Source organism: Stenotrophomonas terrae, from assembly GCF_039674165.1.
Classification (GTDB): domain Bacteria; phylum Pseudomonadota; class Gammaproteobacteria; order Xanthomonadales; family Xanthomonadaceae; genus Stenotrophomonas; species Stenotrophomonas terrae_A.
Window position 1 is genome coordinate 1 of the sequence record NZ_JBDJMY010000020.1, and the last position, 57,671, is coordinate 57,671.

44 protein-coding genes (1 of these 44 running past the window's edge) are annotated in these 57,671 nt (G+C 64.0%); 5 read left to right on the top strand and 39 right to left on the bottom strand.

Annotated features, from left to right (window positions below; translation table 11 throughout):
- Positions 1–231: 231 nt before the first annotated feature.
- The 5 genes from ribD to glyA form a co-directional block, all read right to left on the bottom strand.
- Positions 232–1,341 (bottom strand): bifunctional diaminohydroxyphosphoribosylaminopyrimidine deaminase/5-amino-6-(5-phosphoribosylamino)uracil reductase RibD, encoded by a 1,110-nt coding sequence (gene ribD, locus ABE493_RS10745; protein WP_346498912.1) that lies wholly within the window; start codon positions 1,339–1,341, stop codon positions 232–234.
- 95 nt (positions 1,342–1,436) lie between these two features.
- Positions 1,437–1,904 (bottom strand): GNAT family N-acetyltransferase, encoded by a 468-nt coding sequence (locus ABE493_RS10750; protein ID WP_346498913.1) that lies wholly within the window; start codon positions 1,902–1,904, stop codon positions 1,437–1,439.
- A gap of 48 nt (positions 1,905–1,952) precedes the next feature.
- A complete protein-coding gene (locus ABE493_RS10755; RefSeq protein ID WP_346498914.1) occupies positions 1,953–2,864 on the bottom strand; it encodes a hypothetical protein in 912 nt (303 codons plus the stop codon).
- 78 nt (positions 2,865–2,942) lie between these two features.
- Positions 2,943–3,476 (bottom strand): transcriptional regulator NrdR, encoded by a 534-nt coding sequence (gene nrdR / locus ABE493_RS10760; RefSeq protein ID WP_062169334.1) that lies wholly within the window; start codon positions 3,474–3,476, stop codon positions 2,943–2,945.
- A gap of 155 nt (positions 3,477–3,631) precedes the next feature.
- The gene (glyA, locus tag ABE493_RS10765) at positions 3,632–4,885 is read right to left on the bottom strand and encodes a serine hydroxymethyltransferase (RefSeq protein WP_062169336.1); all 1,254 of its coding nucleotides are present in this window, start codon (positions 4,883–4,885) and stop codon (positions 3,632–3,634) included.
- A gap of 241 nt (positions 4,886–5,126) precedes the next feature.
- Here glyA and ABE493_RS10770 point away from each other — a divergent pair, with 241 nt between their 5' ends.
- Both ABE493_RS10770 and ABE493_RS10775 read left to right on the top strand, forming a co-directional pair.
- A complete protein-coding gene (locus ABE493_RS10770; RefSeq protein WP_346498915.1) occupies positions 5,127–6,815 on the top strand; it encodes a ShlB/FhaC/HecB family hemolysin secretion/activation protein in 1,689 nt (562 codons plus the stop codon).
- Positions 6,816–6,826: 11 nt separating this feature from the next.
- A complete protein-coding gene (locus ABE493_RS10775; RefSeq protein ID WP_346498916.1) occupies positions 6,827–12,412 on the top strand; it encodes an MBG domain-containing protein in 5,586 nt (1,861 codons plus the stop codon).
- A gap of 72 nt (positions 12,413–12,484) precedes the next feature.
- On the opposite strand, the gene ABE493_RS10780 is transcribed toward ABE493_RS10775, so the two are convergent.
- The gene (locus ABE493_RS10780; protein ID WP_062169343.1) at positions 12,485–12,958 is read right to left on the bottom strand and encodes an RcnB family protein; all 474 of its coding nucleotides are present in this window, start codon (positions 12,956–12,958) and stop codon (positions 12,485–12,487) included.
- Between the two features lie 219 nt (positions 12,959–13,177).
- Here ABE493_RS10780 and ettA point away from each other — a divergent pair, with 219 nt between their 5' ends.
- Both ettA and ABE493_RS10790 read left to right on the top strand, forming a co-directional pair.
- The gene (ettA, locus tag ABE493_RS10785; RefSeq protein ID WP_346498917.1) at positions 13,178–14,842 is read left to right on the top strand and encodes an energy-dependent translational throttle protein EttA; all 1,665 of its coding nucleotides are present in this window, start codon (positions 13,178–13,180) and stop codon (positions 14,840–14,842) included.
- A 350-nt stretch (positions 14,843–15,192) separates the two neighbouring features.
- Entirely contained in the window at positions 15,193–16,509 is a 1,317-nt protein-coding gene (locus ABE493_RS10790; protein ID WP_346498918.1) for an NCS2 family permease, read from the top strand.
- 22 nt (positions 16,510–16,531) lie between these two features.
- Here the strand turns inward: ABE493_RS10790 and ABE493_RS10795 are convergent, their stop codons facing one another.
- The 6 genes from ABE493_RS10795 to ABE493_RS10820 form a co-directional block, all read right to left on the bottom strand.
- Positions 16,532–17,221 (bottom strand): DUF3667 domain-containing protein, encoded by a 690-nt coding sequence (locus tag ABE493_RS10795; RefSeq protein ID WP_346498919.1) that lies wholly within the window; start codon positions 17,219–17,221, stop codon positions 16,532–16,534.
- Between the two features lie 229 nt (positions 17,222–17,450).
- Positions 17,451–18,482 carry a fimbrial protein gene (locus tag ABE493_RS10800; RefSeq protein WP_346498920.1) on the bottom strand — a complete coding sequence of 344 codons (1,032 nt, stop codon included), beginning with the start codon at positions 18,480–18,482 and terminating at the stop codon, positions 17,451–17,453.
- A 723-nt stretch (positions 18,483–19,205) separates the two neighbouring features.
- Positions 19,206–20,255: a fimbrial protein gene (locus ABE493_RS10805; protein WP_346498921.1), complete on the bottom strand. Its 1,050-nt coding sequence runs from the start codon at positions 20,253–20,255 to the stop codon at positions 19,206–19,208.
- On the bottom strand, positions 20,246–22,939 hold the full coding sequence (locus ABE493_RS10810; protein WP_346498922.1) for a fimbria/pilus outer membrane usher protein: 2,694 nt from the start codon (positions 22,937–22,939) through the stop codon (positions 20,246–20,248). Before ABE493_RS10810 ends, ABE493_RS10805 begins: the two co-directional genes overlap by 10 nt.
- Positions 22,940–22,963: 24 nt before the next feature.
- Positions 22,964–23,644 (bottom strand): fimbrial biogenesis chaperone, encoded by a 681-nt coding sequence (locus ABE493_RS10815; RefSeq protein WP_346498923.1) that lies wholly within the window; start codon positions 23,642–23,644, stop codon positions 22,964–22,966.
- 118 nt (positions 23,645–23,762) lie between these two features.
- Entirely contained in the window at positions 23,763–24,302 is a 540-nt protein-coding gene (locus tag ABE493_RS10820; protein ID WP_346498924.1) for a fimbrial protein, read from the bottom strand.
- A 423-nt stretch (positions 24,303–24,725) separates the two neighbouring features.
- Between ABE493_RS10820 and ABE493_RS10825 the strand changes: the two genes are divergently transcribed.
- Positions 24,726–25,088 carry a hypothetical protein gene (locus ABE493_RS10825; RefSeq protein WP_346498925.1) on the top strand — a complete coding sequence of 121 codons (363 nt, stop codon included), beginning with the start codon at positions 24,726–24,728 and terminating at the stop codon, positions 25,086–25,088.
- A gap of 166 nt (positions 25,089–25,254) precedes the next feature.
- Here ABE493_RS10825 and ABE493_RS10830 read toward each other — a convergent pair whose 3' ends face one another.
- The 27 genes from ABE493_RS10830 to ABE493_RS10960 form a co-directional block, all read right to left on the bottom strand.
- Complete coding sequence (locus tag ABE493_RS10830; protein ID WP_346498926.1) at positions 25,255–26,691, bottom strand: lipid II flippase MurJ; 1,437 nt, start codon at positions 26,689–26,691, stop codon at positions 25,255–25,257.
- Between the two features lie 2 nt (positions 26,692–26,693).
- Positions 26,694–27,515, bottom strand: coding sequence for an acyltransferase (locus tag ABE493_RS10835; RefSeq protein ID WP_346498927.1), 822 nt, complete (start codon positions 27,513–27,515; stop codon positions 26,694–26,696).
- On the bottom strand, positions 27,512–28,909 hold the full coding sequence (locus ABE493_RS10840; protein WP_346498928.1) for an O-antigen ligase family protein: 1,398 nt from the start codon (positions 28,907–28,909) through the stop codon (positions 27,512–27,514). Before ABE493_RS10840 ends, ABE493_RS10835 begins: the two co-directional genes overlap by 4 nt.
- Entirely contained in the window at positions 28,906–30,009 is a 1,104-nt protein-coding gene (locus ABE493_RS10845; protein ID WP_346498929.1) for a glycosyltransferase family 4 protein, read from the bottom strand. Before ABE493_RS10845 ends, ABE493_RS10840 begins: the two co-directional genes overlap by 4 nt.
- The gene (locus ABE493_RS10850; protein ID WP_346498930.1) at positions 30,000–31,202 is read right to left on the bottom strand and encodes a glycosyltransferase family 4 protein; all 1,203 of its coding nucleotides are present in this window, start codon (positions 31,200–31,202) and stop codon (positions 30,000–30,002) included. Before ABE493_RS10850 ends, ABE493_RS10845 begins: the two co-directional genes overlap by 10 nt.
- Entirely contained in the window at positions 31,202–32,551 is a 1,350-nt protein-coding gene (locus tag ABE493_RS10855) for a beta-galactosidase (protein ID WP_346498931.1), read from the bottom strand. The genes ABE493_RS10850 and ABE493_RS10855 overlap by 1 nt, the downstream gene beginning before the upstream one ends.
- On the bottom strand, positions 32,548–33,714 hold the full coding sequence (locus tag ABE493_RS10860; RefSeq protein ID WP_346498932.1) for a glycosyltransferase: 1,167 nt from the start codon (positions 33,712–33,714) through the stop codon (positions 32,548–32,550). The genes ABE493_RS10855 and ABE493_RS10860 overlap by 4 nt, the downstream gene beginning before the upstream one ends.
- Positions 33,715–35,697: a GumC family protein gene (locus ABE493_RS10865; protein ID WP_346498933.1), complete on the bottom strand. Its 1,983-nt coding sequence runs from the start codon at positions 35,695–35,697 to the stop codon at positions 33,715–33,717.
- A complete protein-coding gene (locus ABE493_RS10870) occupies positions 35,694–36,479 on the bottom strand; it encodes a polysaccharide biosynthesis/export family protein (protein WP_346498934.1) in 786 nt (261 codons plus the stop codon). The genes ABE493_RS10865 and ABE493_RS10870 overlap by 4 nt, the downstream gene beginning before the upstream one ends.
- Positions 36,476–37,402 carry a glycosyltransferase family 2 protein gene (locus ABE493_RS10875; RefSeq protein ID WP_346498935.1) on the bottom strand — a complete coding sequence of 309 codons (927 nt, stop codon included), beginning with the start codon at positions 37,400–37,402 and terminating at the stop codon, positions 36,476–36,478. The genes ABE493_RS10870 and ABE493_RS10875 overlap by 4 nt, the downstream gene beginning before the upstream one ends.
- On the bottom strand, positions 37,402–38,772 hold the full coding sequence (locus tag ABE493_RS10880; protein WP_346498936.1) for an undecaprenyl-phosphate glucose phosphotransferase: 1,371 nt from the start codon (positions 38,770–38,772) through the stop codon (positions 37,402–37,404). Before ABE493_RS10880 ends, ABE493_RS10875 begins: the two co-directional genes overlap by 1 nt.
- 355 nt (positions 38,773–39,127) lie before the next feature.
- Positions 39,128–40,297 (bottom strand): nicotinate phosphoribosyltransferase, encoded by a 1,170-nt coding sequence (gene pncB / locus ABE493_RS10885; protein WP_346498937.1) that lies wholly within the window; start codon positions 40,295–40,297, stop codon positions 39,128–39,130.
- A 240-nt stretch (positions 40,298–40,537) separates the two neighbouring features.
- Positions 40,538–41,371 carry a glycosyltransferase family 2 protein gene (locus ABE493_RS10890; protein WP_346498938.1) on the bottom strand — a complete coding sequence of 278 codons (834 nt, stop codon included), beginning with the start codon at positions 41,369–41,371 and terminating at the stop codon, positions 40,538–40,540.
- Positions 41,372–41,373: 2 nt separating this feature from the next.
- Entirely contained in the window at positions 41,374–42,231 is an 858-nt protein-coding gene (locus ABE493_RS10895; RefSeq protein ID WP_346498939.1) for a glycosyltransferase family 2 protein, read from the bottom strand.
- A 2-nt stretch (positions 42,232–42,233) separates the two neighbouring features.
- Positions 42,234–44,474 (bottom strand): type II secretion system secretin GspD, encoded by a 2,241-nt coding sequence (gspD, locus tag ABE493_RS10900; RefSeq protein WP_346498940.1) that lies wholly within the window; start codon positions 44,472–44,474, stop codon positions 42,234–42,236.
- Positions 44,475–44,483: 9 nt separating this feature from the next.
- The gene (locus ABE493_RS10905; RefSeq protein WP_346498941.1) at positions 44,484–45,164 is read right to left on the bottom strand and encodes a hypothetical protein; all 681 of its coding nucleotides are present in this window, start codon (positions 45,162–45,164) and stop codon (positions 44,484–44,486) included.
- Positions 45,154–45,762: a type II secretion system protein GspM gene (gene gspM / locus ABE493_RS10910; protein WP_346498942.1), complete on the bottom strand. Its 609-nt coding sequence runs from the start codon at positions 45,760–45,762 to the stop codon at positions 45,154–45,156. Before gspM ends, ABE493_RS10905 begins: the two co-directional genes overlap by 11 nt.
- Positions 45,737–46,864: a PilN domain-containing protein gene (locus ABE493_RS10915; RefSeq protein WP_346498943.1), complete on the bottom strand. Its 1,128-nt coding sequence runs from the start codon at positions 46,862–46,864 to the stop codon at positions 45,737–45,739. Before ABE493_RS10915 ends, gspM begins: the two co-directional genes overlap by 26 nt.
- Complete coding sequence (locus ABE493_RS10920; protein ID WP_346498944.1) at positions 46,861–47,715, bottom strand: general secretion pathway protein GspK; 855 nt, start codon at positions 47,713–47,715, stop codon at positions 46,861–46,863. Before ABE493_RS10920 ends, ABE493_RS10915 begins: the two co-directional genes overlap by 4 nt.
- On the bottom strand, positions 47,712–48,353 hold the full coding sequence (locus ABE493_RS10925) for a prepilin-type N-terminal cleavage/methylation domain-containing protein (RefSeq protein WP_346498945.1): 642 nt from the start codon (positions 48,351–48,353) through the stop codon (positions 47,712–47,714). Before ABE493_RS10925 ends, ABE493_RS10920 begins: the two co-directional genes overlap by 4 nt.
- Entirely contained in the window at positions 48,350–48,742 is a 393-nt protein-coding gene (gene xpsI / locus ABE493_RS10930; protein WP_346498946.1) for a type II secretion system protein XpsI, read from the bottom strand. Before xpsI ends, ABE493_RS10925 begins: the two co-directional genes overlap by 4 nt.
- Positions 48,739–49,185: a type II secretion system protein XpsH gene (gene xpsH / locus ABE493_RS10935; RefSeq protein ID WP_346498947.1), complete on the bottom strand. Its 447-nt coding sequence runs from the start codon at positions 49,183–49,185 to the stop codon at positions 48,739–48,741. Before xpsH ends, xpsI begins: the two co-directional genes overlap by 4 nt.
- Positions 49,186–49,256: 71 nt before the next feature.
- Positions 49,257–49,685, bottom strand: a complete 429-nt coding sequence (gene gspG, locus ABE493_RS10940) for a type II secretion system major pseudopilin GspG (protein ID WP_346498948.1) — start codon at positions 49,683–49,685, stop codon at positions 49,257–49,259.
- 32 nt (positions 49,686–49,717) lie between these two features.
- Entirely contained in the window at positions 49,718–50,935 is a 1,218-nt protein-coding gene (xpsF, locus tag ABE493_RS10945; RefSeq protein WP_346498949.1) for a type II secretion system protein XpsF, read from the bottom strand.
- 31 nt (positions 50,936–50,966) lie between these two features.
- Positions 50,967–52,694: a type II secretion system ATPase GspE gene (gene gspE, locus ABE493_RS10950; protein ID WP_346498950.1), complete on the bottom strand. Its 1,728-nt coding sequence runs from the start codon at positions 52,692–52,694 to the stop codon at positions 50,967–50,969.
- Between the two features lie 124 nt (positions 52,695–52,818).
- Positions 52,819–54,702: a S8 family serine peptidase gene (locus ABE493_RS10955; RefSeq protein WP_346498951.1), complete on the bottom strand. Its 1,884-nt coding sequence runs from the start codon at positions 54,700–54,702 to the stop codon at positions 52,819–52,821.
- Between the two features lie 156 nt (positions 54,703–54,858).
- Positions 54,859–57,671: the 3' end of an ESPR-type extended signal peptide-containing protein gene (locus ABE493_RS10960; protein WP_346498952.1), read on the bottom strand. The gene runs 6,580 nt beyond the window's last position; only the last 2,813 of its 9,393 coding nucleotides appear in the window; its start codon lies off the right edge, out of view; the stop codon is at positions 54,859–54,861.

Sequence of the window (57,671 nt, forward strand, 5' to 3'; positions counted from 1 at the left end):
GCCATGCTCGGCAAGGCGTTCCCGGTACGGCTCCTGCCGAGCATGGCTCGGCACTACAGGTGCGCTGGCCGTTCCCACTGACGGCTGCAGCTGCAGACAGTGGCCCTTACAGGAGCGGTGCTTTCCAGCCGCACTGCGGTGCTTCATCCGTGTAGTACCGAGCCATGCTCGGCAAGGCGTTCCCGGTAAGGCCCCTGCCGAGCATGGCTCGGCACTACGGGTGCGCTGCGCTCAGCGGGGCGACGCCGTCCCTAATGAGGGCCGCAGCAGCAGACGCAGGTCTTTGCCGAGCATGCGTGCGTCATGCACCTCCAGCGGCAGGGCTTGGGCCATATGCTCAATGCCCAGGCCCGCCAACAACGGCCGCGCGCCATCGCCCATCAACAAGGGCGCCATGTACAGCAACAGTTCGTCAACCAATCCGGCCTTGAGCAAAGCGCCGCACAGGGTTGGCCCCGCTTCGACATGCACCTCGTTGATCCCGCGCGTGGCCAGCATCGCCATCACCTCGGCCAGATCAAGCCGGCCATCGCCCTGCACACCCACGCCGGCGAATTCGGCATCCTCCAGCGCGGGCACCGGCACCGACGGATCATGCAGATACAAGGTGGCCGCCTCGCCTTCGCGCACACGTTTGCAGTCCAAGGTGCGCAGCCGTGCGTCCAGCACTACCCGCAATGGCGGTAGAAATTCGCCGGCCTGCGGGCGTGCGGTCAGCAGCGGATCGTCCGCCAACACCGTTGCCGCGCCGGTCAGGATCGCGCCCGCGCGGGCACGCCACTGCTGCACGTCGGCACGTGCCGCCTCACCCGTGATCCACTTGGATTCGCCGTTGGCCATTGCCGTGCGTCCATCCAGGCTGCTGGCCAGTTTCACCCGCACAAACGGGCGGGCACGCTCGATGCGCGATAGAAACCCATGATTGAGCTCACGCGCCTGCGCCGCCATCAAACCCACCTCGACGTGGATGCCAGCCTGGCGCAGCAGCGCGAAGCCGCCGCCATCCACGTCAGGGAAGGGATCGGCCATCGCCGCCACCACCCGGCCCACACCAGCATCGATCAGCGCCAGCGCGCAGGGCGGCGTGCGGCCGTAGTGCGCGCAGGGTTCCAAAGTGACGTAAGCAGTAGCACCGCGCGCGTGCTCACCGGCCTGGCGCAACGCAAACACTTCGGCATGCGGGCCGCCAGCGCGCTGATGCCAGCCCTCGCCCACCACTTCATCGCCGTGGGCAATGACGCAGCCCACCATCGGATTCGGGCGGGTGGTCCAGGCCGCGCGTTCGGCCAGGCGCAGCGCGCGGGCCATCAGCAGGTGATCGGTGGCGGTGAACTGACTCATCGGTAAAACCTCATTGCGAATGCGCTGCCGGTTTGGGCAGTAGTAGTGCGCCAAGTGTATGCGCACCGCCGCCGGCACCCGTATTTCCCGGCAGATCAGGGGGAACCGGTATCCATTGCCATCACCGTGATCGCCAACGGACCCAATTGCAGCTCGGCATGCACACGCCAACCCAGGCTGCGGTACCACGCCACCATCGGCGTTTCGCAGTACAGATACAGCAAGGGCACGCCCAGCGCCGCCGCCTGCGCCACGCAGTGCGCTACCAGCGCTGCGCCGACGCCTTTGCCACGCGCGGCTTGATCTACATACAGCGACGCCAACCACGGCGACCAGCCCCGTATCTGTTCGTGATCGTCATGCAACAGGCTGACCGAGCCCAGCCAGCCGCTGTCATCTTCGGCCAGCCAGGTACAGGGAATGCCGTCGCGCTGCTGCGCACGCAGCTCGGCTTCGGCCTGGGCCAGCGTCCAGTTGGGCAGCAGCGTGCCGAAGGCCTGCACGTGGGCAAGGGCGATTGCCGGCAGCAGTTCGCGCCGGTCCTGCAGATTGATGATCTTCATCGAATTCAACTCACGCAGCCACGTTCGGTGGTCTGCCTATTCAAAAATCTAGTCGTTCACACGCTGGAACACGCCAATGCCCAAGGCATCAAAACGCACGCCACCCTCCGCCTGCTCCAACAGCAAGCCCATCGTTGGCGATTCGCACATACCTACCGCGCAACCGTCAAACAGCACCTGGTAGCCAGGCCGCAGCGGCGGTTGCAAAGGCAGGCGCAGGGGCGCATCCATGCCTGGGAAGTGCAAGCGCAGGCCAGTCACCACCTGCCCCGGTGCCGGTGATGGGAAGCGATAGGCGTTTCCCCCAGACAACTTGCCTTCAGCGGCCAGCTCGCCCTGGGCCAGCTCCAACACAACCTGCACGCCGTCGCTGGCCACGCCGCTCATTGGATCGAGCAGATCAACGTATAGCGGCCTGCCCGCTACGTGCGTGTCTGCAAGTTGCGCCTGCAGTTCCTCGAGCTCGTCGTGATCGCTGCTTTCAGCCGGGTCCGGATGCGCCTGTTTCAAGTCGGCAAGCAGCTGCTGCAACTGCGCGCGCTCGGCCGACCTTGCTTCATAAGGAACCAGCTGCACGGCGTCGGCTAGGTCATCGCGCGGATGCAGCAACAACATGCCGTCCTCCAGCGACCATTGCCCTTTCGAGCTGCGCGGCAAGGGAGACATGGCCAACTGCAGCGCATAGTTCCCGTCGCGGCCCAGCTCCAGAACCGAGCCTGCAAATCCCTCTTCGACGATGCGATAGCGCCCTGCCAGCGCCTCTGGCGTACAGGTCTCTCCCACACAGGAAGGTGGCCTGCGCCGAGCTTGATCCAGCGTGGAAACAGCGTCGGCGGCCTGCTGCGCAGCCTGCCGGGCGCGCTCAGCCACATCCAACAGCTTGGACAACTGCTGCTCCTGGTCCTGCGTCTGCGTCTGCGCCTGCGCCTGTGCAGTCAATGTCAGACACAACGCAGCCACAAACAGTCCATTGCGTGAAAACCGCTTTCCCGTTGATCGCATCGTCGTTTCGGCCTCCATACCGAGCCAACGCACAGGTCAGCGCTTGCCGTTCTTGCCTGCCCGCGCCTCTTCCACCCGCGCACGGTCCAGCAGCGGCAGCTGACCCTCATCATTGGAATGATCACGCTCCAGCTTTTCGATCTCGTCGCGGAAATCCGCCACATCCTCGAAGCTGCGGTAGACCGAGGCAAAGCGTACATAGCCGACATGGTCGAGTTTGCGCAGCTCGTCCATCACGAAGCCGCCGACCTTGATCGAGGGCACTTCGCGCTCGCCGCACATGCGCAGCTGGTGCACCACGGCGCGTACCGCCGCCTCGATGCGCTCTTCCGATACCGGCCGCTTCTGCAGCGCGCGGTCAAAGCCCACCCGCAGCTTGCGCGCATCGAAGGCCTCGCGGCCGCCGTCACTTTTGACGATCACCGGCAGCTTGAGTTCGATGGTTTCCAGCGTGCTGAAACGCTCGCCACAGGCTTCGCAGCCACGCCGGCGGCGGATGGTGGCGCCATCTTCGGAAACACGTGAGTCGATCACGCGGGTATCGGTGTGCTGGCAGAACGGGCAATGCATGTTTCAAGCCTTGGACATCAGGCGCCGCGCATGCGACGTGGAAAACCTGTAACGCAGATACAACAAACCCCGGGCCGGGGCAAGCGCCCAACCCGGGGTAATGCGGTCAGCTCAGGCTGGAACGGGCGCCGCAATACGCTGGCACCCGCCACCGATCAGCCATAAACCGGGTACTTGCGGCACTGCTCGCTGACCGCATCACGCACGCGGGCGATGACGGCTTCGTCGGCCGGAGCGTCCAGCACGTCGGCAATCCAGCCCGCCAGCGCCACGCAATCGGCTTCCTGGTAACCGCGGGTGGTGATGGCCGGGGTGCCCAGGCGCAGGCCCGAGGTCACGAACGGCGAACGCGGGTCGTTCGGCACCGAGTTCTTGTTGACGGTGATGTGGGCCTTGCCGAGTGCGGCTTCCGCGTCCTTGCCGGACACATCCTTGCCAATCATGTCCACCAGCATCAGATGGTTCTGGGTGCCGCCGGAGACGATCTTGTAACCGCGTGCGATCAGCGTGGTCGCCATTGCCTGCGCGTTCTTCACCACCTGCTGCTGGTAGGCCTTGAATTCCGGCTCCAGCGCTTCTTTGAAGGCCACGGCCTTGGCGGCGATGACGTGCATCAGCGGACCGCCCTGGATGCCCGGGAACACGATCGACTGCAGCTTCTTCTCGATCTCTTCGCCAGCGCCCTTGGCGATGATGATGCCGCCACGCGGACCACGCAGGGTCTTGTGGGTGGTCGAGGTCACCACGTGGGCGTGATCGATCGGGCTTGGGTACACGCCAGCAGCGACCAGACCGGCGACGTGCGCCATGTCCACGAACAGGTAGGCACCGACCTTGTCGGCGATGGCGCGGAAGCGCGCCCAGTCGACAATCTGCGAATAGGCGGAGAAACCAGCCACCACCATCTTCGGCTTGTGCTCCAGCGCCAGGCGCTCGACTTCGTCATAGTCGATCAGGCCGGCCTCGTCCACGCCGTACTGGATGGCGTTGAAGATCTTGCCCGAAGCATTGACCTTGGCGCCGTGGGTCAGGTGACCGCCGTGGGCCAGGCTCATGCCCAGGATGGTGTCGCCCGGCTGCAACAGCGCGAAGTACACGGCCTGGTTGGCCTGCGAGCCGCTGTGCGGCTGCACGTTGGCGTAATCGGCGCCGAACAGCTGCTTGAGGCGATCCAGGGCCAGCTTCTCAGCGATGTCCACGTACTCGCAGCCACCGTAGTAGCGCTTGCCCGGGTAACCCTCGGCGTACTTGTTGGTCAGCTGGCTGCCCTGCGCCTCCATCACCATCGGGCTGGCGTAGTTCTCGCTGGCAATCAGCTCGACATGGTCTTCCTGACGCTGGCACTCATCGGCAATGGCCTTGGCCAACTCGGGATCGTAGGACTCGATACGGGCTTCACGCGGGAACATCACAGCTCCTGGTACGGGGGCGAGGGAGCTTCCGATTGTAGCCGTTCCAGCCACAAGACCGTCTGTTCATCGCTATGAACGAGCAGCGTCCAGCACGGATCAACATGTGACGTGAGTCACACATTAAATCGGTTACCTGATTTCCGTGATCGTCCCGCTGCGGTTCTTACGGTTAACAGAGTGAGCTAGCTGCTTTTCCAGCCGCCAGCCCTCCCGTTGAACTGTAAGGAATACCCAGCTGATGCACCGCCCTGGCCGCCACACCTGCCATCGTCCCGCCTATTCCCTGCGCGCAAGCGCCGCCCTGCTCGCCTGCGCGCTGGCGCTGGTCCTGGCCCAGGCAGCATCCGCTACAGCCGCCGAACCCGCTGCAGCGGCCGTCGCCACCGTGCAGGTCGCAAGAGTCAGCGTGGAAGGGGTTGGCGAACACCCGGCCAGCAGCATCAGCCACGCCTCGATCGAGGCCGTTGCCAACCAGGCCCTGCATGACATCAGTCCGACCCTGCCGGCGGCACTGAGCTTCCCGCAGATCGAGCAGATCACCGCCCGCATCACCCAGGCCTACCGGGATGCCGGCTTCCTGGTGTCGGTGGCCTATATCCCGCCGCAGCAGATCGGCGACAGCCAGACCCTGACCCTGAAGGTCATCGAAGGCCGGGTCGGCCGGGTGCTGGTGCAGGGCAGCCAGCGCTACCGCGACGACCAGCTCAATGCCAGCAGCCTGGGCTTGATTGGCCGACCGCTGCGCCAGGCCGAGCTGGAACGCGCCCTGCTCTACGCCCGCGACCTGCCCGGCGTGTCGGTCACCTCGGTGCTGCAACCCGGTCAGAACGAAGGCGAGACCGACATCGTGCTGGTCGCCAAGGACAGCGCCCATCCCTACGAGATCACCGCCGGGTTGAACAATTACGGCACCGACAGCACCGGCAAGTACCGCGCCGAAGTCGCGGTGAGTGCGTTCAACGCGCTTGGTGCAGGCGATGTGCTTGCCGCCAGCCTCGGTTACGGGCTGGACCCCGCCGACAGCTGGCAAGCGGCGCTGTCGCTGAGCGTGCCGTCTGCGCAGGTAGATGGCCTGAGCGCGATTGCCGGCATCAGCCGCAGCGAGATGGAGATCAACAGCGGGCCGTTCGCGGCGATGCGCCTGACCGGCCCGACCACCCTGTTCTACGCCGGAGGTGACTGGAAGTTCATCCAGCGCAACGACCTGCAGGTGCAGGCATCGGCACGCTGGATCCACGAGGAATCCGAACTGGAAGGGCTGGGCATGCTGCTGTCGCGGCACAGCTTCGATGTACTCGATGCCGGCATCAGCCTGCGTCACACCGACCGCCGCTGGCGCGGCATGAACCTGGCACAGGTATCGCTGCGCAAGTCGGTCAACGACGAATCCTCGCCGTTCAACTGGTTGTACACCGCGCACGCACCGTACTTCTGGGTAGCGCGTACGAGCGTGGCGCGATTGCAGGCCTTGCCCGGCAACCAGCGCCTGCTGCTGCGCGGCAGCGCGCAGTTCACCGAAGATGCACTGACCCCGCTGGAGCAGTTCAGCGTTGGCGGGCCTACCAGCGTGCGCGCCTATCCGCTGTCCAATGCACTGGGTGACCGCGGCGTGCAGGCCACGTTCGAATACCAGGTCAGCGCACCGGGCTTCGCCGACACGCCCTCGCCCTTCGATGGCCGGCGTTGGGGCGACCTGGTCGATATGAATCTGTTCTACGACTGGGGCCGCACTTCGCCGGCGCCGGACAACCGCCGCCTGGGAGTGCTGCCGATCACCCTGGAAGGCGCCGGTGTAGGCCTTGGCCTGCGGCTGCCATGGAAGCCGGAGCTGCGTCTGGACATGAGCGCGGCCAAGCCCACCGGCAGCTACAGCGGCAGTGACCAACGCAGCACCCAGTACTGGGCGCGCATCAGCAGCACTTTCTGAGGAATCCAACCATGAATCGCATTTATCGCCTTGTGTACAACCACGCCCTGGGCCTGATGCAGGTAGCCTCGGAAATCGGTGCCAGCGCGGGCCGCGGCCGCAGCAGCTTGGCCACCTCACAGCGCACCGTGCGGCTGGCACCGCTGGCAGGCGCACTGCTGCTGGCTACCTGCTTGCAGGCCGCCGCGCAGTCGCTGCCGCAGAACGGCCAGATCATCGCCGGCAGCGCATCGATCAACTCCAGCGGCAACGTGCTGAACGTCAGCCAGAGCACGCAGAGCGCGCTGATCCAGTGGCAGAACTTCAACATCGGCGCGGGTAACCAGGTCAACTTCAACCTGCCCAGCTCACAGGCGGTATCGATCAACCAGATCACCGGTGGCACGGCCAGCATCATTGCCGGCCAGATGAGGTCCAACGGCCAGGTATTCCTGCTCAATCCGTCGGGCATCGCTTTCACCAGCGGTGCCAGCGTCAACGTTGGCGGCCTGCTGGCGAGCACGTTGAATGTCGGCACGCCGTCACTGCCCGTTGATGGCGGCCCGCTGCCACCGATGTTCCAGCTGGCTGGAGGCGGTACCGGTGCGATGATCAGCAACAGCAACGCGACCCTCCTCGCCACCAACGGTGGCATCAGCCTGGTCGGTGGCGCGGTCAGCAACAACGGAGTGATCAGCGCCCCCAACGGCAGCATCGATCTGGTTGCGGCCGGCGGTGTCCTGGTCACCCCCCAGGCCTCATCGACGGGCTACCTGCGGTTGTCGTTTGCCACCACCGCCGCCAGCACGGCCGCTGCCATCGGCATCAACGATACCGGCACCTTGACCGCCCGCAGCATCGGCATGAACGCGATGGTCAGTCCGGGACTGGCCAGCCACGGCATCAATACCAGCGGCACCATCACTGCCAATGCCATCGACGCCGGCGATGGCGTACTGACCATCCGCAGCAACGCGCCCGTGCTGAGCAGCGCAACGATCACTGCCGCCACGGCCGACATCGCGGGCTCCAGCATCGATATTGCCGGTGGCAGCATCTCTGCTAACGGGGCGCGGTTGACGGCCAACACCGGCAACGTGAACGTGAGCGGCACGGTGGACGCGGACATGATCGAGCTGACCGCTGGCACTGTCAGCCAAGGCAGCAGCGGCGCCCTGCAGGGCGCCGTGAAGCTGGACGTGCAGGGCACGGCCGGTCTCGGCGGCGTGGACAACCGCATCGGCGCAATCGCCGGCACCGTCGGCGGAGACCTGACCCTGGTCACCCGCAGCGCGCTGTCCAACAACGGCGCGCTGCAGGTCACCGGCAGCACCCGTGTGACCGCGGCCGACGCCGGCGTGCGCAGGGACATCACCCTCGGCAATACCGGCAACCGCTTTGGCGGCCTGCTCTTCGCGATGGGCAACGACATCGTGCTCGATACCAGCGGGACCCTGGCACTGGGGGGCATCGATGCCCGCAGCCTGGATGCGAACGGCGCCGCCATCACCCTTGCCGGCACCCTGCTGACCACGGGTGACCAGTTGTATCGCGCGCCGCTGAGGCTGGTCGCTAACAGCAGCGTGACCGCCGCCAACAGCCATTTCGCCGGCAGCGTCGATGGTGCCTATCAGCTCAACGTTATTACCTCGCAGGCCACCACATTCGCAGGGGCGATCGGCTCGATCACACCGCTGCAGGCACTCAATGTCGCTGCCGGAGGCGGCACCTTGCTGGCCGGCAACGTGAGCGCAGCCAACGACATCGTCTTCAGCGGTCCGCTGCGGCTGGATGCCGACATCGGCGTGACCAGCACCAATGGCAAAGTCAGCCTCAATGGTGCCGTCGACAGCAACGGGGCCAACCGCGCGCTGACCCTGTCTGCGTTCACAGGGATCGCGCTCGGCGGGCCGCTGGGCGCGACCTCGGCACTGAAGTCGCTGCAGGCCAACGCCGGCGTGATTGAACTGGGCAATGACATCAGCAGCAGCGGCAACATCGGGCTCGACGGGTCGGTGCACCTGACCGGCAACGCGCGCCTGCACAGCAGTGGCGGCGCCATCAGCAGCGGCGGCATCAGCAGCGGCACTTCCCCAAGCAACCCCGATGGCTACGACCTGGGGCTGAAAGCGCAAAGCACCCTCCTGCTCAGGGGAAGCATCGCTGCACGCAACATCGACATCGATACGCTGCTCTTCAGCGGCTTGGGCATCACCAGCAAGGGTGCGCTGCGCATCGTCACTGCGCTCCCGCTGATCCAGGGCGGCGCTTACCTTGTCGGGGGCACCGCCACCTTTGGTTCCATCGGCGACATCCAACTCACCAACCCAGGCAACCGCTTTGGCGGCGTCGTCTCCCTGGATGGCGTGAATGCCACAGTGAATGCACAGGATCTGCAGCTGGGCAACGTACGACTCGGTAATGCGCTGCGGCTCGAACTCGGTGGGTCACTCAGCCAGGCGGCCAACACCACGCTGGACGTGGAGGGCATCACCACCCTGATCGCCGGCGATGCGATCACCTTGAACGGCAACGCCAACCGCTTTGGCGGCAGCGTGTCGGTAAGCGGAAAGGAGGTACAGATCCAGGCCAACGATCTGCTGGCGTTCTCCAGCATTACCGCGACCAGCCTGCAGGCCACCGCCGCCCGCCTGCACCTGCCCACTGCGGTCCGCACGCTGGGCCTGCAGCGCTACGACGGCGCGGTCACGCTGCTGGGCGATACCCGCCTGGCCAGCGATGTCGGCCAGATCTTCTTCAATGGCAGCATCGATGGCGCCCATGCATTCACCATCGAGCGTGCACTAGATGTGATATTCAACAGCACCCTCGGGGGCAGCACTGCACTGGCCAGCCTCGACACGAGCGGAGTGTCCACTACGCGTCTTGGCGGCGACATCAGCAGCAGCGGCACGATCGCATTGGGCGGCCTGTCGCTGTTGTCGACGCGCGACTACAACATTGCCAGCAGCGCCGGCGATGTGCGTATAGGCGGTGCGATCAACGGTACGGCCGATGGCGAGAGCTCGCTGAGCCTGCGTGCCGCTGGCGCGTTGGACCTGCAGGGCGACGCCGGCACCAACAGCGCGGCACGACTGAACGATCTGACCCTGCGCGGTACCAGCGTTGCAACACGGGCACTGCAGACCCGCGGCAAGCTCGATATCGGCAGCGGCTCCGGGTTCGCCCAGGGCGGCACGCTGACGGTGGGCGGCGATGCCGTCTTCAGTGCTGGCAACGGTGGCAATCTGGTGCTCGACAATGCCGCCAACAGCTTCGGTGGCAAGGTGGCGCTGCAGGGCAACCAGGCCACTCTCCGCGCGCAATCGTCGCTGGCACTGGACAGCGTCAACCTCACCCAGCTGACGGCCTACGGCAACGGCTCGTTGTCGCTGGCCAACGCCACTGTCCTCGGCAACGCCAGCCTCGACGCCGATGCGCTGCTGTTCAACAACGCCAACATCAGCGGCGTACTCACCGCTACCACGCGCACCGGCAACATCAGCCAGGGCAGCGGCACGCTGGCGTTCGGCGCCAACAGCACACTCAGCGCCAGCAATGACATCGTGCTGGGCAACACCGGCAACCAGTTCGGCAGCGGCCTGCGTGCCATTGGCCGCGACGTGACGCTGACCAGCACAGGCGCGCTGGACATCGCCCAACTGCTGGCCCGCGATGCAAGCCTTGCCGGCAACGGCGTGCAGCTGCGGGGCGGCACCCTCAGTCGTGACCTGACGGTGGACAGCAGCAGCACCATCACCCAGACCGGCGCGCTGGACGTGGTCCGCAACAGCCGCTTCGATGCCGACGGCGACATCGCGCTGACCGACAGCGGCAACCGTTTCCTCGGCAGCATCGCGATCGATGGCAACGACATCACCCTCGTCAGCGCCGGCGGCCTGCAACTGGCGGACGTGCGTGCACGCGGCTCGCTGAACCTGCGCGCCACCACGGGCGACATCCGGCAAAACGCAGCTGTGCTGATCGATGGCAACAGCCAACTACATGCAGGCGGCGCCATCAACCTGGAGCAATCAGGAAACCACTTTGGTGGTCGCCTGGACATCGATGCGGGCAGCGCTCGTATTGCCAGCGCCGATGCACTGCACCTGGGAACCATCACCACCACCGGTGATCTGCGCGTAAGCGCCGACGCAGGCCTGCGCCTGGGCGGACTGATCAACGCCGGCAATGTCGACCTCGCCACGGCTGGCATCTTCGACAACCGTATCGGGAGTAATGCGATCTCCGTTGCACCGAACGGCCGCTGGCACGTCAACCTTCTTTCACCCTCCCTGGGCCATGTCTTCGGCGCACTCGACAGCGCCAATACCGCGTTGTGGAATACACCCGCGTTCACCGCCCCGACCAACAGCGGCAACCGCTATGTGTTTGCCTGGCAGCCGACACTGACCATCCGCGCCAACAACCTGCGCAAGATCTATGGCGACGATCTCGACCTGCGAAGTGCGTTCACCGTTGAAGGCGCCATGGCTGGAGTCAGCGGGGCATACCTGGCTGATTCGGTGAGCAATCTGCTTTCCGGCGCGCCGCTGCTGAGTTCAACGGGCGCAGCAGCAATGGCAGGTGTCTCCGCAGCACCGTACAACATCGACATCAGCGCAGGCTCGCTGGATGCCGGTTCCAGCGGCTATGCGCTTGCATTCGCGCAAGGCTCGCTGCAGGTGGACCCGAGGTCGCTGACCATCACTGCCAACAACGGCGGCAAGATTTACGGTCAGATTGGTGGCTTCAACGGCTTCAACGCTTTTGGCCTGGTCAACTTCGATACTCTCACCGGTGTGGACCTGGCCAGCCTTGGCAACGCAGCCACCGCCAATGTCGGCAACTACGCGATCAGCGCCAGCAATGCCGTTGGTACCGGCCTGTCCAATTACGACATCCGTTACGTCGACGGCAGCCTGTCGATCGGCAAGGCCGGCCTGACCATCACCGCAGGCAATGGCGGCAAGACTTATGGCCAGAGCGGTGGCTTCAATGGCTTCAGCGGCACTGGACTGCTCAACAACGACAGCATTTCCGGCCTGGACCTGAGCAGCAACGGCAGCGTAGCGACGGCCAACGTCGGCAACTACAGCATCACCGCCAGCAATGCCGTTGGTACCGGCCTGTCCAATTACGACATCCGCTATGTCGATGGCAACCTGTCGATCGGCAAGGCCGGGTTGGTCATCACCGCCAACAACACCAGCAAGCGCATCGGCCAGGTGCTGGCCCTGGATGATTTCCGCAGCAACGGGCTGCTCAACGGCGACAGCATCGACAGTGTTTCGCTGTCCAGCGCCGGCAACAACGCCAACGCGCAGCCCGGCATGTACGCCATCCTCGCCGGTGATGCGCAGGGCGCCCGCCTGGGCAACTACGACATCAGCTACCAGGACGGCAGCCTGCAGGTGGTAGGGGTATCGGCGGATACCGCCGCTGAAATGGCCCGCGCCGTGGTTGCCAGCCGCAATGATGCAGCGCCGGTGTCGCTACCCAACCTCCTGCCACCGTTGCTGCCTGCCGCCTCCTCCAGTGGCACCAGCATCCTGTTGCCGGAGGGCAGTTGCACACAGGCAAGGGGAATGGGCTGCGTGAGTCTGCAACCGGAGTGATCCCGGGCCTCTGAAACCGAAAAGGCGCATCCGAAGATGCGCCTTTTCTTTTCAGCTACCGCCGGCTACTGCTCAACGGTTGAACACGACATCGGCAATGATGCCGGTGGCGATGGCCACCATCAGCATGTTGCCGCGGTCATCGCGGATCCAGCGGTGGCCGTGTGGCGGACGACGCACGTGGTAACGGTCGTAGTCGTTGACCACGTAGACCGGGCCGCCGTAGTAGTTGCTGTAGCGGTGACCACGCTCGAAACCATAGGGGCGATAGACCACGCGCGGCGGCGGGGCGTAATAGCGGCGGTCGTTGTAGCGGGCGTCGCGGTAGCCCTCGCGGTAGCCGTTGCTGTAATGGCGGCGGTCATCACGGCGGTCGTGGCGGTCATGCCCGTGCCCCCTGCCGCGGTCATGGCCACGGCCACGGTCATCCCAGCCATGGCGGCCACGGTCGTGGTCATCGCGGTCACCTGCCGCAAAGGCCGGGGCGGTGGCACCAAATGCCAGCAGGGTGGTCATCGCTGCGACAGCTAAGCGGTTCATCTTCATGGGTGGCCCTCACTGGGTTGGTGGACAGTTCCCATCATGCTCACTTCGCCTGAACGAATTCCGGCTGGAAACGGTTACGGCCTTTCCCATTCATAAACCGGCAAGGGCAGCTGGCGGTCAGCCGGGCATGGCGGGGTCCCTGTTATAATGGATGATTCCCTTTTGTCTTGGGCCCAGTCCGCTACCGGACCGGGCGCAGGCGTGCGCTACGGAGACGTCATGTCCTCGCAATACATCTACACCATGAACCGCGTCAGCAAGGTGGTCCCGCCCAAGCGGCAGATCATCAAGGACATCTCGCTGTCGTTCTTCCCCGGTGCCAAGATCGGCCTGCTGGGCCTGAACGGCTCCGGCAAGTCCACCGTGCTGAAGATCATGGCCGGCGTGGACACCGATTTCGAGGGCGAAGCCCGCCCGCAGGCCGGCATCAAGGTCGGCTACCTGGCCCAGGAGCCGGAATTGAACCCGGAGCACACCGTGCGCCAGGCCGTGGAAGAAGGCGTGGGCGACGTGCTGCAGGCACAGGCCGCGCTGGAAGCCGTGTACGCCGCCTACGCTGAAGAAGGCGCCGATTTCGACGCGCTGGCCAAGGAACAGGAGCGCCTGGAGGCCATTCTGGCCGCCGGTGACGCACACACCGTGGAACAGCAGCTGGACATCGCTGCCGATGCACTGCGCCTGCCGCCGTGGGAGGCCGTGATCGGCAACCTGTCCGGTGGTGAAAAGCGCCGCGTTGCACTGTGCCGCCTGCTGCTGCAGAAGCCGGACATGCTGCTGCTCGACGAACCAACCAACCACCTGGACGCCGAGTCCGTCGAATGGCTGGAGCAGTTCCTGCACCGCTATACCGGCACCGTGGTCGCCGTTACCCATGATCGCTACTTCCTGGACAACGCCGCCGAGTGGATCCTGGAACTTGACCGCGGTCGCGGTATTCCGTGGAAGGGCAACTACACCCAGTGGTTGGAGCAGAAGGACGAGCGCCTGAAGCAGGAAGACAACCAGGAAAAGGCTCGCCAGAAGGCGATCCAGAAGGAACTGGAATGGTCGCGCCAGAATGCCAAGGGTGGCCGCACCAAGGGCAAGGCGCGTCTGGCCCGCCTGGACGAACTGCAGAGCGTTGATTACCAGCGCCGCAACGAGACCAACGAGCTGTTCATCCCACCGGGTGAGCGCCTTGGCAACTCGGTGATGGAGTTCAAGAACGTCTCCAAGAAGTTCGGCGACCGCCTGTTGATCGACAACCTGTCGATGATCATCCCGCCGGGTGCCATCGTCGGCATCATCGGCCCGAACGGTGCCGGTAAGTCGACCCTGTTCAAGATGATCACCGGTCTTGAGAAGCCGGACTCCGGCGAGATCGTGACCGGCCCGACCGTGCAGCTGTCCTACGTGGACCAGAGCCGCGACGCGCTGGTGGGCAACCACAACGTATTCCAGGAAATTGCTGGCGGCCTGGACATCCTCAACATCAACGGTGTCGAGATCCAGTCGCGTGCCTACATCGGCCGCTTCAACTTCAAGGGCCAGGACCAGCAGAAGATGGTTGGCTCGCTGTCCGGTGGTGAGCGTGGCCGCCTGCACATGGCCAAGACCCTGCTGCAGGGTGGCAACGTGCTGCTGCTCGATGAACCGTCCAACGATCTGGACATCGAAACCCTGCGTGCATTGGAAGATGCGTTGCTGGAGTTCCCGGGCAACACCTTCGTCATTTCGCATGACCGTTGGTTCCTGGATCGCATCGCCACGCACATCATCGCCTTCGAAGGCGACTCGCACGTGGAGTTCTTCCAGGGCAACTACCGCGAATACGAGGACGACAAGAAGCGTCGCCTCGGCGATGACGCCGGTCCCAAGCGCCTGCGTTTCAAGGCACTGAAGTAATACCCGACAGACGGCCGCTCAACGCGGCCGTCTGCTTTTGGCGACGGCGCAGGACAGCACGCCCTTCGCTTTGAAGCCCCTCTCCCGCCTGCGGGAGAGGGGTTGGGGTGAGGGCAAGCTCTGCGCGGGAAACCTGCATCGCTTGCTTTGGTTAAAAAAGCTGGAAGCGCCGAAGAGCGGGTGAAGCTCCCCTCATCCGCCCCTCCGGGGCACCTTCTCCCGCGGGCGGGAGAAGGGATCGCAAAGCCCTGCTCCATCACGCATCACAGGCAAGCGCAGAGTCCTGCTCCCGCCTCCGGCCCCCTCTCCACACAGCGAGAGGAACAGCCTGCAATCCACGGAATTCCCCCATGTCCCTGCTCGACCGCATCTTCAAGCTGCAACAACACGGCACCAGCGTCCGCACCGAAGTGCTGGCCGGCATCACCACCTTCCTGACGATGTCCTACATCGTCTTCGTCAACCCGGAAATCCTCGGCACCACCGGCATGGATCCGGGCGCGGTGTTCGTGGCGACCTGCCTGGCGGCGGCGATTGGTTCGGCGGTGATGGCGCTGGCCGCCAACTACCCGGTCGGCATGGCGCCGGGCATGGGCTTGAATGCGTTCTTCGCCTTTACTGTGGTCGGTGCGGCTGGCCTGCCGTGGCAGCAGGCGCTGGCGGCGGTCTTCATTTCAGGCATCGTGTTCTGGGTGTTGTCACTGACCGGCATCCGCGCCTGGCTGGTGGCGGGCATTCCCGCCTCGCTGCGTTCGGCGATTGTCGCGGGCATCGGCTTGTTCCTGGCCATCATCGCGCTGCAGAAGTCGAACGTGATCGTCGCCAACCAGGACACCATGCTGACCTTGGGGCCGCTCAACACCGCCCCGCCCCTGCTCGCCCTGGCCGGCTTCCTGCTGATCGCCGTCCTCGAGGCACGCAAGATACGTGGCGCCATCCTGATCGGCATCCTGGCCGTCACCGGCGTGGGCTGGGCCATCGGTTCGGTGCAATACCAAGGCATCGTCTCGCTGCCGCCCAGCCTGGCGCCGACCTTCCTGCAGCTGGATCTGCCCGGCCTGCTGCACCACGACGGCGGTGCGCCACTGGCGGTGTTGCTGCAGGTCGTGCTGGTATTCGTGCTGGTGGAAGTGTTCGATGCGACCGGCACGCTTTACGGCGTACTCGGCCGCGCCGGCCTGTTGAAACTGGAAGACGGTAAGAAGCGCTTCAGCCGCGCCCTGCTCGCTGACAGCAGCGCCATCGTCGCTGGCTCGCTGCTGGGCACCAGCTCCACCACCGCCTTTGCCGAAAGCGCCTCCGGCGTGCAGGTAGGCGGCCGCACCGGGCTCACTGCACTGGTGGTCGCCGCGCTGTTCCTGGCCGCGTTGCTGTTTTCGCCACTGGCGGCGATGGTGCCGTCCTATGCCACCGCACCCGCCCTGCTGTTCGTCGCTGGGCTGATGCTGCGCGAACTGGTGGAAGTGAAGTGGGATGACCTGACCGAGTCGGTACCCGCAGCGCTGTGTGCGCTGGCAATGCCGTTCACCTACTCCATCGCCAATGGCCTGGCCTTCGGCTTCATCGCTTACGCAGCGCTCAAGGCCGGCACCGGCCGCTGGCGCGAAGTCCACCCGGCCGTGTGGCTGGTGGCCGGGCTGTTCGTGCTGCGCTATGCGTTGGAGTGATTGAAGCGCCAGCGTTGGCGGGTCAACCAAGCGCCATCACCGTGATGGTGACAGCGAACACCAGCATCGCGCTGACCACCGAAAACAACGCCAGCGCCAACAGGCTGCGCCACACGGTCGACCATGTCGGCCGGTGCTGGAAGAACTGCACCAGCGAAACCACGCTGTAGAGCATGCCCAGCATGCCAGCCAGCATCTGGGTATTCGGCACCCAGCGGTGCAGCAATACCAGCACCGACCAGATGACAAAGGCCTGCACCGTGAGCAACGTGGTTATCACCAGCCACTCGGGATAATTCAGTTTGCTGTAACGACTGAAGACCAAGCGGAACGCCAGCGCTTCGATAGGCAACAACATCAGCGTGAACGCCGCGAAGTGTGACTCGATCCAGGCAGCAACCGTGCGCGATGCGGCCATGAACCGCAGCACCTCCGCCGGCAACGCCTGGCCGGCAAACATTACATCGGGTGCACCGCTATCCAAGATGCTGTTGCCGGTAACCAAACGATTCAACAGCAGCACCACCGCCGTCATCATCGTGATCAGCAGCAGTGGCTTGACCTGGTTGCCGCGCCGCCCTTGGATGTAATCACGCAACAGGTGACCCGGCCGGCCCATCAGTTGCTTGAGCGAATACAGGATGCCGCGGTCCATGTGCAGCACGCTGTGCTCCAGCTCATGGCCAAGGAAATGCCAATCGATGCGATGCACCGGGGTAGGCTGACCACAGTTCGGGCAGTACTTCTGATCGGGACCGCCGGCTGCGCGACCACAATTGATACAACTGGTATCCGCGTGCATCCCCATGCACTGCCCTCTTGATGGCAAGGCAGCATTCTAGAACGGGGCAGACAGGTTCCGCCACGGCCGCGTAGGCACTGGGCCGCACTCTCCCCAGGACGCCCGGCCACAACCGCCGCCGGGCGTCCCCACAGCATGGCTAGTTGTATTGAATGGTGAACGTCGCCGCACCGTTGGCCTTGCCTGGCGTTACTCTGCCGGCGCGGGTTTGTATGTAACGCGCGCGCAACAGCAAGTGCATCGTGCTCAGCCCGGCCACACTTGTGCCGAGTTCAATGTTCTTGGAGAACTGCACCGGCTTTTCACTGCTACCAACCCGCTGTACCAGTTCGATCCCGACCCCACCAGCAGCATTGGCAATCGCCGACAACGGCAGCACACCCGGCAGGTTGGAACCATCCTGGGTGGCATCCAGGCGCACGCCTATCCGGTTCTGATACTGGGCAAGATTGCTGCCTTGGCAATCCAGCGCAATATCGAAGTCGCGGCTTGTCGCACGCGAGCCAACCCCGGTGAAGCTGCTGGCGGGCACCGCGCCAAATTCGACCACGATGTTGCGGCTGCCCGCTTGCACCGAACAGGTGGGGTTGACGACCGTGGTACCCGAACCCTTGAAAGTGGATACCAGCACCGGTTTGAGCGGCCCATCGCCATTGAGGTAATACGTGGTGAATCTCCCATTGGGTGCAATCAGGCCGGAGCCCGTTACCGCCGCAGTCTTGATCAACTCAACCCGGAAGGTGCCACCAGTCAAGGTTACGGCGCTGCTGCCGTTCAACGGCAGATCATGCGGATAGAACGTCTGGATACTTCCAGAGTCGCGGTAGACACGGATACCTACACCCGCCACATCGGTCGCATACACATTGGGAAATCCCGCAGCGGGCGCCTGCTGGGCCGCGTTGACATAACGCCCAATCGCGCTGCCAGAGCCGGAGCATTGCGCAACACGATCACGCTGGTTGATTGTCACCACCAGCTCTTTGATAACGCTACCCACTGGCACAGTGGGCATGATCACCACTTGCCCCATATCCATCTGCACGTCCTGCGCAACGAAAGCGCCGGCGCCCAGCGTACACATTGCATGCGCCTCTGGCCCCAGCCATACCGCCACAACAGCAAGCAATGCTGCCCACAGAACGCGGGCATGCCCATGAATCGACGACATACTGCCTCCATCGTTATGAAAGCCGGCCGTACAACAACTACTGCGCCAGCGGTTGATAAGCGATGCCGCAACGTCAACGGCGACTGGCACCTGGCGCAACTCGCAGGTGAGAAGTCGGTTGTTTTATTTCGCACAGGCCTGCGCCGCCTCCGCTGTACATGCAGCGCGGCCGAACATGCTCACAGGTATTTCGTGCGAGCGCAGGCTGCAATTGAATGCAGTGCGATCCGACGCGTGGCGTCAGCTGCAGTTGAAGATCAAATTAGAATCGCGGAACCAACCACTGTTGCAGCAGGAACGATACAGTTCCTCATTGCCACGGCGCCCCGCCAATTTCCAGCAGGTAAGTTGGGGATTCAGTTCAGACAGCCAGCACCTTGATCGGCATAACCAAGCACATAGGCAAGCACCTCCGTTTGCTATTTTGATCGAACGCAATCAGGCGTATCGACTATAACATTGATGTCGGATTCAACACACGACACCACGATTTGTTACCACTAAATCATGCACCGGCAAGTAAATAACTGAATTAAATAACCCACGCCATGCATTTTCCACGCTACCAGGCCCACAAGCCATTACAGCTGCAACAGCAGCCGCGCCATCGAGTTACGCGGCGGCCACAGAAGCAAGCCTACACTTCCTTTGCACAGTCAAAGGGGGCAACAAACAGCAGTCGCACGTAAAAAAACATGCAGGGGAGGGGTACACGAGTAACGCTCAGTTGTACTGAATGGTAAACGTCGCCATGCCCCCCGCCCTACCGGGCCCCACCGCACCCGCACTGGTCTGGATATAGCGGGCTCTCAATGGCAAAACCAACGTTCCGGCATTCATTGCCCCGCTGGCAAGAACAACGGTCTCGCCAAAGCGCAGCGGCCGCTCACCTTGCGCTCCACGTTGAACCATCTGAATCGCTATACCGGAGGCCGCGTCCGTAGACGCAGTCAATGCCATTACACCCGGCATGCTTGAAGCATCCTGCAGAGCATCCACGCGCACGCCGACGGTGGAACCCGCCACACTGGAGCTTTGACAATCAAGCTCAATATTGAAATCGCGATTGCCAGCAACAGCACCCACTCCGGAAAATACACTCCGGGACACGGCACCAAAATTCACCGCGATATTCTGGCTACCGGCGCTGGGCACGCAGGTGGGGGGTTTAATGGTCGCCCCACCGGCTCTCAGGGTCACTGCCAATAAGGGGGAAAATGAATCCACACCATCGAGGATTAGGCCCGCGAGCAAGCCAGGACCGGCGATCGGGCCGCTACCAACAACAGCATTGACCTTTATCAACTCTACTACCAGATTTGAACTCGGTATCCCGAATGACGCCAATGCCCCGTACCTCATCTCCACCGGATAGTAATGCGTACTTGTTCCTCCCCCGTTAGCCGCAACTGTCTGCCTAATCCTGATTCCGATCCCGGGAACGGCAGTGGTTAGAACGCCCTCACCAAAGCCGGGCACGCCGCTCAAAATTCCACCTTGAAAAAGCGCAAGTTTTGCGTACCCTCCAGATAAATCGCAACGGAAACTCGTCGAGGCCTTCGATGTGACGGGAAAGGTCCGCGTAAGAATCACGCCGCCGACCTGAAGATTCGACGGGACGCTAACTTCGCCAAGATTCAAATCGATGGTTTGAGCGACAAAACTTGGTGAACTTATTTTGCAGAGTGCAAATGCTGGCTGTACAAAACAAAATCCTAGCACCGCAGGCATGGCCACCCCCAGCAACCGCATCGGGCAATGTATCAACGACATACCGTCTCCACTGAAGTGATTCCCAACTGTTCCTGGCCGGTAGCCGCAGCTACCTGGTACTGCAACAAGCAACGTTGCGACGCGTGCGACCCCCACTCCACCCGCAGCAGGCCACTATCGCGCTCGGTGCGCACATAAAGACGCCCGCCTTGCCCGACAAGACCAACAAGTTGCCCGTCGTCGTCCTTGACCGCAGCACCAAGCGGCAACGACTGCCCGCCAGCACCGCGCACACTGATCAGCAACGCCCTGCCGCTCCGGGTCTGGAAGCGCAAAAGGCTGATCGCACCCGCGTAAGGCGCTACCGATTGGCTACTGGACTCCAGTTCGACATCACGCGACATGTCGGCCGGATCAAGGGTGATGGCATTGAGGCGGTATGGCGAGACATACGGAACCACCGCATAGCCCCGACTATCCACGCGCAGACCCAGAGCATTGGTCAGCCGGGCGTCAGTCGCGCCAAGGGCATGCACCAGCACCATGGTATCGCCACGATACGGTGTAAAAGTTACGCCTCCGCTGTGCACCAATGCATTTCCACTGGCGCTAAGCGACAACTGGCGGAAGTCATCGGAGTAACCGTAGGCACCATTGACGGTCGCATAGCGGCCTCGATAGCCCGCCGAGGCCATCACACTGGTGCGGCCATCGCGGATGTCGGTCAGAGTCAGCCCATAATCCACATTGTAGTCAGCACCTGCAGACCCACTGATGCCGATGCGGCTACTCTCATAGCCGCCGTTGCGGCCCCTTGCACCACCGTCGCGCATGCCGATGTCCGCATTGAACGCCATCGACCGACTACGCCTGCCCAGCGGCATGCTCATGCTCAGCAAGTATTGGGTATCACGGACTGCAGGCAGGCCTTCTTCTGTGCGAACCGCCGAGAAGCCAAAGTTCACCGCGCGCCAAGCGTTGTTGTAGCCAACTTGGTATTGCACGCTGTTGCTGGGTACATCGTAGAAGTCGCGCACCGACCCAGTCACATATAGCGAGCCCCAACCCTTGGCCAGCGGCTGGTTCAAGGTCAACTGGAACTGGCTGCGTTGCTTGCCATAACGCTGCGCGCCGAAGCCGCGCGAAATCGAATCACGATGGCTCAACGCGTCCTGCAGGGTGTAATAGCCACGGGTTGAGTACCGATAAGCTGCCAGTGTCACATTGGTGCCCAACGTACCAATCAGATTGCTATAGCTCAGCCGCATGCTCGAGCCCACCGTATCTTGGCCGCGCTGGAACCGCGAGCGCGCGTGCGTCATATCAAGCGACAGCGCACCGACAGGTGTGGCCAGGCCCGCGCCATACAGCAACGCGGCGTAGTTATCACTAAGTAGCCCGCCGCCGTACAACGTCAAGCGATTACCCATGCCGCGCTGATAGGTACCTTGCGCAAGCCAGGGTTCATCCAACAGATTGTCATTGCGTACTTGGCCAATCGTGAACGCATAACGAGACATGCCTGGCCGCAACATCTGCGCAACCGCGCCGAACGGGACCTTGAAGGACCGGATGCGACCATCAGCCTCAATGACACTGACATCCAAATCACCGCCATAGCCTGTGGGATACAGATCCTCAATGATGAAGTTGCCAGGCGAGACTGTGCTGGAATAGATCAACTGTTGGTTCTGGCGAATTTCCACACGGGCGTTTGTCTCGGCGATGCCGCGTATCACCGGAGCGTAGCCACGAAGAGAATCCGGCAGCATGCGATCGTCAGTAGCCAGGCTGATACCGCGATAGCCAACCGAATCGAACAGTTCACCACTGGTATAGGCCTCACCAACGGTGAGTTCCCCTCCCACCTCTGCGAATCCTCGCTGGGCATAAGTCGCAATGCGCTGCCAATGACTGCCCGAACCCTCGTTCCAGGTAAGGTTGGAGTCCTGACGCAGCTGCCAGCCACCCAGATTCAACCCCATGTTCAGACCTAGGTAGGCGCTCCGACTGCGCTGAGCCAGCGCACCGCGTGTTTGCCCGTCCACCATATTGAAGCTATAGCCGACGAAGCCTGCATTTATGCCACGGTCCCATAGTGCAGGATTAACATAGCCGCGCGCTTCGCGCCGTAAATTCACCTGCGGAATGCTCAAGTCATAGCGCAGATTTCCACTGTCATAAATGCCAAACCCATTGGGTATGCGCTCCTGCACCTGGTAGCAGGCACCTGCAGTGTTCGCGTCTGCGGAAGCCACCAGCAGCTGCTCGGTATCTACACCAAGTTCCTCAAGCAGCGCGATGTCCAGGCAAGCGCCTACCTCTCCTTTTCCATTTGCGCGGAACGGCAGATCACGGCGCCCCTTCCAGCTGCCGTTGACGTAAATGTCCACTCGATAGTCGCCCGCCACCATCGGATTTCCGTTGGTGAAGGCGGACAGATCGACCTTCGCACCCGAGCCGGAAAGAAAGTTCGAGTCGAACTGCGCCGCTTCCGGAGCAGCAGGCCTGCCAGGCCCGCCGTTCACCAATAGAGCCTGCTCACCGAGATTGGCGCTTGGCTCAGGACTGGGCGCCGGCGCTGCCAACAAAGACAACGGCATCGCTACGCCTGCCGCAAGCACGAACCCCGGCAACAGGCGGACCTTGGCTCGCGCCGTACCGTCAATGGATCTCCGAATTGATGACGACAAACTGCACTCAATCACACCGAGTTCCTTGAGAACGATTGCTACCGCGAACATGCTCAATCCTTCGAGCCGATGTGCTTAATGACCAACCATTACGTTGGCGATGCTCTCCGCCCTGCCGCCGTAGTCGTTGATGGTGACGAAGCTCACCTGATTCATGGACTCATCGGTGTCAAACACCAACTTCTGATTCGGCCCAACCATCGCGCCTTTGCCTTCAATCACTCTGCCAGTGCTGGTCGCACCCGCGCGCACTTCAGCCAGCGTCACGTGATAAGGCGTTGGGTTGTCGATGCGCAGCTTTCCGCCTGACCAACTCCAACGCAGCTTCGCTGGTGCACTGTTTGCGTCTTGCGGCAAACCCTTCGGCCGATAGAACAGCTTGATCCGCGAACGAAATGCAACCTGCAGATAGTTCTGCTCTTCGCCGGTATCCTTCGGCGAGGGCGCCACGTCCAATACGTTCAGCCAAAACAGTGACTCGCGATCCGTCGGCAAGTCGGCGCCGGTAAAAATTACTCGCAACGCCTGACTGCGCCCGGCTTCGACACGCGCTATGGGCGGCGTCAGCAAAAAAGGGGCGTCACTGTTTTCCGCTGTCTGCTCGGGATTTCCTCCATCAATCCATGCCTGCACCAGCGAGGGCGTATCACCCACATTGCTCACCTGGACAGTAATCTCCCGCACCTGCGATGGATAAATGACCCGCGTTCCGCTGATTACCACGCCCGCCATGCTGGGCGGACAAAACGACACCATCAACGCTGCGCCAAGCAGTGTTTTTTTTGAAAAGTGATTTCATCGCCGCCACTGATTCCATGCGCGCAAAAATCCCTCGACCGGGCGCACTGCCGGTCGAGGGTCCCGACAACTACACTTAGTTGTAGATGATCGTGTACTTCACGCTACTGGTGACTTCACCCGGAGTTGCTACACCTTGGGCGTAGTACTCAACGGCGTAGTTCAGGTTTGCCGATCCATCCGCAGCAACCGTCACCCACTGCGAGCCAGCCTGCACCTGGCCTGCTCCCGCCGCAGTCACCGGCAGTACGTCGTTGGTGCTACCCAACAACTGCAGTTGCACGTTGGTTGCCGGGTTGGCAGCAGCGGTATTGTTCAAACGACCGCTGCTGGCGTCAATGGTGGCGCCCGGCTCAAAGTAAGCCGCAACGTTGCCCGCATCACACTGGGTCAGATTGATCGAGAACGGAGTGCGGCCGGCAACCTGTCCACTGGCGGCCAAGGCGCTGGCACCCACGGTCGGCAGCGTTACGGTGAAATCGTTACCCTGCGGCGTAGAAACGGTGCAGGTCTTGTCGGTGATCTCGCCATTGAAGGTAATGGTGCCATCAGCGGCGCTGGCGATGAGCGGGACTGCAGCCAGTACGAGTACTGCCATGATGTTGACGTTGCGCATTGCGTTTACCTTGCCCTATTGATTGAAGTGAGTGCGGAGGGAACAAGCGATTCCAAAGCGATACCCCACTGTCGATATCCTGGTGAGAACGCGGCGACCGCTTGTCAGGTCCGGGGCAAACGTTAGCAATTATTAATGTGATGACCTTCACGAAAATTGCGAATTGACTTGGCCCCTTTACACAGACGCGCATGCCAGCAACTTCCGCATATCGCTTCGCGGGATAGACCCATCCAAATTCACTACCTGGTCCCCTTAAAACTGAGAACAGTGCTTTGGGAAATGGGCTGCGATCGAGGGAATAAACCGCCTTGATGAAAGTCACCTTCGCTGCGTGATCGCCTCCTGCAGAACTGCAATTTGCGTCTTCTGCATCGCCATGGGCGGGCGCTTACTGAAGGCCCCACAGCGCGGAGCACCACCATGAACCGTTCTTTCCTGCTTGGCGTGGCACTTGCTCCTATCAGCGCGCTGGCCCAGCCCAGTGAGGGCACTGTGCAGTTCAGCGGCCGGATCACCAGCCCGGGCTGCGCGACCGCGCTTGAAGTGGAGGCACAGCAGCTGCGCCTGGATGACTGCCCGCGTGCAACCCAGGGTGCGGCTATCAGCGTGGAAACCCTGGATACCGGCAGCAACGTACCGGTCGGCTCGGCCACCTCTCCGCAAGCCGCAACCACCTTGATGGCGCCGTTGCCGCAGGCCCAGCAACGGCTGTTCTCAACCAAGTACAGGTTGGCTGCACAGTCGGCGCAAAGCGGCTATCTGGTAAGAATTACCTACCTGTAACCCGTCCGCTTGAAACGAGCCACGACGCCGAGCGCACCGTGGCTGCTGTCAGTTGGCCATTCAAGCCCCGAAGCGATATCCGGCACAGCCAGCTGGGTATGCAGGACGCACTGCCCAAGCCCGGCGCATGCGCATCAACGTGATCGATTCAAGCGGCCAACTCAAGTCAGCCTGGGGAGACAAGCGTCGGCGCCCGTGCGATGCGTAGACACCAGCTCCCCAGCAACAGGAGCCATACGAACGCGTATAACGAAGCAGCGGAGATCTGCAGCCATACTCCCGGTACAAGCAAGAACAGCGGCCACGCCCCCGCCAGTGCAAGCATCGCCAGCACTGGCAATCGCCGCATCAATGGATCGCCCAGCAGCGCATAGCGGCGCAGGAACAGCAGGGCAGTCAACAGACACCCGGCCAACGCAGCCCATGCGATGCCGGCGATCCCCGTCACCGCCGGCACCAACGCCAGTGCCAAGGCATTGACCGCGCTGCCCATCAACTCATAGCGCATCGGCAAGACAGTGTTACCGATGGCATAGGCATAACGCGCGAGCAAAGCATTCCAAGCGCCGAAAACAATCACGCATGCGAACCAGGCCAGCAACATCGGCAACGGCCCTTGCTGCATGCCGGAGGGCAGCAGCAACTCCACCAGTGACGGCGCGCTGCCAATCATGCCGGCCGCAGCAGGAATGGTCATTGCAGCCGTCAGCAGCAAGCCCAACCGCAATGCAGCCCGCCGCGCGGCAAGGTCTTCACCCAACTGCGCCATGCGCGCCAGCACCACCTGGTTGAGACTCATCAGCGCGACCAACGGCAGGTTGACCAGCTTGCGCGCCAGGTTGACCAGGGTGATGGCACCTTCGCCGAGGAAAGAGGCGCAGATGCGCTCCAGCAGCACAAGCCCCTGGCTGGCCCCGGCGCTGGCAAGCAACGGCCCGAGCCTGGCATACAGTTCAGCAGCATCGCGCCGTTGCCAGCACCAGCGCCAAGGCCGCCAGCCACCGCGCCACAGCAACGGCAGCACCGACAACAACATCAGTACGGCACCGGCAACGAACGCCCACGACAGGCTGCGCTCATCGCTTGCCCCACGCTGCTGCAGCAACAACAGCACCGGCGGCAGGTTGTAGAGAAACGAGCCGAGGCCGGCCACCAGAAATCGTTGTTGCGCCTGCCCCACCGCCGCTGCCAACGCATGCAGCAGCAGCATCGGTATCACGCAGGACAGCACCAGCAGACTGGATGCAGCAGTATGCTGCGCGGCAGGCGCCAGCCCCGGGCCTATCAACCTGACCCATAGACCAGCAGCCAACGCCAATACCACGCTGATCAGAATGCCGATCAGCAACACACTCGCCACCTGGGTGGACACCCACCCGCTGCGGCGCTCCACATCCAGCTGTTGATACAACGGCAGCGCGGCCGACGACAGCAGGCCGGCAGCCAAGGTCATGCGGATGGCTTCGGGCAGGAACTGCGCCACCAGAAAACCATCGGTACGTGCACCTGCGCCCCAGGCATCGACCAGCAGCCATTCGCGGCCGAAGCCGAGCGCAAGCCCGGCTACCGTCACCACCGTCAACCAGAGCGTAGTGCGGAACATGCTCAGTGCAGCAGCGTCAGGATGTTCTTGCCACCCACCCGATAGGACAGGTTGTGCGGCCGCTCACCCATTGGCTTGGCACCGGTGCCGCCGATGATCTTGTAGGGCGGCACTTCCTTGGCCACCACCGTGTTGGCGGTGATCACACAGCCGCGCCCAAGGTGCGCGCCATGCGCGACCAGCGCGCGGCTGGCGATCCACACATAGTCATCGATGATGATGGGCGCGGAAACCGACCAGAACTCCGGTGCGGTCAGGTCATGCGAGCCGGCAATGATCAGCACGTGCGAAGCGATGGCGACATGGTCACCGATGCGCAGGCCGGCGCGGGCGTCGATCTGGCAGTGCCAGGCAATCACGCTGTCCTTGCCGATCACCAGATTGTTGACACCCAGCACTTCGGTATTGCGCCATATCGTGGAACCCTCACCGATCTTCGCGCCGCCCAGGCGCAACCAGGTCAGCCGCACCCAATGGAACGGCACCTTGTTGATGGCGATGTTGTAGATCTGCTCCCACAAGCGCAGGGAGCGGTCCTTGAACGTCGGCCAGTTGATGCCATAGCGTGGCACCAGCTGCGCCGGAACCTCGGTCTTCAGCACATGGTAGAGCTGCCTGCCCAGTGGATGCTGCAGCTGCGATTCGATATCCACCGAGCAGATCGATACCCGCACCTGATCACCGCTGGCTTCCTCGAATGCGCCCTCGTTGGCCAACAGCCATTCGTAGGCTTCGCCCAGCGCGGCCGGAGCAACCTGCATGCGGGCGGCGTAGTCGGCCAGCCGTGCACGCAGATCCATGGAATGAAAAATCCGGTGTTTCATTGCTGCTTCCTCAAACTCGACAAAGGCTGGCCAGGGGTACCGGAGGAAACCGCGGCCGCGCTCTGCAACCCCAGACCCATCAGCAGCCAGAACAAGGCCACCAGCACCATGGTGAAACTGTAATAGTGATCGATCAGTCCGGTCAGCAAGGCCGCTACCAGGCCGGTGGTGCAGCCCATCCACAGCCCATTACGCCTATCCACCGTAAGCACCTTGCCGCGCGGCCGCACCTGTTGCCACCAGCGCCAGGTCACCACGCAATACAGCACCATGCCCAGCGCTCCCAGTTTGTACATGTAGTACAGCCAAAGATTGGAGATGCCGAGCAGGCCACTGCCCGGCACTGGCGGTTCAGTGCGGAAGCCGATTCCCAAGGGGTAGCGTGCCACCGCCTCGGGGAAACGCTTGTACTCATCCACACGTACCTCGGTGCTGGCATTGTCCGATGAGAACATCGTCGCCAGACGGTCCTGCAGCGGCGCATAGGTCAGCGCCAGCACCCCACCAAGGATGATGCCGGCCATGACCATCGCACGCGCATAGGGAACCCGCAGCCAGGACAGCCACAGCAGTACCAGGCCGATGGCCAGGATGGCACCACGTGAGCTGCTCAACAGCAACGCCGCACCACCGAGCACGGCCACCGCCGCACCCAGTGCGCGCCGCCAGCCGTGCTGATAGAGGCCGTAGAAGGCCGCCAGTGGCACGAACATCGCCATCGCGCCGCCGGTCAGGTTGGGGTGAACCCAGGGCGAGCCCAGGCGCGCGTTCTCGGCACTGAAAATATCCAGCAACGCCTCCGGGTGCGCGTAATGCATCTTCTCGAGTACCGGGATCATGTCCAGCGCGCTGCGTGATTTGACGAACATCCCCAACGACAGCAACAACATCGCCAGGTTGCCCAGCAACAGCATCACCATCAATTGTTCGCGTTGCTTTTCCTGCGACAGCATCAGCGGTGCCAGCAACAGCAGCGACAGGTTGGCCAACCAGCGCACCCAATTTACTGGTCCATTGCCATCGGCCACCACCATCACCTGACCAACCAGGAACGGCAGCACACTGAACACCATCAACAACAGCAGGCCGCGCTCGACGCTGCCCCACTGCGGCCGCTCCAGCCGCTGGAAGAACAACTGCAGCGCCACGCCCGCCCAGGTCAGCCCAAGCATCGCCTCGGCCAAGGTGAAACGGAAACCCACCTGCAACGTGCTGAACGGCATGAAGGTGGCCACCAGCGCGAACAGCGACAGCCCTACCATCGGCCAACGCAGCACCACCAGCGCCGCCGGCAGTCCCGCCAAGACCACGAAAAACTTGGACGGCGGCAGGAACAGCAGCAGGCTGCCGAACAGCAGGCCGCACAGCACGGCGACAGTAGTGCCCAGCCTCATCGCCATGCCTCCTGCAGCAGCTGTGCCACCCGTTGTTGGTAGGGCCCGGCGCTGTAGCGCCGTGCTGACATCATCAGCGCGCCAGGGGTTTCCTGCTCACCGCGCCCCGATGCCGCCGCCAGCAGCGCACTATTCAGTTGAACCACGTCCCGCGGATCAAACCGCAGCGCCTGCGCCGGCGTGATCTCATCCAGCGCACTGCCAGTGGCGACCGCAACCGGTGTGCCGCAACTCAATGCCTCGATCACCGGCAAGCCGAATCCTTCGGCGGTCGCCGGGTGCAGCAGGCGTTCGGCATCGTGATACAGCCGCGACAGCTGCGCGTCACTCAGCCCGCTGCGCCAGTGCAGGCCTGCCAGCGCCGACAGGTGCGCAGGTACATCGGCAGGGTCACCGATCAGTACAAGATCCGGCAGCGCGTGGCCATCACCACGCAGCGCGTTCCACTGCTGCAGCAGGAACGGGATGTTCTTGCGTGGCTCGCGGGTACCCACTACCAGCCAGTAGCGCGCTGGCAACGCCGGATCGGACGCCGGACTGGGTGCCGCCAACGGCAGTACCGCATTAGGCAGGACCGAGGTGCGTTCCGCCGCACGCGGATACAACCGTGCAAGCGCAGCAGCGCTGAACTGCGACGGTGTCCAGATCGCGTCGGCGCCGCGCACCGCGTGCCCGATAAGAAAACGGTCCATGCCGCCATAGACACGCCCGTGCAGCCAGCTGGCATGACGGCCGGGCAAGGTCAGCTGGAACACGTCGTGCAGCAACAGTACCTGCCTGCGCAATGTCGGCGGACGGCGCAGCGGCAAACCACTGTTGGCGGTGGCGATATACAGATCGACACCATGCGCCCGCAGTGCTCCCGGCAGGAAGCCCAGTTCGAAGGCCAGGCGCGAACGCGGCCGATGCAGGCCGTTGCTGGCCGTCGCCGCAGGTGGGCAGATGGCCAGCTGCCGGTGCGGATGCCCTTCCGGCGCCATGCTGAAACGCAGCAGCTCGCACCCTTCGGCCAGCAGCGCCTGCTCAAGGGCCAGCACCTGACGGGCAATGCCCGAATGCGGTGCGGCGGTGACCGGCCGGTAATCGATGCCTATGCGCATGTCAGCCCGGCGTACACCGCCTCCAGCTGGTCTGCGGAACGCTGCCAATCGTGCTGCGCGCGTACATAGTCACGGCCCGCCTCGCCGGTGCTGTGTGCCAGCTGTGCACTTGCCAACAACTGCAAGGCCGCAGCAACCAGTGCCTCCGCGTCCACACCGCCCTGGTAGTGCGTGCCACGCTGCACATCCAGCCCGGACACCGCCTGCGGCGTAGCGACCACCGGCAGGCCCGCCGCCATCGCCTCCAGTACCTTGAGCTTGGAACCGCCCCCATCGCGCAGCGCCGCCAGGAACAGGCTGCAGCTGGCCTGCACCGGCTGCAGGCTGGGTACAAACCCAAGCCACTCGATGCGTGGATCCGGCCAGCGCTCGGCCCATTGCGCCGGCAATGCGTAGCCGCAGAGGCACAACCGTACTTGCGGCTCCGCCGCCCATATCGCCGGCATGATGTCGTCCAGCAGCCACTCCACCGCATCGATGTTGGGCGCGTACTCGAAGTTGCCTACGAACAAAATCCGCCGTGCGGCATGATCAGCCACCACCTCGGAGAACGCCCCGGTATCGGTACCGTTGACTACCACCGCGACAGGTTGGCGGCTGTACGCCGCCAGCACCCGGGCATCGTCCCCGGTCATCGCCACCACCTTGCGCGCAGCAGCAACAACCCGGCGTTCCCAACGCTGGTAACGCCAACGGTCCAGTCGCGCCAATGGCCTGAATACTGCCGGCAGACGACTGTAGGTCACCTCTGCCAGCGTGGATTCGACATTGTGTTCGCTGAGCAGGAAACCGCCTTGATGCTTGCGCAGTGGGCCGCGGCACGGCTCGAACATATAGGAGTGTTCCAACTGCACCACATCCCAGGGTTGCTGCAGCAACTGCTCCAATGCGCGGCTGAACGCCGGCGCGTAGCCGTTGACCGAGGCCAGCAGCGGCGCTGGCGACAGCAGCCCAGCGAGCATCGTCTTCATTGAGCGCAGCGGCCGCCGCTCAAGCACGAGCAGACGTTCCAGCAGCGGCTCCAACTGCGCCTGGGTCGCGGCATCCAGCGGCACTTTGCTTTGCACCAGCAGGGTAATGCGATGGCCGCGCGCGGCCAGGCAGCGCAGCAGATGGTACTGCCGCAGTTTGCCGCCGCTGGTGGTTGGCCATGGCAGATACGGCAGGATCCACAGGATATGCAGCGGCCGCATCACCACTCCAATACCGACAGCGATGTCGACACCGGTACCTGCACCGCGTCACCACTGCCCAGTTGCTTGCGCGCGCCTGTCAGCACGTCGTGCAGCACCGCCTGGTTGAGGCCGTTGACCTGGACCTGCCCGGGCTGCGCCGCCCAGAACATCCATAGCCGGCGGCCGTCCGGGCGCTGCCAACCAATGCTGATCAAACCCGGCGCAGCGCCATTGAATGCCGGCGCCTTGCCCGGTACCAGGCGCGGCCCGGTGATCTGCAGCAGCCGCTGCACCGCGCTGTATACCGGCTTGGCATCACCTGCCTCGTCGAGCAGACCGTAGCGGCGGTCGCGCGCACCTGCGCGCTGATCCAGGTCACTCAGGGCAAACAGGAAAATCTTGTCGTAATCCAGTGCGCTCATCAGCGCCAAACGTCGGGTGACGAAGTCCGCCTGCCCCTGCGCACCGATGATGGGCTGCTCTTCCTTTGGGCCGGCATAGCTCGACCAACCCCATTCGTCGGCCCAGATCTCGCCCGCACCGGCGGCCCTCAAGGACGCGTTGCCCTGACGGGCGCGCTGCACGAAGTCCATCGCGTGCGCATCGTCGCCCTCCGGATACAGCGAATACGGGTGGTAGGCGGTGATCACGTCCAGGGAAAACAAGCCGCCCTTGGCTAGCGCTTCCACCATCAATGCGCCGTTACGGGTAGGCATCTGGCTGAAATAGCCCATGCCGCCCAGTACGATCTTCCGGCCCGGGGCTTCACGGCGCATTGCCTGCACGGTGGTCAGCAGCAACTGTCCATAAGCGGCAGGGTCCTCGCGGGGTTGCCAGAATGCGGGCAGGTTGGGTTCGTTCCACACCTGCCAGGCCACCACCTTGGGATAACGCTGCGCCAGTTGCACCATAGCGCGCGCATACAGCGCAGGATCCTTCGGCGGATACTGGTCGGGATTGGGGCTGCCCGCCGGCGCCGAGGTGGCATGCGGTGCCGAGCCGACCAGGTACACCTCGGCCTGCAGACCGCGCCGCTCCATTTCCGCCATCAGTGGATCAAGCACATCCCAGCGGAACTGGCCTTGGCGTGGCTCGATGGTGTCCCAGTGCAGATCCACCCGCACCCAATGCAGGCCCAGGGCCTGTAGCTGATCCATCTGCTTGCGGTAGCGCGCCGGCTCGAACCACAGGAAGTGCGCATTGACGCCCAGATAGTCCGCCCACACCACCGGCCGCGGCGGGACCAGCTCCAGTCCGGCCCGCTCGCCTTTGGCGCAGGCGCTGACGCCCCACAGCAGCGCGCCAACCAACAGCGCTGAGCCAAGTATCCGCGTCAGACGTACCTTGAACACGCCCGCTTCCTTCATCGTCTGCGCTCCACTACCGATGCGAACAGCGCCGCAAACTCATCTGCAATCGTCTGCCACTGCCGTTGCTTACCCAGCGCCGATGCCGCCACCGCCCACTGGCGTGCCAGCGATGGCGCATCCAGCAGTGCAACAATCCGCTGCGCCAGCGCGTGGCTTTGGCCCTGGGCAAAGACCACCCCGTTGCCGTATGAAACCTCTTCGGCAAACGCGCGCGCATCGGAGGCTATCACCCCACGCCCGCTTGCATTGGCCCACGACAGCGCACCACTGGTCCCGCGCAGCTTGCCAAGCAGCGCCAGCTTCCGCGAATCGCGATAAGGCAGCACCATCGCGTGGTGCGCCTGCACGCAATCAAGTATTCCCTCGGCGGGCAGATCGAGCTGCCACGCGATCCGCTCTGCGATACCAAGGCCGGTGGCGAGTTCGCGCAGCTGTGACAGATAGTTGCCACGGCTGCCAAAGGCCAGCTCAGGTGACGAGCCACCGGCCATGGTCAACACCAGCCGCGCCTGCGGCCGAGTGCGGAAAACCTCGGCTACGGCTTCGAATAGATCTTCGATGCCCTTGCCCGGGTAGATGAAGCCGAAATACAGCAACCGCACGACTTCGTCCGGAGGCAGCTCCGCCTGGGCGAATACCGGATTGCCATGCGCGATGAAGTGAACCTTGTCTGCCGCGCTCCGCATCCGCTCCCGCAGGCAGGTGGCGCCGGTGCGGGTCAAGGCCACCATCGCATCAAGACCGGCGGCCACGTTGCGTTCGCGTGCGAGCGTGCTGCGGTCCTGTGCCAACGCAAGCAGCTGCGGCAGCGGACGCGGCCACGTCGCCACGCGGCGTAAAACGCCGCGCGCAGGGTCCGGCGAGCGCCACACCAGGCGTTCGGGATCATGCACGGTGGCGCTGGTCGCCAGCTGCGGCCAGCGCACACGCAGCTGCTCGAGCGCAACGAACTCCGGCCCACGGCCGCCGCCCAGCTGTGCATGGACGATGTCCACGCCCTGCCAGAAATCCGCATCGTGGGTATCCCAACCCTCCCCGTCGCGGTGCGGTGGCACGCACACGTCCACGCCGACGCCACGCAGCGCCTGCATCCACGCCTGGGCATAGTCGGCAATACCGTTCTGCAATGGTGGCAGTGGCGCGAGCAGGGCGACTCTCACTCAATACGCCCCAAGCCAGCGACTGATGGGCTTCCAGAACTTGGCGGGGATCTCGAACACGCGTCGGTTGAGCACGATGCCATCGACCCGTCCCAGTGCGTCGCGCAGCAGCGCCAAGGCACTTTCCACTGCGGGTACGGTGGTGCTGCGTGCCTGCACGACCAGGATGATGCGGTCGCAGCCGCGCAACGCTATCAGCGCATGCTCGTCGCTCAACGGCGGCGCCTGCACGATCAACATCTCACCGGGCTGGACCGGCAGTGCCCCCTCGCGCACCGTATAACCCTGCTGCCTGAGCACGATGGCCAGGCGCGAGGCGATGAAGCTGACACCCTCGCCGGAACGACCTGACGTCACGCCCAGAGACAGCCCGCGCTCGGCAATCTGCTCCAACGGCAGCCGGCAGTAGATGCGATACAGCGCCGCACGCAGTGCTTGCGACCCCTCCTGGTCGCGCGCTATCTCCGGCACCGTGGCCAACAACGGCACGTTGAAGGTTTTCTCGATGCGACCGCCGTCGTGGATGCGCTGATCCAGCAGATACAGCACGAACACCACCACCAAGGCCACAACCAACGCCACCGGCAGGGTCAGCAGCAACATCAACATGCTTTTCGGGAAAACCCGCGACGGGGTGAAACTCGATTCGCCGACCAAGGCTACATTGCTGAGCCGATTGCGATTCAAATCACGGATCACGCGCGCGCGCAGCAGATAGTCCGAATACTGCGCGAAGGTCTTCTCGGCCGAACCCAGCTCCAGGCTGAGCCGCGACAATGACGGCTCGGCCGACATCACTTCCTCGCGTGCGGCCTGCAGCTGCTTGAGCTGTTCGTCGATCTCGGCGATGTTGGCATCGATCTTGGCAACATTGATGCGTGCGTCCTGCATGTCCTGGCGCAGGCGCGTGCCAAGGGCGTTGGGGGCCATGTTGCGCGAACGCACCACGTTGTCATTGACCGCGGCGATCTCCGCTTCGAGGCCGGCAATGCTTTCATCCAGCGCCCGCACCGGCGGCGCGCCATCCTTGAAGTTGCGCAGCAGATCCAGGCGCTGCTGCTTCAGGCCATTCAACTTCAGCTTCAGGTCTTCGCGGGCGGGATTGAGGCTGATCTCACGCTCGGTCATCACTTCACCGGCGACGGCCGGCAGCTGCCGTCCGGCCGCACCGAGTATCCCCCGCAGCGCTTCACGCTCGGCCTGCAGCTCGCGGCGCTGGCGATAGAGCTTCTGCAGCTGATCGGTCACATCTTCAATGCGCTGTTCGACACTGGTGGCATCGATCACCCGCAGGCGATCACGCAACTGCTGTTTCAGCTTGATGATGGTGTCGTTGAGCTCGGTGTTCTGCTGCTGGTAGAAATCAAACAACGCATCGCCGCCCGCAGCATTTGCGCGCTCATCGAAATACGCATCCACCCAGGCCCGCGAGATGCCCTGCGCCACCTGCGGGTCGCCCCAGGTCACGCGCATCTCCATCACGTTCGAGCCCGGGTCATGGCTTACCGCCAGCCGTTTTGCCAGACGTGCCGCCAGACGGTCTTCGGGCGGCGCCTTGTCCATCAGACCCACGCCCACGAACATGTCGCGGACAAGTTCCTTGCACCACGCGGCCGCCTTTCCAAGCTGGAACTTGAAACGCGCCCAGCCGCCCTGCGGTGGTACCGACGACATGGCCAGATAGGCCTTGGCAACCTTCAGCATGACCGGCGCACTGGTCGCCATTTTTTCCTCATCCAGCAGCGGATCACGCTGCGGGCTCTGCTGCACGAAGCCGGACTCCGGGCCCGGCTGCACCGGCAGCTGCACGCTGGCACTCTGGGTAGGCTTGACCAGCAGCCGCGCATCGGAAACGTAGCGATTGGGCAGCAGGAAGGCACCGGCAACCACCACCGCGATCGTGACCAGCAATGTCAGCCGGAACTCACGCGTGAAGATGAAAAGAAGACGCAGCGCGTCACGAAGACTACGGACCTCGATCACGGCACGCTCCCGTCTGGGTTGTTGATCCGATAGGACGGCTCGTTTATCTGATAATTCGCCGATGCGCCGAACCCGCGGAACATCAGCAGCTGGCCCACATACATGTCCACCCGCTGGATCGCATTGCCGATGCGCGAACTGGGCACGAACACCAGATCACCGCGCTGCAACTGCACCCCCGCCTTGCCGTTGGTGGCAGGGCTCAGCAGCTGGGCGTAGTCGAAGAAGTACACCTGCTGCACACCATCGTCGTCCTGGCGGACCAGCGCCACATGGTGACTGTCCGCGGTTGGCAGCACGCCGCCGGTGGCAGTGATGGCCTGTGGCACGGTCACCGCCGACATCAGATCGAACGCGCCCGGGTTGCGCACCGCGCCACCCACATACACCCGGCTACCGGGTGCCTCCGCGATATTGATGGTCACCCGCGGCTCACGGTAGATCGCATCCAACCGCTGGCTGATCTCTTCGCCGATCGCCTCGGGGCTGCGCCCACCGGCCTTGACGATACCAATGAAGGGATAGGCGATGGTGCCGTCGGGGCGGACCCGGTAAAGCGTCGCCTCGTCCTTCTCCGCAGGTGTCTGTGCGTCGCGTACGATCCGCAGCACGTCACCGACATGCACCTTGAGCACCGGCTTGGGCAGCTGCTCCGGGCTGAAATTGCTGATCTGGCGCTCACCGATGACCTTGCTGGCGGGCAGTTGCACAACGTTGGACATCGCACACGCCGTCACCAGCAGGGTGAGCAGCGCCGGCAGCACCAATCGCAGGGATTTCATGATTTGCTCCAATAGCCGGTAAACATTCCGATGCGTCGCTTCAGGCGCAGCGGCAGATGCCGCTCCATATGCCCAAGACGATAGCCGATGAATTTTGCAGCGGTGCGCAGCAGCGCGCCCGGCACGGCAGCCAGTGCCCCGGCGTGGCGCAGCGCCTGCAGTTCGGAACGGACAAAACGCCCGCCCTCGCCGCCTGCCCCACCAAAGTTCTGCCGTATCCAGCGTTCGCGCGAATAGAAAACGCCAATGTCGAAGTAGCGCTTGAGCTCTTCCACGATGGTGTAGTCGTGCGAGTGCCAGGCCTCGGCCGCAGCCGCGTAATTGACCGCGTGGCCGGCCAGCAGCATCCGCGCCGCGATATGTGTGTCCTCGGTGCCGATCACGTCCTGCGGGAAGCCACCAATAGCTGCCAGCAGATCGGCGCGATAAGCGCAGAACGCATCGGAGCTGAAACAGGTCTTGATGCCCAGTTCGGCAGCGTCACTGCTGCGCTTGATGCGGCCCTGCGGCGGATAGTTGAAGGCACGCGCATGCCGCGCCAGAACGCCGGCATCCGGGTGGGGCAGCTGGCGCCCATAGGCCACGCCCACATCGTCGGCGGCATACACGCCATCCACCAGCGCCTGCAGCGCGTTCGGTGGCACCGGTATCGCGTCCTGGGTCATGTAGATCAGCACATCGGCGTCGACCATACCGGCTGCAAGGCGGCGTGTACCGCCGTGATTGAAGTCGCGGGGATCAATCTCCACCACCCGCGCCCCGTATTCGCGCCAGCGCGCGACGCTGCCGTCACTGGAGGCGCTGTCGATGATCAGCAACTCGTCCGGCTGCAGCGACTGTGCACGCAACGCCGGCAGCATCCGCGCCATATGTGGCTCACCGTTGCGCACGGGAATGATCAAGGCAACACGTGGGCGGGCCATCAATATGCCGCCTTCATCGACAGCACCGCCGGCAGCGTACGCAGCAGGATGAAGGCATCCAGGCCAAGCGACCAGTTCTCGATATAGGCAAGATCGTATTCGACACGCTTCTGCAGCTTCTCGACGGTATCGGTCTCACCACGGTAACCATGTACCTGCGCAAGGCCGGTGATGCCGGGCTTCACCTTGTGCCGGGCCACATAGTTGGCGACGGCCTCCTCGAACAACACGTCTGCAGCCTTGGTCGCCGTGGCATGCGGCCGCGGGCCCACCATCGACATGCTGCCGGCCAGCACATTGAACAGCTGCGGCAACTCATCGATGCTGCTTTTGCGAATGAAGCGGCCCACGCGGGTGACGCGCGGATCGCCGGCGCGGGTCTGGGTCTGCGCATCCATGTCACGCTGATCGTGAAACATGGAGCGGAACTTGTAGACCTCGATCAACTGGTGGTTGTAGCCATAGCGCCGCTGCCGGAACAGAACCGGGCCGCGTGAATCGAGCTTGATCGCAACCGACACCAGCAGCATCAGTGGTGACAGCAGCAACAGCGCCAGGCTGGCCAGGATGATGTCCTCGGCTCTTTTATAGGCGGGTGCCCAGCCCTTCAACGGCGGCTCCGACACCACCAGCATCGGCACATCGGAGATGTCCGCCACGCGCGGCAAGGCAAAATTGAAGGCCTGCATCTCCGGCACCAGGAAGACCTGCACCGGCATCTTCCTGAGCAGCTCCACATAATGATGATTGCGCCCTTCTGCCACCGCTGGCAGCGCCATCAGCACCTGGTCCACCTCGTTGTTGCGGATCAGCTGCTCAAGCAAGGTGAAGTTGCCAATCAGCTGTGGGCGTAGGTGCGAGCTGATCCGCTCCGGGCTGCGGTCATCGATGAACCCCAGCAGGCCACTGGCGATATCCACGTTCTGCTGCATGTGCTGCGCGAGTCGCGCGCCGTTCTCCGTAGCGCCCAGAATCACCGAACGGCCGACGAAATGGCCAGCACGGATGCGTCGCTGGAAGAACGCCAGCATCAACAGCCGCCCGAGCACCAGCAGCAACAGTGTCGTCAGATACCAGAGCAGCGCCATCTTCACCGGCAGATAGGCAATCACCCGGAACACCGTATGCAGCATCAGCACCAGGCCGAAGCTTGCCGACCAGGCCACGATCGTCGAGCGGATCAATACCCGGTTGCTGAACATCTCCCGCCCGTACATGCCAAAGGCGGTGAACACCAGCAGGGTCAGCAGGCCTGCCAGCAAGGCCAGCACGCCATAGGTGCGTATCAAGGCGCCGTTATGCACGCCCATCAGCAACAGCACCAGCGCCGCAGGCGAAACCGCCGCGCAGAAGTGGAAAATACGTGCCATCAGACGCGACCAGCGCATCACTATCGGACGTGTATTTGCAAACAACGCATCTGAGAACGGTAAGCGCATTACGACGTCAGACACCTGTGCTGATCAAAAACAAGCAGGCGCACACCTTCCAAACCTGACGAACTCGCATTCGAAGCGATGCCGCCGGTTTGACCCTGTGAGCCACCTGCCCCCTGCAGACAACCTTCCGGCGCATCAAACGACGAGCACGGTGTACCTGGCCACCTGTTCCATGGCCGCTACAATAACGTGACAGCACTCACGTTTATAGGGGTACAGACGCGACGATCAGCTTCGTTAAGGAATCAATCGCAGTTGTCAAGACCGGGTGACAGTAATTTGACGCTTACTGAAGCTCGAAAACCTGCCGCAAATACGACAGATAGCCCGGATCATCACACATGCTCTTACCCGGCGAATCACTGAGCTTGGCGACCGGTTGGCCGTTGCAGCGAACCATCTTGATGACGATGTTCAGCGGCGTCGGGCCCAGGTCATTGGTCAGATGGGTGCCAACACCGAAGGCGACCTGGCAGCGGCCACGGAAGTAGTCGTACAGCTGCATCACTTTTTCGATGTTCAGCCCGTCGCTGAACACCAACACCTTGCTGGTCGGGTCGACGCGGTTGGCCTTGAAGTGGGCCAGCATGCGATCACCCCACGCGACCGGGTCGCCGGAATCATGGCGCACGCCATCGAACAGCTTGCAGAAATACATGTCGAAGTCGCGCAGGAAAGCTTCCATGCCGACCACGTCGGACAGGGCAATGCCCAGGTCACCGCGATACTCTCGCGCCCACGACTCCAGCGCCGCCACCTGCGAGTCACGCAGCCGTGGGCCCAATGCCTGGAAGGCCTGCAGATACTCATGCGCCATCGTGCCGTGCGGGGTCATGCCGTACATGCGCGCGAAGTGCACGTTGCTGGTGCCGACAAACTGCGAGCCCAAGGCATCACGCAGCATCGGCAACATCATGGCGTGCCACTTGCGCGAATAGCGGCGACGCGAACCGTAATCGGCGATGCGGCAGTTTTCAAAGCCCGGTGTATCGCGCAACAGCGCGGTCTTGACCTGCAGGCGACGCTCGCCTTCGGCGAAATCGGGCGAGGTGGTATTGCGGAACCACACCTCGTTGATGATCGCCAGCAGCGGCACTTCAAACATGATGGTGTGCAGCCACGGGCCGGTGATATCCAGCTCGATCTCGCCCGGCACGGTCGCCGACGCCTGCAGACTGATGTATTTGCGATCCAGATGGAACAAACCGAGGAAGTCGGCGAAGTCCGGCTTCACGAAACGCAGCCGGCGCATGTATTCCAGCTCATCGGCGGTGAAGCGCAGGCTGCACAGATGATCGATTTCGGCGTTGATCTCGTCCAGATAGGCGGCCAGATCAATCCCCGGCGTGCGGCATTTGAACCGGTACTGGACGATGGCGCCCGGGTACTGGTGCAGTACCGCCTGCATCATCGTGAATTTGTAGAGATCGGTGTCGAGCAGGGATTGAATGATCATGCCCCGCATTATGCGCTGGCAGGCGGCTCCCGTTCAGCCGAGCGCCAGGGCTTGTTCATGCTCTGTGGCGGGCGCAGGCGCTAGGGCGATGGAGTTTGCACGAAGAGCACCCCTCCCCAGCCCTCCCCTGCGCCTTGCGCAAGGGAGGGAGCGATGCATGCTTCTGCCCCTCCCTTTGGCGCAGCCAAGGGGAGGGTTGGGGAGGGGTGCTTTGAATGCCCCACCGCTCAAATTCCAGCCCTACTTCAACAACAAGCGCGGCACCTGCAGCAGCGCGTGTGCCCAGATCGCGCACCACACCCCTGCCCGCACCAATACGCCGCGCTGCGCCGCTTCGAACTTGCGGAAGTAGCGCCACAGCCCGCGATGCTTGTGCCATTCCACGAAGAACGGCCGCGAGCGGCTGGACACACCGCGCACATGCAGCACCTTCAAGTCATTGGCAATGGCCACCACCGCGCCGGCCTGACGCGCGCGACGGCACAGGTCCAGGTCTTCGGCATGCAGGCGGTAACCCTCATCCCAGCCATGCAGGCGATCAAACAAGCCGCGCGGCATCAGCAACAAGGCACCGGACAAGGCCTGCACCTGCTGCAGCGGCATGCAGGGGTCTGCCGCCACGGACAGACGCGAACCGGCACCGGGCTTGCGCAGCATCGCCGCGAAATCCGGATCGCGGCGGCGTACCGCCGGGTCGGCGATGCCGTTCTCGTCCACCTGCTCCACGCCCAGCAGGCAATCGCCCAGCGGCCGGCCAAGATCACGCAGCTGCGCCAGGGTCTGCGGCTCCACCATCAAATCCGGATTGACGAAGGCCAGCCACGGCGCATGGCATTCGCGCGCGCCCTGGTTGCAGGCGGTTGCAAAGCCGGGGTTGTCCGGATTGGCGATGAAACGCACGCGGCTGTCGGCCAGCGCATGGCGCTGCGCGATCGCCAGCGAGCCATCACGCGATTCGTTGTCGACCACGCGGATCTCGGCCACATCCTTGGCCGCGCGCAAGCGCTGCAGGCATTCATCCAAGGTGCTGGCACTTTGGTAACTGACCACCACCACCGCAATTGAATCGCTCACACCTACTCCGGGCCTGGAAGGGAACCACAGGCGTCGAACAGGTCGGGCTGGGCTTGCGGCATTATCGCCTGCTCGCACAACTGCTGCAGCTGCTGGCGGTGCGCGTGCAGCGGGTCATTCATCAGGAAAGCCGCAAGCCGCGCGGTCCATACCGGCCAGCGGTTGGCCAGCACTTCCATATCACCTTCGGCCGGGCGGCCTTCGCTCTGGCGGCCGACGAAGGCGTTGTCACACAGCACATTGCGCCAGCCCAGGCCGCTCATGCGTAGGCTCAGGTCCACCAGTGCCGCATACCATGAGCCATAGCTGTGAATGTCCAAGCCACCGGCGCGGCGGCGCGCACTGCCGCGTATCAACACCGCGTGGGTCACCGCCGAAGGCAGCTCCGGTTGCAGCAACGGCATCGCCGCCAATGCCTGCGCCAGGCGCGCCGCATCGGCAGGCAAGGGATTGAGTTCGCCTGCGCGTGGCCACGACACTGCTTCGCCGGCATTGCTCCAGGGCGTAGCGGTGGCGATGGAGGCATCGCGTGCCAGACACTCGCTGAGCTGCTGCAGCCAACCGGCCATTGGCAATGCATCCGGCGCCAATACCGCCACATCGGCGTCGCCGCAGGCCTGCAGCATCTGATCCAGATGTGCGGCTTCGCCAATCGGGCGTGGCCGGCGGGTGTATTCGGCCTGCAGCCGGGTGCTGGCCAGCCAATGCTCGATCACCGCCTGCCCGCGCGGCCCGCTCTGGCCATCATCAGCCAGCCACACCGGCGTACCCGCCGGCGTGTGTCGTTCCAATGCGGCAAGGCAGGCATCCAGCGCCGCATCATCCACGCCCACCGGTAACAGAATGACCGGCAGGGCCATGCTTAACGGCCTGCCTTGGGCTTGTCGATCGGGTCCAGCGCGCGGAAGCGGCTGCCGTACTCGTCGGTGAGGTTGCGTGCTTCCTGCGGGTTGCGGACGATGGTGGGCGTGATCAGCACGATCACTTCGTTGCGACGGTGGTTCTGGGTCTTCTGCCCGAACAGGCTGCCGACCACCGGCAAGCGGCTCAGGAACGGCAGGCCGGACGAACCATCGGTGCTGCTGTCATCGATCAGCCCGGCCAGCATCACCGTGTCACCGGTGCTTACCGCCGCCTCGGTCTGCATGCGGCGGGTATTGATGCGGTAGTTGTCGTTCTTGTCCGGCTGCCCTTCCGGCGCGCTGATCTCCTGCACGATGTCCAGGAACACCATGCCGTCGCGGGTAACGCGTGGGCGCACCTTGAGGATGTTGCCGGTTTCCATGTACTGCACGGTGGAATATGCGTTGTCGCCAATGGTCGAGATCGAGGTGGAATTGACCGGGATGCGGCTGCCCACATTCAACGTTGCCACTGCGTTGTTGCGCACGAACAGCGACGGCGTCTGCAGCAGGCGGACGTTGGTGACTTCATCCAGCGCGGTGATGATGGCGGCGGCATTCTTGCCGAGGAAGGTCCAGGCCATGCCGCTGCCGGTGACCTTGCCAGCGATGTCACCCCAGATGCCGCGGCCCAGCGCGCTGGGCAGGCCAGCACCGGACATGCCGATGTTGCCCGGGCTGGCGCCCGGTGCGCCATTCACCGCCTGCTCGAAGAACCAGTTCACGCCATAGCTGAGCTTGCCGTTCAAGGCGACTTCGGCCACCTGCGCTTCGATATGCACCTGCAGCGGCATTACATCGAGTTTTTCCACCACTTCCTGGATCGAGCGCCAGGCCTGCGGGGTGGAGCGCACCAGCAGGGTATTGGTTTCCTCCACCGCCGAAACACCGACGCGGTCACCTTCCACTTCCAGGGTGACGCTGCCGTTGCCCGAGGTCTGCTGCGGCAGCTGCATCGTTTCGCCCATACCGCCACCGCTGCTGCCGGAAAGGCCCGAACCCGCGCCACCGGCCGAACCGATGTCGCTGGGCTTGAGCCCATCGTTCTGGCCATAGCCGCCGTCCTGCCCACGCCCGCCCAGCGTCACCGGGCTGGCACCCGGCGCCAGCGAGGTGCCGCTGTCACCCTGGCTGCGCGAGCCGCTGCTGCCGAACACCTCGGCCAGACGGTCGGCCAGGTCCTTGGCCTTGATGTACTTCAGCTCGTACGAAAACAGACGGGCGTTGCCGCCGGCGCTGTCGATGCGGTCCAGCCATTGCTGGATCTGGTCCAGGTAGCGTGCCTGCGGGGTGATCACCAGTACCGCGTTGGCGTTGTCCAATGGCATGAAACGGAACATGCCCGCACTGGGCGTCTTGCTGTTCTCGCCGAATACTTTTTCAAGATCGTTGGCCACCTGCGAGGCACGCCCGGACTGGATCGGGAACACGCCCACCGACATGCCCGACAGCCAATCCACGTCGAAGATCTCGACCGTGCGCAGGTAGTTTTCCAGCTCGGTGCGGGTGCCGCCCAAGGTGATGACATTGCGTGAACCATCAACGCCGACGATGGCATTGGGCCGCGCATAGGGCTCGAGCACCTTCTTCATCTCGGCAGCCGAGATGTATTGCAGCGGCACCACCCGCACCTCGTAACCGCGCGCGGCGGCGGCCGGGGCGGTGCTGGGCGCCACCGTGCCGGCCAGCGACTGATCGGCCGGCACCACGTTGTAGCGGCCGCCGCTGTAGATCAGGCGGGCATTGTTCCAGCCCAGCACCATCTCCAGCAGGTTCAACGCCTGTGCCGGCGACACCGGCTTGGGCGTGGCCAGCGTCACCGTGCCCTGCACGGTCGGTGCGATCACGTAGTTCTGGCCGAGCATGTCGCCAAGAATGGCCTTGGTGACCGCCTGTACCGATTCGCCCTCGAAATTGAACACCGCGGTGCCATTGCCCGCCGCGCTCAAGGCCGGTGCCGGTGCCGACGCCGCTGCGCGGTTGATCACCGTACCGTTGCCGCGGCGGATCACCGCCCGGCCCTGGTTGTCATCGGGCCGGGGGGCTTCCTCCGCGCTCAAGGCGCTGGTACGCGCGGGCTCGCCGGGGGCCGGCGCACGGGTATCGGGCGCCGGATTACGGCGGACTTCCGGCGGCGGCGTGGTAGCGCAGCTGCTCAGGGCGCCGATCAGCAGGGTGACTGCAACTATGCGTGACGTCATACGTTCACTCTACGGGTTCTGGCTGCCGGAGCGGCCGTTCTGATTCTGTTGTGCCTGCCGACGGCGGGCCTGGATGCGATCACGGATCGCCTTGATCTGATCGGCCGATGGCGACGCAGGATCTGCGGCCGTCGGCGGTGGCGGCGGCAGCGGCACACTGGCGGCCGCCGGTATTGCCACGTTGCCCGGCGCTGCGGCCGCATCCAGTGGCGGCTTGGGCCCGCCGCTGAACACCTGCAGTTCCAGATTGAGGGTGCCGGCCGGGCCACTGACCACGGCGCTGCGCGGCTGCAGCGACAGCAGCTGCCAACCGTCCCGCGGCTCGCCACCCAGGCGCAGCCGCAGCGACTTGCCCTGCTCGGTAGTCAGCGTGGCCATGTCCAGCCCCGGCGTCATCAATACCCCGGTCAAACGCACACTGGCGGCAGCGGGCTCGCCGGCCTCGCCAATGAAGAACGGGTGCGGCCGCCGGTCACTGGCGAACAGCGGCCGGTTCAAGGCCTCGGTGTTGTCGACAACGGCCAGCTGCGCAACCTGCGGCACTGCTGGCAGGGCCGGCGCCTCCAGCGTGGCGGTGCTGTTGCCGATGCGGCTGCCCAGGCCAAACAGGCACGCAGCCCAGACCAGCAGCGCCCAGCCGGCAAAGGTGGCCAGCAGCCAGGTTCTCAGCCCTGCCACGTCATTGCGCATTGCCCACCTCCGTAGCGGGTGGAACAACACCCGGCCGCAGGTAACCGCTGAGTTCGAAGCTCACATCCAGACCACCGCCGCCTTCGCCCGGACCTGCGGCAAGAATGTCCAAGCGGTCAACGCGCAGCTGCGGCGCGCCGGTTTCCAGGGTCTGCAATACGCTCATCCACTCGTTCATGCCGCAACGCAGCCGCGCCTGTACCGCGACCCGCACAAACCGGCCGGTGCTGTCGGCCGGCAACGGCGAACGGTCACTGATGGCGCAGCTGCGTTGATCCGGGCTGGCCAGGCGCGCAGCTTCCTCCAGCCGCTGGACCAGCTTGGAAGTAGCCAGTTCAACCGAGCCTTCGGCCATGAAACCCGGTTGGTCGGCCAGCACCTGCTGCGCCTGCTGCAGCCGCTGTGCAACCTGCGGGGCTTGCCGCAACTGCAGGTCGATGCGCTGCTCGCGTTCCTGCAAGGCCGCGATCTCGGCGTCCACCGCCCGCATCGGAGCGGTCCACAAAGGCTGCACCAGCAACAGATAGACCATGCCCAGCACGGCCAACAACAGGCCCAGCGCCAACCAGCGGTCACGGCGTGCGGGGTGCGGTGCCATCGGCAGCCTCCTGGGTGGGTGCACGCAGTTCTGCGGTCAAGGTGAAACGCTCGCGGCTGCCGCCGTTACCGGTCTGCAACACGCCGGTCAGCGACGGCGTCTTCCACAGGCTGGAGCCTTCCAGCGTGGATACCAGCGAAGACGCGCTGCTGCTCATGCCGATCAACTGCATCCGCCCTGCCTCGATCGACAGCTTCTCCAACGAGGTGGCGTCATCCAGGCGCTGGCTGAGTTCGTTGATGACCTGCGTCGCCGAAGGCTGCGCTGCACGTTGCTCGGCAAAGAACTGCTGGCCATCCACCAGATCCTGCAACTGCTGCCGCTGCGCCGCCACAACGCGCGCGCGCGTGGCCGCGGCATCCACCCGCGCCGACAGCTGCGCGGCAGCCGCACGGCGGTTGTCCAATAGTTGCCAGGCGGCCAACACCAGCATCACCAGCCCTGCCACCAACAGGATGCGGTTGAGCCTGCGCATCGGATCGTGCCGTTGCCGGCGCATTGCTACCGGCAACAGGTTCACCGCCAACGGCTGTGCGTCGGCAGCGAGCACATCGACGCCATCGAGCTGTTGCTGCCAGGCCTCGGCCGGGCTCAACAAGGCATCGATCCGCTGCCGCGGCACCACCACCAGTTCGGTATCCAGCTGACCATCGCCACGGCGCTGCAGCAGGCGCACGTCGTAGTACACCTGCGCGGCGGTGAACGGTGTCTGCCGATCTATCTCGAAACCCAGCACCTCGCGCAGGCGTGGCTCAGCGGCAGCCGGCATGCGCAGCGGCTTGCGCAATACCGCGCTGGCCGGCAGCAGCCCGAAGCGCGGCAAACTCGCCACACGCGGCGGCAAGGCAGCATCCAGCGCAGCCGGCGTGCAATCGCGTGGCAAGGCCTGCAGCAATTGGCGCTGGCCGTTGTGCAGCAGCGATACCGCCAGCTGCTCGTCCGCCACCTGCAACAGCAGGCGTGCATCGGACACGCCCAGCAAGGCCTGCCAGCGGGCGGGCAGCCACGACAGCAGCGCCTGGCTCCACCAGGCCCAGAAGCTGCCAGCGCCCGGCATGATGCGTCCACCTGCCTGCCCTAGTCGTTCGCGCAACCCCGTCATCTCGTCATCGCTCCCTGTTCCCACTGCAGCACCGTATACGGTGCACCGGCCACACCACCGGGATTCAGACGCACCACCGCGCGGGTTGCTGCTTGTCGCTCGCCCACCAACTGCACGCTGCTGGTCACACTATAAGTGCCGCTGTCGCCACCGCCAGCCGAAGTTTCACCCATCCCGGCGTTGCCGTCCTCCCGCTCACGCTGGGCCATGATCAGCGCCGCATCCATGCCCATCGCGGTCAGCACGGTGGCCGGGGCAAAACGCGGATTGGGCCGGCCGTTACCGTACACCGTCAGCAGCGGCGCCAGCTGTGCATAAAGTGCCGGATCCATGCCGAGTACGCGCTGCAGCTCGCTGACACTGTCGAACGGCGCGTTCTTGGCACCGTACGGCAAGCCGGCGGACCGATAGTCGGCAGTCTCCGCGCCACCGGCAATCTGCAGCAGTTCATCCGGGTCGCGCCAATCGACAATGGCACCAGCCAGCCTTGCGGCCTTGTCCGGTGCCAGCTCGAAGCCGCGCAGCAAGGCCTGCAGCAGGTTCAGATCGGCCTTGTTCAAATCGACCTTGCCGGTCTCATCCACAATGCGCAGCTCCACCACCCGGTCATCAAACCGCCAGCGATACGGTCGCCCATCGGCACGCCAACTGGGCTGGGTCGGGGTGGCGCGCATCCGCGACAACGCGTAGTCGATACCGGCATGGGCAATCTGTTCCCCGCCGGCCACGTCGCCGGTCACCCGGCCCTGCAGGTGTTCCACGCGTGCGGTCATCGCAAACGCAGCAATGGTGGTGGCCAGCAACGCCACCACCCACAAGACCAGCACCAACGCTGCGCCACGGGCCTTCATCGCCAACTCCCGGCAGCAGCGGATTGCGGCAGGGCGACCACCAATGGCGGCCATGCCGGGCCATGCGCCGGGGTGATTTCGATGGCGACCAGCGCTGGCATGCGCCCGGCTGCGTCCCAGCTGTCCTGCCAACGCCCCATCGCGCCGCTGCTGGGGTCGATACCGCGATAGCGCAGCTTCACCTGTTTGAGATCATCGGCCAGCAGCTCGCTGCCGCGCGGCGGGTCTTCTTCCAGCAGCTGCCCGCCCTGCAACAGGGTCAAGCCCAGCCGCAGCTGTTGGCCAGCACCACTGCCGCTGACTTCCAGGGTATGCAGATAGGGACCACCGCGGCCCAGGTAGTCGGGCACGTTGGCGACAAAGCGCATTTGCTGCGCAGTACCGGTGAACACCGCAGCAACGCCGGCCGGTGCATCGCGTTGCAGCGGCAAGGGCATGGCCGACACCAGCCGCCGGCGCAGAAAGCCTTCGACCGCGCGCATGCGCTCATTGCCGCTGGCGATGGCTTCACCACGGCTGCTGATGGCCAGCGTCGAACGCACCGCGGCAAATGCCAGCGCCATGCCGGCAGCCAGCAATACCGTGGCCAGCAATACTTCGATCAGAGTAAAACCGCGCGGCCGCGCTGGACGCCTCATGGCGCGGCCTCCAGCGGTGCATTGCCGCGCAAGCGCAGCGTGCGCCAGTGCAACTGCTCCTGCGCGCTCTCGCCCCAACGCACCTGCAGGTCCAGCAACCACAGCCGTGCCTGTTGCTGGCGCGGCTCCATATACGGCGAAACCTGCAGGCTCCATTGATAGCGGCCCTGCTCCCACTCCCCTTGTTGACGCCCTGCACGCAGTGGCGCTTCCACCCCGGCAACGGCCAACAACGACTGTGCATGCAGCGCGGCGCGGCCGTAGCCGTCAGCAAGGCTGACCTGGCGTGCGGCACCGGACAGGCTGCCCAGCAGCAGGGTCATCGCCAAGGCAAGCAGGGCAAAAGCGACGATCACTTCGATCAGGGAATAACCGCGTTGGCGCCTCATCCGGCGCCCTCGCGCGGCGGACCGGCTTTGACTTCGCCGGTTATCCAAGCCACATCGATCCGCCACACCGCCTTGCCGGCGCGCAGCTCGATGCGCCCGCCGCTGGATGCGCCATCCTCGAAGAAACGCACCACGCCTTCATCGCGCCGCTGTTGCAGCTGCCCGGCACCGGTGAACTGCACGTTGACGTTTTCCGGCAGCTCACCATGGTGACCGTCCGCGCCCTGCCATCTGCCGGTGCGCGGCGTGATCTGGAACTGCTGGGGAACGCCGGTACTGATTGCACGGGTGCGTGCGAAGCGCAGTTCGGCCGCCAGGGTTTTGCCGGCCGAACGCAGGCGCACGCCTTCCATGCCGCCGTTCATCGCCATTGCCGCCATCATCGCCAGTGCGGCGACCAGTGCCAGCACCAGCACCATTTCCAGCAGCGACATGCCGCGCATGGCCTTACGCCGTGCAGATACAACACGCGTGGCATGGAGCGGAAGCGGGAGGCGCGGCGGCAGCATCAGGCCTATTCGTAACGGATGTCGGCGTTGTAGCTCTCGCCACCGGGCTGGCCGTCGGCGCCAAGGCTGAGCAGATCGAACGGGCGCCCTTCACCCGGCACGCGGTACTGCACCGGGTTGCCCCAGGGATCGTTGAATTCGGCTGGCTTGGCGTACGGCCCCAACCAGCCGGCCACACCGCTGGGCTGGCTGGAAAGATCTTCCAGCTTGGCCGGCAGGCGGCCGGTATCGAGTTTGTAGTTCTCCACCTTGCTGGCAAGGGTCTGGATCTGGGTCTTGCCCAGGTTGGCCTTGCCACGGTCGGCGCCGCCCAGCACGCGGCTGCCCACCAAGGTGAGCACCGCACCGATCAGCACGATGACGATGATGATTTCCAGCAAGCTCATGCCGGCCTGGCGGGCACGTGATGCTGGTTGTTTCAGGGTTCGCCTCATTGCTTTGTTTCCTTGTCTGCGACAGTTACGGGTTAACCGATGGCGTTGGTCAGGTCATACAAGGGCACCAGCACCGCAACGATGACCATGCCCACCACCGACGCCAACAACAATGTGATCACCGGCACCAACGCCGCCAACATACGGTCGATGGCACGCGCGCTTTCCTGCTCGAAGGTGTCGGCGGTTTTCAGCAGCATGGTATCCAGCGTGCCGGATTCCTCACCCACCTGGATCATCTGCAGGGCCAGGCGTGGGAAGCGGCCACCGCGGCTCAGCGACGAGGCCAGCCCGGCACCATTTTTCACTGCCTCGGCAGCTTCGCCGACGTCGCCGATCAACGCGCGGTTGCCCAGCACGTTGCGGGCAATGCCCAACCCGGACAGCAGCGGCACGCCGTTGCGCAGCAACGTGCCCAAGGTACGGGCCAGGCGCGCGGTTTCGAGTTTTGCAACCAGGCCGCCGGCCATCGGCCGCTTCAACAGCCAGCTGTCAAAGCCGAGCCGGAACACCGGATCGCGACGCTTGCGCTCGCCCCACAGCAGCAGCAAGGCCGGCACCACGATGAATACCAGCCAGCCTTTGCGCACCAGCAGGCCGGCTTCCAGCACCAGCCGCGTGAACCACGGCAAGGTGACGTCCAGGCTCTGGTACATCAAGGCGAACTGCGGCACCACGTAGCCAAGCAGGAACAGCAGGGCCAGGCCCACGACCACCAGCAGGATGGCCGGGTAGATCAAGGCGTTGATCACCCTGCCCTTCAATTCCTGGCTGCGTTCCAGATAGTCGGCCAGGCGCTGCAGGGTTTCATGCAGGCTGCCGCCGGCCTCACCGGCACGCACCATGTTCACGTACAGGCGCGAGAACAGACCATGCTGGCGCTCCAGCGCCTGCGACAGCGGTGCACCGCCGCGCACGCTGTCGCGGATATCGCCGATCACCCGTTGCGAACGGGCGTCTTCGGGCGTTTCCATCAGGATCGACAACGCACGGTCCAAGGGCTGGCCTGCACCGAGCAGGGTCGCCAGCTGCTGGGTGAACTGGACCAGCGTGGCACCAGCGAACGGACGCTGCCGCCATTGTTTCCAACTGCCACCTTCAAAAGCGGAACCGGTGGCCGGACGGGCCTCGACCGGCAGATGCCCCTGCTCCTGCAGGCGGGTGATCACCTCGGCCTCGCTGGCCGCGTCCATCTGCCCTTCCAACAGTTCGCCACGGGCATCCAATGCCTTGTAACGGTAGCGCGCCATCAACAGCATCCGTCCGGTTGAAGGCGATGGCTCATGCGTCCTCCGTTACCCGCAACACTTCTTCCAGTGTTGTCTGGCCACGCAAGGCCTTGGCGATGCCGTCTTCGTACATGGTGCGCATGCCTGCCTTGCGGGCAAGCTGTTCAATCTCACCCATGCCGGCCTTGCGCATCACTGCGTTGCGCAAGCTGTCGTCCATCACCAGGAACTCAACGATGGTGGTGCGGCCAAGGTAGCCGGTGGGCGCCTGCGCCGATGGCTGCGCGCGGTAAAGATGGATATCGCCCTGCGGCTGGAAACGCCGCAGCCCGAAGCGTTCGATCTCCTCCTCCGAGGCGCGGTAGCGCAATGCATGCGTAGGCTCCAGCCGGCGCACCAGGCGCTGGGCAAGGATGCCGTTGATGGTGGAGGTGAGCAGGTAGTCTTCCACCCCCATGTCGAGCAGACGGGTGATGCCGCCGGCGGCATTGTTGGTATGCAGGGTGGATAACACCAGGTGACCGGTCAGCGCGGACTGGATGGCGATGCGCGCGGTTTCCAGATCGCGCATTTCGCCGATCATGATGATGTCCGGGTCCTGGCGGACGATGCTGCGCAGGGCGTTGGCGAAATCCAGCCCGATCTGTGGCTTGGCCTGGATCTGGTTGATGCCTTCCAGCTGGTATTCGACCGGGTCTTCAACGGTGATGATCTTGACCTTGTCGGTATTGAGCTGGCTCAACGCCGTGTACAGCGTAGTGGTCTTGCCGGAACCGGTGGGCCCGGTGACCAGCAGGATGCCGTGCGGCTGTTCCAGCACCTTGCGGAACTGCGGCAGGAACGCCTCGTCAAAGCCCAGCCGCTGGAAATCGAACACCACCGCCTCGCGGTCCAGTAGGCGCATCACGACGCTTTCGCCATGCGCGGTGGGCATGCTGCTGACGCGCAGATCCAGCTCCTTGCCCTGTACCCGCAGCATGATGCGGCCGTCCTGCGGCAGGCGGCGCTCGGCGATGTTGAGCTTGGCCATGATCTTGATGCGGCTGATGACCGCGGCGGTGAGATTGACCGGCGGGCTTTCGCCATCGACCAGCACACCATCGATGCGGTAACGCACCTTCAAGCGGCTTTCGAACGGCTCGACATGGATGTCCGATGCACGCAGTTCCACCGCGCGTTGGATCAACAGGTTGACCAGGCGGATGACCGGCGCTTCGGACGCCTGGTCGCGCAGGTGTTCGATGTCATCGACGGGCGCCATTTCACCATCGGCGGTTTCCAGGATGGTGCCCATCGCACTGCGGCCCTGCCCGTACCAGCGCTCGATCAGCTCATCCACCTCACTGCGCACGCCCACTACCGGGGTGACTTCGCAGCCGGTGGCCAAGCGGATCGCATCGCGTGCATAGCCTTCCTGCGGGTCGGCCATCCATAGCAGGATGCGGCCGCGCTGCTCGCCCAGCGGCAGCACCAGGAATTGCTTGAGGAAACGCAGCGGCACCGGCTCGACGCCTTCCACCAGCTCGGGCGGGTGCTCGGGCAACTCACGTGCTGCGATCAGACGCAGTTCCAATACTTTTGCACAGGCCTCGGCGTGATCGCGTTCGGATACCAGCCCCAGACGCGCCAGCAACACCAGCAGCTCACCGCCGGACTCGCGCTGCAACTGGCGGGCGCGCTGCAGGTCGGCGTCTTTCAGCCGGCCCTGGGCCAGCAGCTCGTTGATGACAAGCTCAGCAGGGGATGGCGCAAGTTGGGTGTCGTGGGCTACCGCGTTCACGCAATCCTCCTGTGTTGGCCGAACTTTAACAGTTCATGCTGTCAGGACGTGCACATGAACACGCATTCCATGCAAAAAAGAACCCCGGCAATGCCGGGGTTCCAGGTGGCTGCAACGGTCAGAATTACTGGCGTGCAACCAGGCTCACGCCGCTGTAGGCGTTGGCTCCCACCAGGGTGACGTAGTAGGTACCGGCCTGGGCCTTGTTGAAGCGCACCGTCTCGCTGTTGCCAGCGCGGGTGGACTTGGCATCGGACTGGCTGGCGCTCGGCACCTCATTGAAGCTGACGTACATCGAGACGTCACCGCTGCCACCGTAGGTCATGAAGGTCAGCACCTTGCCGGCCTCGGCCTCGAAGCTGTACACCACTTCGCTGCCGCTGCTGCCAGCCAGGCCGGTCACCGCCACCTTGTTGACCAGCGGTGTGGCGTCCGGGCCGCACTGCTCGACATTCGGATCACACGGCGGCTCGGTCGCCTTCACCAATGCGGCATTGATGTTGAGGATGCCCGCGCCGATCGGGGTGGAAGCCGGGATCGCCACCGGGAACGGTGTGGCGGTGCTCTTGAGCAGGTCGCGCATCTGGTTCAGGGTCAGCGGCGTATCAACCACGCTCTGCACCATGGCCACTGCAGCGGCCACATGCGGCGATGCCATCGATGTGCCACCCATGCCGCCCAGGATCCAGTTGCCCGCTTCCGGGCTCTGGTCGGCGCCATTGATCACCTGCCAGATATAGCCGTTCGGGTTGCCATCGCCGCCACCGCCGCCGCCCGGCGCCGACAGGTCCACGCGCGCACCATAGTTGGAGTAGTAGGCACGGCCACCGGCAATACCGGTGGCGCCAACGCTGATCACGTTGTTGCACGAGGACATCGTGTAAGTGGCAGCGTTGGCGTTGTCATTGCCTGCCGCCACCACCACGATGGCACCCTTGCTGTTGGCCAGATCAATGGCTTCCTGGTACTCGGTCGGGCAGCTCGAGGGGGAGCCACTGCCCAGGCTCATGTTGATCACTTCAGCAGGATTGGTGTTGAGCGGCAGCCCCGGCACCTCGCCACCTGCGGCCCAGATGATGCCGTCGGAGATGTCGCTACCAAAACCACCGCAGGAACCGAGCACGCGGATCGGCATCACTTTGGCCTTGTAGGCCAGGCCTGCCAGGCCCTTGCCGTTGTTGGTCTCCTGGGCGACGGTGCCGGACACGTGGCTGCCGTGCCAGGAACTGACGTCGGCCGCATGCGAGCCACCGGTAGCCCAACCGGTGCAGTAGTTGGCTTCGATCCAGTCGCCAAGATCCCAGCCACCGGCAACCCGGTCGTCGGTGGCGCGGCGCGAGACGCGCTTGTCGCTGATCATGTCGTAACCGGGGATGACGTTGTTCTGCAGATCCGGGTTGTCCTGCACGATGCCGGTATCAATCACCGCCACCACCACGCCCTCACCCTGCGAGAGATCCCATGCCTGCGGTGCGCGCACGCCGGAGGTCGCATTGAAGAAATTCCACTGGTATTGCGCGTAGTTCGGATCGGTCGGGGTCATTGCAGGCGCTACATCAACCATGCGCTGGTACATGCGATCGATGCTGGCGCTCTCAACCGCAGGATTGGCCTTGAGCTCGCGGACAAAATCCGCCGCTTCCTGCGCATTGAGCGCACGCGAGGTCTTGACCACGCTCCAACCCGGCGCGCCCATGCGACGCAGCAGTGACGCCTGTACCGCCGGCTGCGCGGCGGCGCGTGCGGTCTTGGCGACGGCGCGATCCAGACCGGCGCGCGATGCCGCTGCACCCAGGCCACGGTTGGCGGTTGCGCTGTCGCGCAGCTCGCTCGCACCGGCACGGTACTTGACCACGAAGCGGTAAGCGCCGCTGTTGTCCACAGCCGACGAACTCATGCCAACTACTTTTGCAGGTCCAATTTCTGCAGCAGATGCGGCGGGTACGCCGATCGAAGCCATCAGTACGGCACCGGCAATCGCCAAACCAAGCTGGGTCTTCTTCTTCATGTCGGATCTCTCGTCTTAATAGAACAGGGATGGAACCTCAACGCTGCACTGCTACGCCGTCCTGGCTTGCAGCAGGTGCGCTGCGGGGGCAGCACAGCCACTGACCATGAACCTGGCCGCCCCCGCCGCAGCAGGCGGGGGCGTCTGACTATCGCCTTACCAACCGAAACCGGCGCCCACGCCCACCGAGCTGTCATCACTGGTGAATGCACCGCCAAGGGTGACGGTGGCACGCTCACTGATCGCCCGCTGGTAGCCCAACGACAGTGCCGATTCGCCGCCCTGGTAACCCACACCCACGCCCACCCGGTTCTGGGTGCGCACGCCGGCGGCACTGGTGGCCATGTTCAACATGGCCGCACTCATCGCGCCCTGACGGTCAAGACGGCGATCGACGTGGCGCAGACGCTTGTCGATATCACCGCGGAACACGTCGAAGCTGTCGGCCATGCTGCGGAACTTGGTATCGGTATAGCTGTTGGCCGAGGTGATGCCGCTATCCAGCTGGCCCTTGTTGACCGCATCCGTCGCCAGTGTGCCGGCAGCGACACTGGTGATCTGGCGCTCGGCACCCACGCTGCCTACCGATACGGTATTGGCACGGTCAGCCACCGAGCCCTGGCCCAGGGCAACCGCACCGTTTGCGGTGACGCTGGAGCCTTGGCCAATCGCCGTACCCGAGGCAACACTGACCGTTGCCCCTTCGCCCATTGCAACCGCATTGGTAGCTGCCGCGGTGATATGCGTATTGGCACCCACCGCCGTGCTGCCGTCGGCGTCGACACGGGAATTGCTGCCGATGGCGGTGTCATTGGGGCCATGTGCGTAGCTGCCATTGCCAACCGCGCTACCGGCAACATTATTGGCCTTGGCCTGATCGCCCAGGGCTACACCATTGGTACTGGCAACAGCGGGACCGCTCTCTCCGCGTGGGCCATTGCCGTTGCCGTTGCCATTGCCATTGCCATTGCCATTGCCGTTGCCGTTGCCGTTGCCGTTGCCGTTTCCGTTTCCATTGTTGGCGATGCGGCTGTTGATGGAAGTGACCTGCCCATCCAGTGCCGACAACGCGGCGCCCACGTTGTTGTAGCTGGCACCCTGGATGACATAGGTCGGGGCGACAAACATCCCCTGCATGCCGATGCCTGCACCGCCGCCAAGGAAGCTGGCCATATTGCCCAGCGACTGGAACAGCTGGCCACCGTTGATCGCCTGCATGCTGCCTGCGGCGATGGCACCGGCGGCCACATTGCCCACGGTCGTCCCCTGCGCACCGCCAAGGGTCAAGCTGTCACGGCTGGCATCGTCGTAGGTCACCGCATTGGCAGTGACACCTTCGATGCTGCCGATACGGCCATCGATATCGGTGACGCGGGTTTCAACCGCACCGACGCGCTGGTTGGTGACATGCAGCTGACCGCCGGTCACCGCATCGCTGCTGCCTTCGGCGATACGCCCGGCACCCACATTGACGATGCGACGGGTAGCAGGCCCGTTGGTGCCATTGCCGCCACCCACCGACACCACGTTCGCTTCCACCGCACGCGAGCCAGCACCCAAGGCCACCGAGTTGGCACCGGATACACCCGCACCGGCACCGATGGCCACGCTGTTGATCCCATTGCTGGCGAAGGCGCCGTAGCCGATCGCCACACCGTTGGTGGCAGTGATCGAGGTCTGCCGACCGAGCGCGGTGCTGTTGGCTGCGCGAGCCGATGCATCGGCACCCACGGCGGTCGCACCGGTCGCGTTTGCGGTACTGGCCGCACCCAAGGCGGTACTGCGCTCGGCACTGGCAACAGCCGCCGAACCCGAGGCCACCGCATTGTTGCCGCTGGCCGTGGCTACACCGTCCCCGCTTGCCTGGAAGTACTTGTTGGTCTCGCCAGCGACGTCGGCCACAGCATCCAGCTGCGACTTGTTGACCGCATCGGTATCTTCGGTACCCGCAGCGACGTTGGTGATCTGGCGCTCCGCCCCGACATCGCCTACCGATACGCTGTTGGCGCGACTGGCCACCGAACCTGCACCCAAGGCCACCGAATTGGCCGAGCCGGCTTCAGCACCACTGCCCACGGCAGTGGACCGCTGTCCGAATGCCCAGGCATTGGCACCCACTGCAGTGGCATCGTCACCGAACGCCCAGCTGCCGCTACCGATCGCCACCGCATTGGCGGCACCGATACCGAAGAAGCCAAAGCCGGTCTCGGCTGCATCACCGATTGCCAGGCTGCCCTCGCCCAGTGCAGATGCATTGCGACCCACGGCGACGTTGCCGTCTTCATAGGCCGCTGCGTTGTAGCCCACTGCGGTGGTACCGGCCCCTTCGGCATAGCTCTGCGAACCCGTCGCGGTGCTGTAGTTGCCCAATGCGTTGGCCACTGCACCATTTGCCGTGGACTGATCGCCCTTGGCATAGGCACCTACACCGCTTGCGGTAGATGCAAAGCCTTCGGCATTGGCGCTGGCACCCAGCGCGGTACCGCCGACGCCAGCGCTGGTGGCGCCGGTCTGCACCGGTTCACCGCCCACGTTGATCAGCGGGTCGCCATTTTCATCCACTGCATTGCCGCCTACTGCCACCGCGCCCGGGCCTATGGCCTGTGCGTTCTGGCCGAAGGCCGCTGCGTTCTGGCCGCTGGCCAGGGCGTTCATGCCGACGGCGGTTGCGCCATCAGCAATCGCGTTGGCACCGCTGCCGTACGCCGAGGAACCGTTGCCGATGGCATTGCTTGCCTCACCGGAAGCGGTTGCATTGTCACCTTCGGCATAGGCACCGGCATCGCTGTCGTCACTGCCGGTGGCCTTGAAGTACTTGGCGGTGGTCTGCCCTTCAGCCGCCACGGCCGCTACCTCATCCAACTGGTCCTTGTTCACCGCATCAGTGCCTTCGGTACCCGCAGCGACGTTGGTGATCTGGCGCTCAGCCCCGACATCGCCCACCGATACGCTGTTGGCGCGACTGGCCA

Bases quoted from the DNA above. Each gene is read 5' to 3' on its own strand.
- ribD (WP_346498912.1), bottom strand. From the start codon at position 1,341: ATGAGTCAGTTCACCGCCACCGATCACCTGCTGATGGCCCGCGCGCTG.
- ABE493_RS10750 (WP_346498913.1), bottom strand. From the start codon at position 1,904: ATGAAGATCATCAATCTGCAGGACCGGCGCGAACTGCTGCCGGCAATC.
- nrdR (WP_062169334.1), bottom strand. From the start codon at position 3,476: ATGCATTGCCCGTTCTGCCAGCACACCGATACCCGCGTGATCGACTCA.
- glyA (WP_062169336.1), bottom strand. From the start codon at position 4,885: ATGTTCCCGCGTGAAGCCCGTATCGAGTCCTACGATCCCGAGTTGGCC.
- ABE493_RS10770 (WP_346498915.1), top strand. From the start codon at position 5,127: ATGCACCGCCCTGGCCGCCACACCTGCCATCGTCCCGCCTATTCCCTG.
- ABE493_RS10775 (WP_346498916.1), top strand. From the start codon at position 6,827: ATGAATCGCATTTATCGCCTTGTGTACAACCACGCCCTGGGCCTGATG.
- ABE493_RS10780 (WP_062169343.1), bottom strand. From the start codon at position 12,958: ATGAAGATGAACCGCTTAGCTGTCGCAGCGATGACCACCCTGCTGGCA.
- ettA (WP_346498917.1), top strand. From the start codon at position 13,178: ATGTCCTCGCAATACATCTACACCATGAACCGCGTCAGCAAGGTGGTC.
- ABE493_RS10790 (WP_346498918.1), top strand. From the start codon at position 15,193: ATGTCCCTGCTCGACCGCATCTTCAAGCTGCAACAACACGGCACCAGC.
- ABE493_RS10800 (WP_346498920.1), bottom strand. From the start codon at position 18,482: ATGTCGTCGATTCATGGGCATGCCCGCGTTCTGTGGGCAGCATTGCTT.
- ABE493_RS10805 (WP_346498921.1), bottom strand. From the start codon at position 20,255: ATGTCGTTGATACATTGCCCGATGCGGTTGCTGGGGGTGGCCATGCCT.
- ABE493_RS10810 (WP_346498922.1), bottom strand. From the start codon at position 22,939: ATGTTCGCGGTAGCAATCGTTCTCAAGGAACTCGGTGTGATTGAGTGC.
- ABE493_RS10815 (WP_346498923.1), bottom strand. From the start codon at position 23,644: ATGGTGTCGTTTTGTCCGCCCAGCATGGCGGGCGTGGTAATCAGCGGA.
- ABE493_RS10820 (WP_346498924.1), bottom strand. From the start codon at position 24,302: ATGCGCAACGTCAACATCATGGCAGTACTCGTACTGGCTGCAGTCCCG.
- ABE493_RS10825 (WP_346498925.1), top strand. From the start codon at position 24,726: ATGAACCGTTCTTTCCTGCTTGGCGTGGCACTTGCTCCTATCAGCGCG.
- ABE493_RS10830 (WP_346498926.1), bottom strand. From the start codon at position 26,691: ATGTTCCGCACTACGCTCTGGTTGACGGTGGTGACGGTAGCCGGGCTT.
- ABE493_RS10835 (WP_346498927.1), bottom strand. From the start codon at position 27,515: ATGAAACACCGGATTTTTCATTCCATGGATCTGCGTGCACGGCTGGCC.
- ABE493_RS10840 (WP_346498928.1), bottom strand. From the start codon at position 28,909: ATGAGGCTGGGCACTACTGTCGCCGTGCTGTGCGGCCTGCTGTTCGGC.
- ABE493_RS10845 (WP_346498929.1), bottom strand. From the start codon at position 30,009: ATGCGCATAGGCATCGATTACCGGCCGGTCACCGCCGCACCGCATTCG.
- ABE493_RS10850 (WP_346498930.1), bottom strand. From the start codon at position 31,202: ATGCGGCCGCTGCATATCCTGTGGATCCTGCCGTATCTGCCATGGCCA.
- ABE493_RS10855 (WP_346498931.1), bottom strand. From the start codon at position 32,551: ATGAAGGAAGCGGGCGTGTTCAAGGTACGTCTGACGCGGATACTTGGC.
- ABE493_RS10870 (WP_346498934.1), bottom strand. From the start codon at position 36,479: ATGAAATCCCTGCGATTGGTGCTGCCGGCGCTGCTCACCCTGCTGGTG.
- ABE493_RS10875 (WP_346498935.1), bottom strand. From the start codon at position 37,402: ATGGCCCGCCCACGTGTTGCCTTGATCATTCCCGTGCGCAACGGTGAG.
- ABE493_RS10880 (WP_346498936.1), bottom strand. From the start codon at position 38,772: ATGGCACGTATTTTCCACTTCTGCGCGGCGGTTTCGCCTGCGGCGCTG.
- pncB (WP_346498937.1), bottom strand. From the start codon at position 40,297: ATGATCATTCAATCCCTGCTCGACACCGATCTCTACAAATTCACGATG.
- ABE493_RS10895 (WP_346498939.1), bottom strand. From the start codon at position 42,231: ATGGCCCTGCCGGTCATTCTGTTACCGGTGGGCGTGGATGATGCGGCG.
- gspD (WP_346498940.1), bottom strand. From the start codon at position 44,474: ATGACGTCACGCATAGTTGCAGTCACCCTGCTGATCGGCGCCCTGAGC.
- ABE493_RS10905 (WP_346498941.1), bottom strand. From the start codon at position 45,164: ATGCGCAATGACGTGGCAGGGCTGAGAACCTGGCTGCTGGCCACCTTT.
- gspM (WP_346498942.1), bottom strand. From the start codon at position 45,762: ATGGCACCGCACCCCGCACGCCGTGACCGCTGGTTGGCGCTGGGCCTG.
- ABE493_RS10915 (WP_346498943.1), bottom strand. From the start codon at position 46,864: ATGACGGGGTTGCGCGAACGACTAGGGCAGGCAGGTGGACGCATCATG.
- ABE493_RS10920 (WP_346498944.1), bottom strand. From the start codon at position 47,715: ATGAAGGCCCGTGGCGCAGCGTTGGTGCTGGTCTTGTGGGTGGTGGCG.
- ABE493_RS10925 (WP_346498945.1), bottom strand. From the start codon at position 48,353: ATGAGGCGTCCAGCGCGGCCGCGCGGTTTTACTCTGATCGAAGTATTG.
- xpsI (WP_346498946.1), bottom strand. From the start codon at position 48,742: ATGAGGCGCCAACGCGGTTATTCCCTGATCGAAGTGATCGTCGCTTTT.
- xpsH (WP_346498947.1), bottom strand. From the start codon at position 49,185: ATGCGCGGCATGTCGCTGCTGGAAATGGTGCTGGTGCTGGCACTGGTC.
- gspG (WP_346498948.1), bottom strand. From the start codon at position 49,685: ATGAGGCGAACCCTGAAACAACCAGCATCACGTGCCCGCCAGGCCGGC.
- xpsF (WP_346498949.1), bottom strand. From the start codon at position 50,935: ATGGCGCGCTACCGTTACAAGGCATTGGATGCCCGTGGCGAACTGTTG.
- ABE493_RS10955 (WP_346498951.1), bottom strand. From the start codon at position 54,702: ATGAAGAAGAAGACCCAGCTTGGTTTGGCGATTGCCGGTGCCGTACTG.